This is a genomic window from Methylobacterium sp. C25 (genome assembly GCF_021352225.1).
Taxonomy (GTDB): Bacteria; Pseudomonadota; Alphaproteobacteria; order Rhizobiales; family Beijerinckiaceae; genus Methylobacterium.
Window position 1 is genome coordinate 1 of the sequence record NZ_JAAUVI010000004.1, and the last position, 57,344, is coordinate 57,344.

Here is a 57,344-nt window from a genome sequence, read left to right on the forward strand (position 1 = left end):
GCACGGCTTTCCCCTTCGCGCCGTGGTGCCCGGGTTTGCTGGGGTGCGCAGCCCGAAATGGCTCGCCTCGATCACCGTCCAGGATCAGCCCTCGGCCAATCCGATGCAGGCGGACGACTACAAACTGTTTCCGCCCGACGTCACCGAGGAAACCGCCGATCCGGCCAAGGGCCACACGATCGAGACGATGCCGCTCAATGCTGCGATCTGCGAGCCCTCTCCTGGAGCGAAGCTGAAGGTCGGTCACAACACGGTGCGAGGATATGCGGTCGCAGGCGATCGCAATGTCGTACGCGTCGATGTCTCCTGCGACGGCGGTCGCAGTTGGTCACAAGCGCAGCTGGAGGCCGAAGCGAAATCCCCCTTTGCCTGGACCTTCTGGTCGATCGAACTCGATCTGAACCCGGGCGAGCACGAACTCGTCGCCCGCGCCTGGGACGAGGCCGGTCAGACGCAGCCCTCGCAGCCCGACGACACCTGGAACTACAAGGGCTATCTGATGGCCTCGTGGCACAGGGTAAGGGTCACCGCCGATTGAGGGTGCTCAGGGCCACCACAGCACGATCGCCGCGAGGCCCGAGATCGCGATCAGGAGAATGGCCACGCCGAGCGTGAGAGCGCGCGGCATCAGGTGGATTTGTGCTTGTTTGAGGCGCGCACGGATTGCGCCGTCGCGCCACGCGGCGGCAACGAAGCAGGCCAGCGCGCAGGCAATCAACGCCAGCGCCAGCACGCGCAAGGGCCAAGCGGGCAGCACCTCGCGCAGGAAACGCTGCGCGGCGAGCCCGACGCCGAGGAAGGCGAGACCGGTACGCAGCCACGACGCATAGGTTCGCTCGGCGGCTAGCACCGTGCGATCCTCGGCGAGCTTCACACGGGGGTCGTCGGGCGCGATGTCGCTCACGGCTTCGCGTCTCGGATCAGATCGAGCAGAGCGTCGGCCGCTCGGCTTTGATAGCGCTCCTTGTGGCGCAGGACGCGGAACGGGCGGTCCGGAAGATCGAACCGCACATGCACCAGATCGCCACTTCTCAAGCCTGCAGCCACGACACTCTCGGACAGGGCACTCGCGCCACCGCCGGCCGCAACAGCCGCGAGCACGGCTTCGTTCGAAGGAAGTTCGAGCATGGCCAGCAGTTCCGACGGGGCGATGCCACGTCCCTCCAGGGCTTCCTCGAATTCCGACCGCGTACCCGACCCAGCTTCCCGCAGCACCCAATCGGATGCTCGGAGATCATCGGGCGTGACCTTCCTCGCCTCGGCGAGCGCGTGGCCCGGCGCGACGACGATCAGGAGCCGGTCTCGCGCGATCGTCGTGCTGGCCAGTGCCGGATCGTCGAGCGGACCCTCGACGAAGCCGAGCTCGGCGGTTCCTTCGTGGACGGCGGCAGCCGCTTGCTCGGTGTTTCCGACGGTCAAAGAAATCCCGACCTCGGGATAGGTCTTGCGGAATGCGACGAGGTGGGACGGCAGCCAATGGTTTGCGATGGTCTGGCTTGCCTGAATGATAAGAGTGCCGCGACGAAGGCCGCTCAGATCGGCAAGAACGAGTTCAGCCATCTCGGCGCGAGCAAGAACAGCACGGGCCTCGATCAGGAATGCGCGGCCCGCCTGGGTCAACTCGATGCCGCGGCCTACGCGATCGAAGAGTTTGGTCGCATGTCGCCCCTCGATATTGGCGATGGCGGTGCTGACGGCGGATTGCGCCAGATTGAGCGCCTCGGCGGCACGGGTCACGTGCTGCCGTTCGGCGACGGCGACGAAGACGCGGAGCTGGTCGAGGGTCACGGGCGCTCCTGCGTCGTGCCCTTCGGGGCCGGCAGACCGCGCACCTGAGCGTCGACCGACTCGGCGACCGCGAGCAGCCGCGTCTCGGCGGTTCGGGCGGTGACAACATAGGCCATGCCGCCATCGACCCAGGAGAACGCGGCAACATCGCCTTCGCGTGCGAAGCGGAACACCGTGCGCCCCTCCGCCGTGCCGACGCGGCTGTAGAGCGTCAGCCTCGTGCCCCGGTCGTCGTCGTACATCAGGAGTGCGGCCTGTTCGGAACCGGCCGGGAGCAACCGGCCGCCCATCAGGCGCAAGCCCAATCCCCGCAGATCGGGTGCAACGAGTTGTCGTCCGAGCCTCTGCGACAGCCAGGAGACCAGATGTGGCATCTCGTTGGCGCGTACCTCGACGGGATGGGCGGCCTCGACCACGAATGTCCGGAAGGCTGCCACCGCATCCTGCGTCGCCGGTTCAGAGAGGAGCGTCGATGCAACCGGCGCCGGACCGAACCCACGCGCGGTGACCCACCCGCCAATCCCCCCGAGGACGAGGCAAACTACGGCCGCGGCCGCAACCGGCCTCCAGACACTCTTCTGGCGCCGACGCTGGAGGTTGGCGATGCGCAGCCTCGCCGGGATCGGCTCGTGTGCGATCGGATCGAGGCCGGCACGTAGACGGAGGCGCGTCTCGCGATCCGCGGAGACGCGGGCCGCCTGCTCGGGCCTCTCGGCGAGCCAAGCCTCGACGAGTCTGCGCCGCTGCGGATCGAGGCGCTCGTCGATGAGCGCGTGCAGGTCGTCCTCGCCGACCGGTCGCAGGTCCAGCCCACTCATTTGACCCTCCTGAGTAGACCGATCCGCCCGCTTTCGACGAAGTTGCGCATGCGCTCGCGCGCCCGGCTGAGCCGCGACATCACCGTCCCGAGCGGCACGTCGAGAACGGCGGCGGCGTCAGCGTAGGACATGTCCTCGACAGCGACGAGCAGTAGGACCGAGCGCTGGTCCTCCGGCAGCGCATCGAGGCCGGCAAAGAGGTCGCGCAGTCCGAGGCCGGCCGCGGGATCGGTCGAACGATCCGGCACGATGTCGAGGGCGTCTGGACCCGCATGCGGCGCTGCGCGACCCCGGCGGCGCAGTCCGGCCAGAAACAGATTGCGCTGGATCGTGAACAGCCACGCACGCAGATCGCCATCGCGACGTCGCTGGGGCCACACCGCGAGCGCCCGCTCCAGCGTATCCTGGACGAGATCGTCGGCGGCCTCCCGGTCACGCAGCAAAGCGACGGCGTAGCGACGCAGGCCCGGGATCTGCGGCTCGATCAACGTGGCGATCTCGTCCACGAACACTCCCCTTTTGAACCCTCTGACAAAGGAGATGCCTGAACGGCGCTTCTATTCCATCCGGACCACGAAGGTCTGTCGATCACCCTGGCTCGCACTTTTTTTCGAGAGGTGCGGAATGATCGGCCTTCGCCAGCATCTCTTCTGTCAGACACCAGGAGGAGAGACCATGCGTGGAGCAGTGATGTCGCTGGCGGTCGCGGCCCTCATCGCTACGGGTGCCGTTGGCGGCCGTTTGATAATCGGTACCGGCCAGGCCGAGACGACGGCCCAGGCCGATCCGTCGAGTTTCGATGCCATGATGGCCACGTCGATGGCGCGCATGCATGCCGACATGGCGGTTGCCCCGTCGGGCGATCCCGACCGCGACTTCGCGGCGATGATGATCCCGCACCATCAGGGTGCGGTCGACATGGCCAAGGCCGAGCTCGCCCACGGTCGCGATCCCGTCCTGCGGCGGCTAGCAGAAGGCATCATCGTCGAGCAGCAGCAAGAGATCGATGTCATGCGCCGCGCGCTCGCCGAGCGCCCTCCTGCGCCGCCGACGCAGGGTGCCTCCGCCCCGCACGCCCACCATCACTGAAACAGAGCTGAAGAGGATCCAACGATGACCCGCATGAGCACGCGCATCCTGCTATCGGCAACGCTCGGTGTCCTGATCGGCGGCACGGCACTCGCCGGCCAAGCGCCCGGTCCGGCCTCGGCTCCGGATGTTCCGGTGAGCCACCGCGACCGCTTCTATACCTCCGACCAGTTCTCCAACACGGTCTCGGTGATCGATCCAGCCGACAACAAGCTCCTCGGCGTGATCAAGCTCGGTGACACGACGCCGATGAACCTGAGCCCACTCTACAAGGGCCAGTTGCTCGTGCACGGCATGGGCTTCTCGCCCGACCACAAGACGCTGCTCGCCGTCTCGATCGGCTCGAACTCCGTCACCTTCATCGACACGACGACCAACGCCGTGCGCAAGACCGCCTATGTTGGACGCTCACCACACGAGGCCTTCTTCACGCCTGATGGCAAGGCGGTCTGGGTCAGCGTGCGCGGCGAGGACTACATCGCCGTGCTCGACGCCGAGAGCGGCAAGGAGACCGGCCGGATCACGGTGCCGAACGGGCCGGGCATGACGATCTTCTCACCGGACGGCCGCTACGGCTACGTCTGCTCCAGCTTCTCGCCCGAGACGGTCGTGATCGACGTGAAAACCCACGAGATCGCGGGCCGGGTGAAGCAGGAGAGCCCGTTCTGCCCCGACATCGCCGCGACGCCCGACGGCGCGCAGGTCTGGTTCACCCTGAAGGATGTCGGCAAGGTCCAGGTCTTCGAGGCCAAGCCCCCGTTCAAGCCGCTCAAGACGCTCGATACCGGGCCGATCACTAACCACGTCAACATCGTGCGGAACAAGGCCGGGCAGTTCGCCTATGTCACCATCGGCGGCGAGAACACGGTGAAGGTGTTCCGGACCGACGACTATTCCCAGGTCGCGGCGATCCCGACCGGCGCCCTACCGCACGGTCTATGGCCTTCGGGCGACGGAAGCCGCGTCTATGTCGGCCTGGAGAACGCCGACAAGGCCGCGGTGATCGATACCACCAGCAACAAGCTCATCGCCGAGATCCCGATCGGCCAGGGGCCGCAGGGAGTCGCCTATGTACCCGAGGCAGTGCCGGAAGGGGCCGGTACGGCGAACCTCCGGCCACTCGGCCCAGCCGGCAAGACAAGCATGCTCACGCTGTCCGGCAAGGACGGCAAGGCGGCCACGCAGGTGACGCTGTTCGACCAGGGCGTGCTGCAGACGCTGCAGGCCGCCGTGACCGGGCTCACGCCGAAGAAACCCTTCGTGCTCGCCCTGTCGAAGGACAAGACCGGAGCCGGCACCGTCGAGCCCCTGGCTGGCTTCATGACCAACCCGGCCGGTGCCGCCATCGTGAACGCCGTCGGCCCGATCCGACAGGTCACGCAGGGTCCTTCTGAGGATGGTCGCCGCTACCTCGTTATCGTCGAAGGCAAGCCGGGCGAGCTGGGGCAGCCGGTGCAGCGGCAGAGCGAGTGATAGCGAGCCGATGGATCACCGCGATCGGGATCCCAAAAGGCTGAACGACAACAGGGATCAGTTCAATATTCGAGCTGATCCCTGCTCTCGGCCAAGCGATTGGAGGTCCGCTTTAAGCGGCGATTTCAGCTGGCACGAACGACCGGCATGGGCGCGAAGCAGCCGGCGAGATCTGGCCGGATGCCGACGATACAAACCGTCGGGTTTGACCATCAGGGCACCGCGCACGTCGCGCGGGTAGCCCTGGGCCACCCGGAGTAGATCGCCGTGGCCTGGGCTTCGGCCTCACCCCCTATATCGCGAACACGCAAGGTAACGGTCTCGAGGTCGGACCCGTTATGTTCGGTAAAGCGGCAGGAGACGACCACGTCCGCCACCCGATCGGGCCCACGGTTCCGTACGCCCACGAACGCCCGCTGAGGCTCGTGGGAGTCCGAGGGCAAAGACAGCACCGTTTTGCCTACCACGATCGAACGCCAACCTGCCGATCCGCCAACGGTTCCAGCCCAGGCGATGACGACGAGCACCGAGACCGGCCGAGCGATCGTCCGCACCCTCGGGATCGTTCTCATCATTGGACGCATCTCGTAATGAAGCCGGTCATCGAAAGTTTCGCGACCGGACACGGATGGAAGGCCGCTCCTCATTGCGGTCGAGCGCAGCCTCCACGGTGAGATCCGGGACGAAGATGTCGCGAGGCCTCCCGCCGAGGTCGTCCGATATGTTCCCGGGCGGCGTCGATCTTGGCGGACGGTCGCGCATGTCGGGCGATCCCCCGTGGCGCGCCTCGTCGCCCCGTCCGGTCGGCAGCCGGGCGAGATCGAGGTCGCCGATCCGCCGCAGCATCGGCGAGAGGTCGGTGAGCTCTTCCGCGATCAGATGAACGACCTGTCCCTGACGTTGAACGCGCCCCCGGCAGCCCATGAGACCCGCCGTCAGGACGAGCGAACGCTGCCGCTCGAAAAGACTGGGCCAGACGATCAGGTTGGCGATGCCCGTCTCGCCCTCGAGAGTGATGAACATGACGCCCTTGGCGGAGCCCGGCTTCTGGCGGATGAGGACGATCCCAGCGACCTCGATCCGAGACCCGTTCCACCAGTGGCCGAGGTCGCTGCAGGGCCTGCGACCGGTCCTGGCCAATTCCTCGCGCAGGAAGCTCATCGGATGGGCCCGAAGCGACAGGGCGCTGGCGCGGTAGTCCTCCATCACCTCCCGACCGGCGGTCATGGGGACGAGGGCGGCATCGGGCTCGTCGAGCTCCGGGCGCAGCTTTCCGTCTCGCTCGTCTGCGGCTGCGAACAGGGGCAGCGGCTCGTCGCGCAGCCCGCGGATCGCCCAGAGCGAGTCGCGTCGGGGCAATTCGAACGCAGAGCGGAACGCATCTGCGGCGGCGAGCCGGCGCAGGGCGCTCGCTGGAACGCCTGCGCGCAACCAAAGATCGTGGATGGACGCGTAGGGATCGCCGCCGCGGACGAGCACGATGCGGGCGCCGTGCAGATTGGCCAGGCCTCGTGCCATGCGCAGACCGAGCCGGACCGCGTGGTATCGGCCGTCCTCATTCCGTTCGAGCGTACAGTCCCAGTCCGATCGGTTCACGCAGATCGGGCGCACCGCCACCGCATGCTCGCGCGCATCCCGGACGAGCTGGGCGGCCGCGTAGAAGCCCATGGGCTGCGCGTTGAGGATCGCGCAGCAGAAGACATCAGGATGATGGCACTTCATCCAGGAGGACGCATACGCGATCAGGGCGAACGAGGCCGCGTGGCTCTCCGGGAAGCCGTATGAGCCGAAACCCTCGAGCTGCTTGAAGGTGCGCTCGGCGAACTCCGGTGCGTAGCCGTTGTCGATCATCCCGGCGATCAGCTTGTCGCGGAACTTCGTCACGCCGGCAGTGAACTTGAACGTTCCCATCGCGCGCCGCAGCTTGTCGGCTTCCGACGGAGTGAACCCCGCGGCGACGATGGCGACCTGCATCGCCTGCTCCTGGAAGAGCGGAACGCCGAGCGTCTTGCCGAGCACCCGCTCGAGCTCCGGTGTCGGGTAGGTGACGGGCTCGATGCCTTCGCGGCGGCGCAGGTACGGATGTACCATGTCGCCCTGGATCGGGCCCGGGCGGACGACGGCCACCTCGATGACCAGATCGTAGAACGTCCTCGGCTTCATGCGCGGCAGCATCGCCATCTGCGCGCGGCTCTCGATCTGGAAGACGCCCACGGTGTCTGCGCGCCGGATCATCGCGTAGGTCGCCGGGTCCTCGGCCGGGATCGAGGCGAGGTCGTAGCGGTCCTTGTGGGCGTGGAGCAGGTCGAAGGCTCGACGCATGCAACTCAGCATGCCGAGGCCGAGGACATCGACCTTCATGAACTTCAGGGCCTCGACGTCGTCCTTGTCCCATTCGATCACCTGACGATCGACCATGCTCGCCGGCTCGACCGGCACGAGTTCGTCGAGGCGGTCGTTGGTCAGGACGAAGCCGCCCGGGTGCTGGGACAGGTGCCGGGGCGTGCCGATGAGCTGTCGTGCGAGATCGAGCGTCAGTTTCAGGCGGCGGTCGCCAAGGTTGAGGTTGAGCTCCCTGGCATGCTTCTCCTCGACGCCGTCGGCCGACCAGCCCCAGACCAGGGAGGCGAGGGCGCCCGTCACGTCCTCGGGCACGCCGAGCGCCTTCCCGACCTCGCGTACGGCTCCGCGCGACCGGTAGCGGATCACAGTCGCGCAGAGGGCGGCGCGGTCGCGCCCGTAGGTCTCGTAGACCCATTGGATCACCTCCTCGCGGCGCTCATGCTCGAAGTCGACGTCGATGTCGGGTGGTTCGCGCCGCTCCTCCGATATGAAGCGCTCGAACAGCAGACCTTGGCGGACAGGATCGATCGAGGTGATCCCGAGGACGTAGCAGACGGCCGAGTTCGCGGCCGATCCGCGACCCTGACAGAGGATCTCGCGGCTGCGGGCGAAGCGGACGATCGAGTTGACCGTCAGGAAGTACGGCGCGTAGGCGAAGCGTTCGATGAGGGTCAGCTCGTGCCGGAGCTGCATCGCGACCGTGTCCGGCAGGCCGGACGGATAGCGGCGACCTGCACCGGCCCAGACGAGTTCCTCGAGGGTCTCCTGCGGGCTCTTCGACGGGTCCTCGCGCTCTTCCGGATACTGGTAGGTCAGCTCGTCGAGTCCGAAGGGGCAGCGTTCGACGATCTCGAGTGTCCGGCCGAGCGCGTCCGGATGAGCGGCCATGAGGCGATGCACCTCCGCCGGCGGCTTGAGATGCCGGTCGGCATGGGCGTCGAGCCGGAATCCGGCCGCATCGATGGTGCAGCCTTCCCGAATGCAGGTGACGACGTCCTGGAGCAGGCGTCGCTCCTCGGCATGGTAGAGAACGTCGCCGGTGGCGACGCAGGCGACGCCGGCCATCCTGGCGAGCTCGGCGATGCGGGCCAATCGTCCATGGTCATCCTGGGCGAAGCGTCGGGTGAGGGCGCAGTACAGCCGGTCGCCGAACACCGACCGCAACCGTCCCAGATCCGGCAAAAGGCGAGGGGAGGCTGGGTCTTCGGTGAGGGCGATCGCGATGAGACCACCGCTCCAGGCGAAGATGTCCTCGCACGCGACCCGGCAGCCCCCCTTGCCGCCCGCACGCTTGCCGATGGTCAAAAGCCGGCAGAGACGTCCGTAGGCCGCCCGGTCGGTCGGATAGACGAGCAGCGGCAGGCCGTCCTCGGGCTCGAGGCGGCAGCCCACGACCATGCGCGTGCCGGTGGCCTTCGCGGCTTCGTAAGCGCGAACGACACCTGCCAGCGAACCATGATCCGTCACGCCGACGGCTTCGACACCAAGCAGCGCCGCGGCAGCGAACAGCTCTTCCGGGGAAGATGCGCCGCGCAGGAACGAGAAGTGTGTCGTGACCTGGAGTTCGGCGTATCTCACCCGAACACCCCGTGAAGCCACCAATGCGGGGCGGCCTCCATCGGGGCATCGCGGAACAGCCAGTAGCGGCCGCCATCCTCGACCTCGACGCGGTAGTAGTCGCGCAGCGATGCCGTCTCGCAGTCCGATCGCCACCACTCGCCGCGGATACGTTCGGGCCCGTCTGCGCGGGTCACGCGGTAGCGTCGACCACGCCAGGTGAAGGCGGCTGGCGGCGCATCCGGCATCATCGCGATTGCGGCAATCGGTTCCGGCGGATCGATCAGAAGCGCTGGACGGTCGAGCCCCACAGGCCATGAAGGGGCGTCAATCGAGGCGAGCGCAGCGACGCGTCGGATCGAGCGTTCGGGCATGCGGCTCTGGACCGGCATCGCACGATAGAGTCGGCCCGAACCCATCTGGGATTCGAGACGATCGACGAGAACGGACAGATCGGGCTCCGCGCCGGGACCACCGCTGCCAGGGAGGCCCTCCGCCTGTACCGCGGCAAGCGGCTCGACCTCGGCGGCCGTCAGCATCGCCACCTCTATGCCGTAGCCCGGATCGATCGCGGTAAGCCGCGCCTTGAGAAGCCGCGACAGATGCCGCGGCTCGCGCGTGGCAGCGGCCGTCCCTATGCAGACCGCACGGACGCCGCCGTCAATGCGCGAGAAAGCGAGGTCGAGCCGACGAACGCCGAGGCCGCGCCGGACCAGCTCCGGGATCAGCGCCTCGACTAGATCGTCCGTCACGCGCTCCAGCGTCGCGGTAGCCGAGATCGGTTCGACGAAGGCACGGCGGACGACGACGGCATCGGGATGCGCCATCCAGGCGATCGGCTCGTGCAGGTGCCCGAGAGCCTCGTCCAGACGGCGCAGGACGTCGTGGCCCATGCGCGCCGCCAGCGGCCCGCGGGGCACGGCCGCTATCTGCGCGACCCGCTCGAGACCGAGTTCGCGAAGGCCCGCGGCTGCATCGGGAGCCAATCGCAAAGCCTCGACCGGAAGGCCGGCCAGCACCGTCGTCATGCCGCCCGGTGGTACGATCGGCACAGAGCCCCGAGGGGCGAACCGGGCCACGGCCCATGCCGCCCCAGGCGTGTCGGCAACCGCGAGCCGAACGGCGCAGCCGCCGCCGCGTAGGCGGGCAGCGAGCCGCTTCAGGAGCGCCGCCTCGCCTCCGAACAGATGGGAGGCCCCGGCGATGTCGATCCAGATGCCGTTCGGCGGATCGGAGGCGACCAGCGGTCCGCACCAGAGGCACCACAAAGCGAGCCGCGCGAGAGCGATCTCGTCTTCCTCGGTCCGTGCCTCTACGACCACGAGATCCGGGACAAGCGCCTGGGCATGGGTGACGGTCATGCCGCGCCTCAGGCCGGCGACACCAGCGGCCCGGCACACGGCCGCCACCATGCGGGACGCGCCCTCCCGGGTGGCAGTGACCAGAGGCCTATCCCGCGGCGGCGCGGTGCGGTCGTGCTTGCGGATGCGGTCGGTCGGCCAGGTCGGCAGGAAGAGCGAGACGACCCGCCTCATCGCATCCTTGCACCAACCACGAGCACGCCGGCGTTCCCGCCTGAGCACCGCGGCAGCGTTCCAGCTCGACGCGCCAAAGCGGGCGGCCGAATCCGATCGACGACAATGATGTCGACGGATGAGCCGATACCCTCCAGCGTGTCGCGGCAGCGTTGGGCAAGACCGACTCTGCCTGCTTGCGCCCGATCCGGCGGAGCAGAAGCACGGTGACGCCCGATGCCTCCGAAGCCAGCTGCAGCCGACGACTTTCGGTTAGCCCGATCCTGCCGACGTCGCCGACGACACCGGCCAAACCGGAGAAGTGGGCTCCTTCCTCGATGATCGGCAGGAGCGCCGCCTCCCGAAACGGTTCCGCATAGACCACTCGATCCGGCCGAAGCCCAACCCGGGCGAGGGCAGGAGGGAAGGGTGCTCGCGAGGGCATGCACCAGAGAACGGGTCCGTCCAACCGCGCCAGGATGCCCGCCACGAACAGCGTGCAAGCCGCCGCATGAGGTAGTTCCGACCCTCCCGGCACGAACTCGTGCAACGCCGCGCGCTTCAGGCCGCCGCCGGGTAGCGCCTGGTCGATCGGATCGACGCCGAAGGGAAGCGCATCGCTCGTCGATCCTGGGCGGGAAATCGAGCGTTCGAGATGAGAAATGCGGGCCCGAAGTCCGGCCAGACCGTCCTCTTCGCGTTCCGACATTCACGGCGCATCCGCTCCGAACCGCGCGGGCGACCAAGCTTCGACAACGCGCACCGGGCGCGCCGAACGAACACTTGCATCAGCGCACCCATACAAGAACATAAAGCGAACAAAGCAGCTCGATGTCGGTTCGGTCAAACGATTCCGGCCACAGGTTGGAAGTCAGCTGTGCGCCCTAGTGGGAAACTTCGGAAAAGCGACGTGCCGGCAAAGCGTTACCGGTTCCATTCCACCGACGGATGGGACGCCGTGTTCGATCGGAAGGGGCGGCTGGTCGAACGCCAGCGCGAACTCAGGTCATGCGCCTTCACGGTTGCGCGGATCCTGATGGCGGGATGCTCGGCGGATGTCGATTGGTCGGATTGGTCCGTGGACGTGTACGACGCATCGGGTCGGTGCCGAATGTATGTGCCGTTCGTCGAGGTCAGTCGTGGTCGGGGTCGTTGAAACCGAAGTTGAACCCGCATGCGATCCAAACATCATACCGTCTGCCGCATAGCTTGATGCACGCAATCTCACGATTGGTCTGCGAGAAGCTGCGGGCGCCCGAAACGTCCCCGTGAAACAGGTCGTCAGCAAGTCAAAGCAAGGGCAAAGTCGGTGGTGCCCGGTTCAAACATGCAACCAGAGGCGTTAGATAGCTTGGCGGTACGTCGCCGGGGAGCAGGGCTTCGATCGCACATTGGCCGCTGGCGCAGAGGACATCGTTTTGATCACATCGCTGCGGAAGCGCAGGCTGCAGGACGACGGCCCGGGCAAGCCTTACGAGCGTCGTCTCGAGACGACAGCGCAGCTAGAGGAGCTTTCGGTCCTCTCCCGGAACGACTTGGTCGAACGCTGCGCTCTCCCGCGTGGCAATCCCGGCTACGTCGAGACGGAGTGCCTCCTGTATTTTGTCAGAAGGACCCGCGTCGACAATTCCGACAGCTATTTCGACCGATTGTACGGCCTGCTCATGAAGCGCGTCCTCAAGCGCCTCCCGAAAGCGGAGAGCGCCGGTGGCAGGGCGGAGTCGTTCAACGTCGGCGAAATCCGGGACAAGATGTTCGAGCGCTTCGTAACGCTCGTGGCAGAGGACCATCGCGTCTACTCGGAGAAGCTCGACTTCTATGAGATCCGCTTCGAAAGCGCGCTGGCCGGAAGCCGCAAGGACGCGGAGAGGAAGGTCTGGCGGGAGGATAACCGGCGGACCAGTCTGTCGTACGATGACGAGTCCGGCGACCTTTCGAAGGAGGTCGAGGAGGCCGCAGGAGAATGCGATCCGTTCGACGTCGCGAGAAAATCGTCGACGAATTACCGGTTGAGGCTGGACCCGGCGATAGACACTCTACCACCGGAACAACGCAGGATCGTCGAGATGGTCAGGCTCGGGATACCTATCGACTCGAATGAGACCTTTGCCGTCACGATCTCGAAAACCCTCGATCGATCGGAGAAGACGATAAGGACCCATCGCAATCTGGCGTTCCGCGCCATCGAACGCTTCACAAAGGATGGAGACGATCGATGAGCGCCGGCCCTTCGCAACCGTCTCTGGACGATGTTCTCGACGCCTTCGCGGTCGAGCCCCAGCACGACCGTCGGACGCTGGAAGACTACTTGAGACGATATCCCGACTTCGCGCGCGATCTCGTCGATCTCTCTCGCGAACTTTCGCGGACCATCGTTGAAGACGATGAACCGTTGACCGACGAGGAGGAAGCCCTGATCGGCAGGGCGCTCGAAACTCACCGACTGGCGGCCCTGGGAGGGATTGGAGATCCATTCTCGGGCGTCGCCACGTCCCGACTGCGCGAGATTGCCCGGGAACTCGACGTTCCTAGGCAGGTGGTTTCGGCGTTCAGGGAGCGGAGGGTGAGGTTGTCCTCGGTTCCTCGGCGTTTTCTGGGACGGTTGGCCTCGGCATTGAACGTCACGGTCGACAATCTTGTCGGCGGCCTGCTGGGCAGCGCCGCTCCCGCAGGCATGCGGAGCTACAAGTCGGACGGGCAGCCGGGCAGCGACGGGCTCGCGACGTTCGAGCAGATCCTGATCGATGCCCAGATCGAGGGCGTGGAACTCCAAGCCCTGATGGCGGAGCGCGACTGAGATGGATGCGGTCGAGATTGCACGGCAATCCGCGGCCGCCCTTCATGAGGAGACGGTCGCGGCAGGTTTCGATCCGAGGAACACCTACGGCTTTGCCGTGGCTGCGGCGGAACTGCGCGACATCGACGTCGAGAAGGCGCGCCCCGGCGCTGCCACGCTCGACCGGGGGCGCGCGACATATTCGCCGGCCTGCAATCTGATCGTCCACGAAAACGCCGGCTCGGCCTTCGATCAGGCCTTCCTCGTCGCCCACGAGATCGGGCATGCCGAGCTCGGCGACGACGACACCTCGGTCGGTCCGGACGACATGGACCCGTCGCGTGCGGCAGAACCTCCGCCCGAAGGGTTCGAACGCATCGGCTACAATCGACGGCAGCGCCGCGAGATCCAGATGGATCTCTTCGGTCGCGAGCTGCTGCTGCCGCGAAGCCTCGTCCGACGGCTTCATGTCGCCGAGGGCCGCACGGCTTCCGCGATCGCCGCCGAATTCGGGATGCCGTTCGAGGTCGTGGCCCAGCAGCTTCTGGACGCGCTCCTTCTGCCGATCGTCCCCATACCGGCCCAGGCCGACGAGAGTGCCCCTCCGCCTCCGCTCAATGGGCGTCAGCAGGTGGCCGCGAGGCGCAAGGCAGGCCCGTATCTGCTCGCGGCGGGTCCAGGCACTGGCAAGACCCAGACCCTGACGGGACGCGTCTCGTGGCTCCTTCGCCAGGAGGTCGATCCACGCAAGATCCTGCTGCTGACGTTCTCGAACAAGGCCGCCGGGGAGATGGCCGAGCGGATCGCACGGGTCGACCGAAGCGCGGCGGCGGCCATGCAGATCGGCACGTTCCATTCCTTCGGCCTCGACCTGATCAAGCGCTTCGAACAGACGGACCGTCCGAGACGAATGATGGATCGAGCGGAGGCGGTCGAACTGCTCGAGGAACGCTTCCCCGGCTTCGATCTGAAGGAATACCGCAACCTGTACGATCCGACGCGGAACGTGTCGGAGATGCTGAAGGCCATCTCGCGGGCGAAGGACGAGGTCGTCGACGAGCACCGGTACGCCGAACTCGCGCAGGCCATGGCAACGGCTGCCGATCTCGTCGAAGACGGAGAGGCCGCGGCACAGGCGAAGGAGCGAGCGGCCAGGGCAGGGGAGGTTGCCAGGGTCTACGCAGAATACGAACGTCTGAAGGCTCGCGACGGCTGCCTGGATTTCGGCGACCTCGTCATGAGGCCGGTTCTCCTCCTCGAAAGGAACGAGCAGGTCCGCGAGGCCCTGCGGAAGCAATACGTCCACGTCCTCGTCGACGAATATCAGGATGTGAACCGCGCCAGCGTAAGGTTGCTGGAGGCGCTCTGCGGCAAGGGCGAGAACCTGTGGGCCGTCGGGGACGCCCGCCAATCGATCTACCGGTTCCGCGGAGCTTCGTCGTTCAATACCGCCCGCTTCGGCAAGGAAGACTTCGAAGGCGGACGCCGCGGCCGGCTTCAGACGAACTACCGCTCGACCGGCGAAATCGTCGACGCGTTCTCCGCATTCGCCAAGGACATGCCGACCGGCGGCGGCGGCTTGAGTTCCAGCCGCGGTAGGAGCGGATCGGAGCCGGAGCTGCGCAAGGTCGACAGCAAGGTCTTCCAGCCGCCGAAGATCGCGGAGGCGATCAAGGAGATGCGGTGCGCCGGGTACTCCTACGGGGACCAGGCCGTGCTCTGTACTGGCAACGACAAGCTCTCGGATCTGGCCCGCGAACTCGAGGCCCACGGCATCCCGGTCCTCTACCTCGGCAGCCTCTTCGAACGGTCCGAAGTAAAGGAGCTGCTGTCCTTCCTATCGATCCTTTGCGATCCGCGCGGAATGGGCATCGTGAGGCTAGCCTCCATCTCGTGCTTCGCCATGTCGATGCCCGATGTCGACGCCGCGCTCTCGCATCTGCGCCGCTCTCGCGGTCTGCCGGAGGCCTGGGACGTCGACACCGCTCTTTCGGGCATGACGGAGGCCGGCCGGAAAGCACTCGCGGCGATCGCCGCGGCATGCGCCGGCTTCGATGCGACCTCGCATCCATGGACCGTTCTCGCGAGCCTTCTGCTGGATCGCTCCAGACTTGCGGCGGAGATGTCGGGGGTCGCGGACGTAGCCGGCCGTACGCGCGGCATCGCGGTCTGGCAGCTCATGAATTTCCTGAGGGTGCAGCCATCTGGTCGCGGCGCTCCCGTGACGCGTGTCCTGGGACGCATCAAGCGTCTGGTCCGCCTACGGGACGATCGGGATCTGAGGCAGCTCCCGGCAGCCGCGCGTACCATGGACGCCGTCCATCTCATGACGATCCATGGTGCCAAGGGTCTCGAGTTTCCGGTCGTGCACGTACCGGGAATGAACGCCGACACTCTGCCGCGTCCTGCGCAGACGCCGCCGTGCCCCCCGCCGGACGGGATGATCAAGGGGGCGAAGGGGAGCGGCATCGAGACCCTGCATTCAGGCCATGCCGAAGAGCAGCAGTGCCTATTCTACGTCGCGGTCTCGAGAGCGCGGGATCGACTCTTCATCTATGCGGCGACCGAGAAGTCGGACGGTAACGCGCGCGCCGTTTCGCCGTTCATCGCGCGGCTCGGATCGGGACTGCTGGACAGCCACGTGCAGCCGATCCTCAAACCGTACGACCCGGAGGAGGACGAGAAGATCGAACTGAGCGTGAGCGGGACGATGACCTTCACGGGCGAGCAGATCGGACTCTACGACAGCTGCGCGCGCCGCTTCTTCTACACGCACGTGTTGGACGTCGGAGGACGTCGGACCGAGTCGCCGTTCATGCGAATGCACGAAGCGGTGCGGACCGTCGTCCGTGGAATTGTGAAGGGAAGCGTCGCTCTGGCGCCGACGTCCCTTCATGGAGCGATGACGGCCGCCCTCGATCAGGCCGATCTGCCGGAGCCCGACTTCCGCGCGTACCGCATCCTCGCACGCGAACTGGTCGAGTTCTTCGTCGCGACCAGGCACGGCCATTCACCCGAAGCGATCACCGAGGTGGTGCTCGAAATCGGCGATGACCGGATCCGGGTCAGCGCAGACGATTTCATGATGCACTCCGACGGCAGAAGGCGCCTGCGAAGTGTGAAGACCGGCCACAAGCGGTCCAAGGAAGGAACCGGCATCGCCGCGGCCGCGCTGACCCTCGCCGCTCAGCAGGCGTTTCCCGATGCCATCGCGGAACTCGTCCATCTTGCCGATGGCAAGGTCGTTGCGATCGGCATGAAGCCGACGATGCTTCGGAATCGACGTAGATCGCTCGAGCAGTTCCTGGGCGATATCCGTGCCGGTGGGTTTCCTGCCAATCCCGAAGCCGACCGGTGCCCGCGATGTCCTGCCTTCTTCATCTGCGGTCCGGTTCCGGAGGGCGCACTTTTGCGGAGTTGGTGAACGGAGCGCTGCCTCCTTCAATCCCAAAGGCCTTCGACGGCTTTGCGAATCTCCGAAGAACAGGCGGCAAGTTCGGACCACGACGCAATCGGGCGTTGGCTCGAATTCGCCGGCGCTGCCCAGCTTTCGCGAAGGCGCTCGTCCGAAATCGGAGCGGTGATCGACGCAGAGACACCGCGCGCGCGCCCAAGGGCATGATCCGCGCCTTCGCATCGGCGGCGTAGGAGCCGAGCGGCCGAAGCCGTCGTCGGTCTTGGCGCGCGCAGCCTCCTTGGCCCCCGTGCCTTCGTCGTAAAGGAACGAGATTTTTTACGGCCAAGCTTACCGGTCGAGCCCAGCTCCTTCGATTGATCCTTCGAGACCGGACGCCGTCCGGCCCGCATCGAAGGAATCACACCATGTCATCCACCGGCGACCGTGGTCACGACGACCGCCACGACACCTTCCGCATTGAGCTTGCCTTCGAGAGCCTGCAGTTCCGTTCGCTGCAGATCCCGGACCCCGTCCCCGAGGGCAGCCAGATCCTGCGCGAAGCCGGACTACATCCTCCCGACGACTTCAGCCTCTTCGCCATCCTGCCGACCGGCGACTTCGAGGACGTCCGCTCGAACGAGACCTTCGATCTGCGCGGCCGAGGCGTCGAGCGCCTCATCGCATTCCGCAGCGACCGCGACTTCCGCTTCGTGGTGCGCGACGCGCGCATCGCCTGGGGCAAGGACAAGATCGCCGCATCCGACCTCTACACGCTGGCGGCTCCCGGCCCCGACGAGGCGGTCTTCCTGGACGTCCCCGGCGGCACCGACCGACTGATCGAACTCGACGAGACGTTCGATCTCTCCGCCCCCGGCGTCGAGCGCTTCGTCGTCGCGCGCAAGCCGCCGACGCCGATCGAGATCATCGTGAATGCCCGGCCCTACACGGTCCCGAACGCGCATGTGACCTTCGAGCAGGTCGTGCAGCTCGCCTTCCCTGGCGCTCCCGGAGGGACGAACGTCGTCTTCACGATGACGTACCAGCACGCGGCGTCGGAGCCGCATGCGGGAAGCCTGACGGCGGGCGGGGCCGTGGACGTCAAGAAGGGGAGCCGGTTCAATGTCACCCGCACCGTTCAGAGCTAGCCCGGACCTCAAGCGCCTTCGCGACGAAGGCTACTGCGTTCAGATCGTCGGCGGGTACCTCGTCATGCGCGAGGTTCCGTACGTCGATGCGCAGCGGCAGGTCCGGCGAGGCACTCTCATCTCCAACCTGCTGCTGGCGGGCGACGTCGCCCGCCGCCCCGACGCGGAGGTGAACGGCCACGTCGTCCACCTCGACGGCGACTATCCGTGCGATGCGGCGGGCAGCCCCATCGACGCGATCCGCCACCAGAGCTGTCACCAGCAGTGGGGATGCGGGCTCTCCTCCCGTCACTCCTTCTCCAGCAAGCCCGAGGGAGGCTACGCCGACTACTTCGAGAAGATGGCGACCTACGCCGCCATCCTCTCCGCACCCGCGAGGCAGATCGATCCAGAGGCGGATCCGCGGATCTACCGGTCGGCCGAGGACGAGGGAGATGAGGGCGTCTTCAAGTACATCGAGACGGCATCGGGACGAGCCGGCATCGGCGCGCTGACGGAGAAGCTCCGCGGAAGCGTCGCGATCATCGGCCTCGGCGGCTCGGGCGGCTACATCCTGGATTTCGTGGCCAAGACGCCGGTCTCGGACATCCGCCTCTTCGACGCGGACGACTTCCTCCAGCACAACGCGTTCCGGGCCCCCGGTGCGCCCTCGATCGAGGAGCTGCGGGAGGTCCCGAAGAAGGTCGACCACTTTGCGGGCATCTACTCGAGGATGCACCGCGGGATCACGGCTCACTCCGTGGCGGTCGACGAGACCAACCTCCACCTGCTCGACGGAGTCGACTTCGCCTTCATCTGCATCGACTCGGGCGACGCCAAGCGTCGGATCATGGACAAGCTGGAGTCCATCGGCGCGTCGTTCATCGACTGCGGGATGGGTCTCGAGCTTGTCGACGAGACGCTCGGGGGCATTCTCCGGGTCACCGCCAGCACGCCCGAGGCGCGGAACCGCATCGGACAGCACGTCTCCTTCGCCGGCGGCGGGGACGGCGACGTCTACGCGTCGAACATCCAGGTCGCCGACCTGAATGCGCTCAACGCCGTCATGGCGGTCTTGAAGTGGAAGAAGCTGAAGGGGTTCTACCGGGATTTCGAAGGCGAGCTCCACAGCACCTACACGACCGACGGCAACCTGCTCCTGAACGAGGTGGCGGCGTGATCCGGCACAGGCACCTCACGCACCGCTTCGTCGAACTCCTCCCGGATCGGTTGGATCCCGGGGTGCTCTACGTCTCGATGGAGTACGGCACGATTGCGCACAGCTGCTGCTGCGGCTGCGGGACGGACGTCTACACGCCCCTCACGCCGACGGACTGGTCGATGACCTACGACGGCGACGCGGTCAGCCTGCATCCGTCGGTCGGCAACTGGCACCAGCCCTGCCGCTCCCACTACGTGGTCCGCAAGGGCAAGGTCATCGAGGCCGGCCCCTGGAGCGACGAGCAGATCGCTACGGAGCGAGAGCGGGACCGCGCAGCCAAGGCGCGCCACTACGGTGCCGGGCCGCCCGAGACGACACCGACCGCGCCTAAGGCGCCAGTCAAGCCGACGGGGCTCCTGGCGCGGCTGAAGAAGCGTGTCGCACGCTGGTTCTGACGACCGAAAAGCCCGGGTGCGCCGGCCTCATGTCGGCGCACCTCCAACCTCGACCTCGAACTTTTCGGAGAGCGGCGTCATGAAGCGTCTGGCCATCTTTCTCGACGGCACCTGGAATACCCTCGGCAACAACACGAACGTCTGGCGCCTCAAGTCGCTGTGCGACCCCACGGCACCGGACCAGGAGGTCTATTACGGCCAGGGCGTCGGCACCCGGCTGCTCGAAAAGTGGCGCGGCGGCGTGGGCGGCTACGGGCTCGACGACGAGATCCTCGGCGCCTACGGCTGGCTCGTCCAGGCCTACGAGCCCGGCGACGCGATCTTCATCTTCGGCTTCAGCAGGGGAGCCTACGCGGCCCGAAGCCTCTCCGGCCTGATCGCAAAGTGCGGGGTGCTGCTTCCAGGAGCTCCGCTCTCGCTCGAGCAACTCTACGCCCGCTACCGGCGCGGCAACGAGAAGACGATCCGAGCGCTCCAGGGTGCCCCAGCAAACACGCTGTCGAGCCTGGAGGAGCGCTGGGTCGCCTCCTACTGCCATGCCGCGGAGATAGAGTTCGTCGGCGTCTTCGATACGGTCGGATCGATGGGCAACCCGATGGCGAGCCTGTCGTCGCGCATTGCGAAGTTCCGCTTCCTCGACACTCACCTCTACCAGTGGAACCGGCATGCGTTCCACGCGCTCGCACTCGACGAGCACCGCAAGCCGTTCGAGCCGACCTTCTGGACCCGGACGGTCGAGAACAAGGCGCCGCCGACAGGACCGGCACGGACGCTCGACGAAGTCGAACAGCGCTGGTTCGTCGGCGCGCATGCGAACGTGGGCGGCGGCTATCCTAGCGATATCCTGGCCCAAGTGCCCATGAAGTGGCTGATGGAAAAGGCTGCTCTCTCCGGCCTGCGCTTCCGCTCCGGCTTCGAGACCGATGCGCCCGAGGCGACGGCACCGATCGCGGACTCCTACGCCCAGTTCGTGCCTCGGCCGCTTCGCTTGATCGAGCGGCCGTTCGATCGTCCGATCGGCGCGCCGCCTTGGGTCGGATCCGCGAAGACAACTACCCGCATCAACGAGACCATCGACGGCAGCGTGTTCGGGCGCTGGCGCGGAAACCCGTCCTACCGACCTCGAAACCTGTCCGACTGGTCGAACCGGCTGGGGATAGATCCGGCAAGCCGGATTGGTCCGGTCCGGGCAAGCGATGGGGCTCCTCTAGCCGTTTCAGGACCGCCTGGCGGTCCTGAAACGTTGCCTTCCGAGTGAACTCTACCGCGGCGATGGCCCCTGGGACTCTGCCGACGCACTGGTCCAACCCGATCACCGCCCCTTTCCCGAGCTGATTTCGAGGAGCACACCCCGTGACCGACAACGAACTCCGCGGCCTTATCCTCCGCCGATTCTACGAAGCCAGAAGGAGCGACATTCACAAACTCACCGAGGAGGAGCGGGGAGAGGTGGGCCGGGAGGACTACAACCGCATCGGCCAGCAACTGCGGGATCACGGCCTACTCGATTGGTGGCAGCCAATATCCGGACTTGGCAGTGGTCGCATCACTGCACGAGGCGTGGATGTGGTCGAGGGAGTCGTGCAGGCGCCGGTATCAATCAATCTGAACGACAATAGCGTTGCCGTGCACGGTTCCCAAAACGTCCAGATCGGCAACGGCAATAGCATTAAAGCCGACACGAGCATCGACATCCAGAAGGTGATGTCGGCGATCGATCAGTCCCTGGCGCCAACGGCCGAGAAGGAGGAAGCGAAGTCTCTGCTCGCCAAGCTGTCGGACAATGCCACCTTCGCCACCATCGTAGGTGCCATCGTGACGCTGGCATCAGGCGGTGCAAACTAGACCCCGAGGTACCGTCTCGCGGTACGATCCAGCGCCGACGCTGCTCGGCACCACTACCGTCTGGTTCCTTCGCCTTCCGTAGGGATGTTCTTCAAGCCGCGACAGCGCCGGTCGTTTCCCTGGATCAAGTCGCTCGATGGTTTGGTCCGACCAGCGCAGGACCGACGTTGACATGAGATGGGCGACATCATTGGTGGACGCATCTGGAAGCCGTCGAAGGAATGCGACTCCGGCGTCTCTCGGACACCGGCTTTCAGACCTGCACGGGCCCTCGCTTCGTATCGAGGCCCAGTGCGCACATGGACCTTGCTTCTGACCGCAATCGGATCCGATGAGTTCGCGCGACACATTTGCATCGCCCGTCGACGAACTGGTCCCAAGTGGCGACAGAGCTCGGGAGGCAGTCGCAGCGCTCGAGGGCTATGCCTATCAGATCCTGGCTGCCGCGCTGGCCTGGGTGGAGAGCAGCTCGAACGAACGGATCTACCTTGAGGTCGCAGAGGACTACGCGCTCGCGGTGGAGGATCGGCTCGAAGCGGTGCAGGTGAGGCGAACCGAAGGCTCGGGCTCCATTACGCTCAACAACCGCAAAGTGCAGGACGCCATCGCCTCGTTCGTGGGTCACGTGGCGCGCAATCCGAGATTTCAGGTCTCTCTCAGCTACCTGACCACATCGGAAATTGGGACTGAACGCCCGGCTGGCGATTGGCCGGCCGGCATGGCGGGCCTCGAATACTGGCGAAAGGCAGCTGCCGGTGCAGACGTTGCGCCGCTTCGGACGATCCTGGAAGCCGATCCCTATCCCGACACGGTCAAGGACTTCGTTCGTCAGTGCGACGACGACGCCATTCGCTCCAGGCTCTTGAAGCGGATCAGGTGGGAGGCGGGACAGCCACGTTTCGCGGACCTGCGTGAACAGCTCGAACGTCGCTTGGTCGTTCTCGGTCGGGATCTGTTCGGCCTTCCGATACAGCGGGCCAGTACCCTGGCCGATACGATCGCCTTCCGCGTCCTGGAGAAGAGCGTCCTGAAGACGCCGGCCGAGAGGGTGCTGCAACGCGACGAACTCTACGAGCTGATCGAGCGGTCCTCCCGGGTGTCCGTTCCCCAGGCTACTCTGGACGCCATCCTCGGGCGGCTCGGCGCGAGCCTGCTCGGCGGCGGAACGAGCCCGCTAGAGGTGGCCCATCCGGATTGGCTCATAGCGGGCGGGAGCCTTCCTCGGCCTGGGATCGTTGTACGTCGCTCCGTCCTCGAACGCACCGTGACGGATGCCCTGGCCGCGTCCGGTGCGGCCATTCTCCATGGCGCAAGCGGACTCGGCAAATCCCAGGTCGCGCGTCTCGCGGCCGAAACCCACGCCGCTGCGTACCTGTTGATCGATCTGCGCGTCGAGGCCGCGGCGGATACTCGAGCCCGGCTCGACGTCCTCCTCGGCCGAATTGGGGCTTTCGAGGCATCGGTCGTCGTCTTCGAGGACTTGAACCACCTCGAGGATCCAGGCGTCCTGAGAAGTTTCGCGCGGGTCGTCTCCGCTCTGAGGCGCCGCGATCAGGTCGCCGTTCTGACCTGCTACCGGGCGCCGTCGGCGCGTCAGCTATCGGACGCCGGCATCGATCCGCGCGGATCTATCGAATGTCCCTATTTCGACCTCGACGAGACGCGGGAGCTCGTCCGTCTCCATGACGGCGATCCGGATCGTTGGGGTCGTCTTGCCTATGCCGCGGGTGCAGCCGGCCATCCTCAACTGACGCACGCCTTCATCAGCGGCCTCGCGGCGCGCGGCTGGCCGGCCGAGGAGATGCGCGAAATCGTTGGGAGCGGCCTGACGAGCGGCGACATCGATGCGGAAAGGGCGGCAGCACGGCGCGAATTGAATGCGCTGCCGGAAAGCGCCCGCACTCTTCTGTACCGCCTGAGCCTGATGAGCGGCGGGTTCGGCCGCGCGACCGGACTAGCCCTCGCCGGAACCCCCCCGCCTGTCGATCGGGCAGGCGAGGCGATGGATCTCCTGATCGGTCCTTGGATCGAAACGACGGGCCGGGATCGCTACCGCGTCTCGCCTCTCGCTCGCACCATGGGTCGCGACATGCTGCCGGAAGCGGAGCAGCAGCGCCTCCACGGGGTGATCGCGGTACGCTATCTCTCGAATCGGGTCGTAAACGCCAACGACTTCGACACCATCCTCGTGCATGCGCTTGTCGGGAAGGCGGACCAGGCGCTGGTGGTGCTGTCGAACAGCGTCATAGGATTGCCGGAAGGCAAGCTCTCCGAGCTCTCGGAGAGCGCAACGCTCTTCTGTGCGCTAGATGCCGGCCGGCCGATCTATCCCAGCTCGCCAGTCGTATCCGCACTGTTGAGGCTCGCGCAGTTCAAATTGCTGACGGTGACCTCCGAAAGGAGCGGCGCGGACGCCGTGGCCACGGCGTCACTTCGGGATGCTTCCCGGATCCCCGATGATTTTTTGAGGATCCATTGCGAATTGATGATCCTCGGGAGCGTGTTGACGACGCCTGGTGTGGCCGACTTTCTCGACGACTGGGTGGGATGGCTGCAGAGGTGGAAGGACGTCCTCGCATCGCCCGTACTCGACGCGGAGTTGCGCTCGACCTTCGAGAGGGTCGCGGCCGACAAGAAATACGACTCGTATGCGATGGTGTTCAGCATGGGCTCAAGCCGCCTGACATCTGTCGGCAGGCTCGAAAAGATCATCGACGATCTTGATGGACTATCGGCGGCCGAGCGCAATGCATGGCTGTCACCCTCGTCCCCCCATGGTCCGGACTTCACGGTCTTCATCAACGCACCCTGGGCTCACGAGGAGAGCAACGAAAACTTCGACGTGGCGGATGCCGAGACCGCCTACGCGAGGATCGCCGTAAAGACGGGCAAGTGGGGGATTCGGTCTCTCGCATTCCAGCCGTGGTTGGCGCGCGCCGTCCTTCATGACGAGCGTCTGGGCGACGGCGACCGGGCACTGGCGGTGCTCGACGAGGCGGTCGAAGAGTTGGGTGATCATCGGCTCGTTTCTCGAGCCCGCGCCAAGATCTTCTGGCGGCGCGGAGACCACTCCGAGGCTCTCTCGATCATGCGCGGAATCGCCGATCTGGTCGGAGAAGGTTCGGCGGTCGAGCGGGCCTACGCCCTCCGGCAGGCGGCGATCAGCGCCGCCGAATGCGCCGACTGGAGGCAGGCGATCGAATGGTTCCTTGAAGCGAGGACGTCCGCCGCGGCATGCGAGACCGACGATATGCGGGCGATGGGCGTCGGTCTCGGCGCCGACGCCGCGCTGGCCCTCCATCGCGATGGAAGGACCGGTGAAGCAATCCGGGGTCTTGAAGAAGCGCTTACGGCATTGGCGGAGGTGGATTCTTCATCCTTGCCATCTGGCCGATTCGTGCACGTGGCCGTGCGCAGCGCGGTCTTCTCGCTTCTCGCGACCGTCGAAGGCGAGACCCGCGGCGATAGCAGCATGCCCTTCTCCCCGGGTGCATGCAGCAATCCGCAGCCCCCCAAGGAGATCATGGAAAGACGGGCGGGCTCAATCGATCTGTCGTGGTACGTTCTAGCGACCGTCGACGTAACATCGGGTCTCGACGTCGGCGTGGCAGACCGGCTTCCGGAGATGCTGAGCGGCGGTGAAATCCCGCAGATGGAGGCCAACCTCCGTCTCGTCCGCATGCGTGCGGCGATCGAGCGTTCCGATGGGAAGGCATTCGCCGAGAGCCTGCATGGATATGTCGATGCGGCCAGCTATCTCGCGTCCGGTGCGGCGGGACCGCCCCTCGATCTCGTGGCGGCGGATCCGCCGCGCGGCACGATCCCATCGATCGATCATGGATCGGCGTCGGCCGAAACCATCGCGGTCGACGCGATCACTTGTTTCGGTCTGCGCGCGTTTCTCGCGGAACGCCATGTCGGCCTGACGTCGCTGCTAACCGAGCTCCGGGCGCTGCTCGGAGATCGCCATCTTGGCCATCGCCTGCTCGATGGCGAGGATACGCGACCGGCTATGCACGTCCCAAATGCGGTCTGTCGTGCGATCGTACGGACGCCCGAAGGCCGTTCGCTGGAGCCGAGAGCCCTCTGGTGGACAGGCATGTGGTCGATCATCCACCTGCACAGGTCCCGCTTCTCAGGAAAGCTGATCCCCGTTCTCGCGGATTGGCTACGCGAACGTTGGCATCACGCCGTCGAGCACCGGTCCTTCCGCCTGACGCAGCCTTCGAGGACGATCCCGCCGATCCGGGCGGCTTTGAGTGAGGCGCGCAACGACGGCCCTTTCGTCGCCGCTCTTCTTCTCGCGGCCGCGGACGCGGCGATCCACGAGTTGCCCTCGAACTTTCGCTCATTCTTGGAGCATGGGTCGGTCAGGAGGCCGATCGAAAGCGAATGACCCGCCCTAGGGGTGGGGCTCCGGGGATCTGGAAGGTCTCGCCGCGCCCGGTTGTCTTCGTCGACGAGGGCGATCGTCTCGATCGAGAGGCTTGGCATCCCCTCGAAGCCAGATATGAGAAAGGCGCGGCCTTTAGGGCCACGCCTTCCACATTGGGGTTTAGACTCTCAAGGTGCCGTAGCTAGTCCCACGGACCCGCGGCGCCATTGCGCCACCACCAAGCGAGTGCGGTCGTTATAGATCGGCCAACATGCCAGGACAAGGGATCACGTCGTTCGTGTCGCGTCATGCCGCCACCCGCGAATTGCTCGGGAGCTATCTCACCTTCACGCCTCGCCCCGTCGAAACGGACCGACTCGAAGCCGACATGGGGCTGTTGAATCGCGCGCTTCTCGACGACGCGATCAAGGAAGCGACGGCCGTCCGTGAGAAGAAGGGCGTTCCCGCGGATCAGCAGCGGCTGGTCCTCCATCAGATCTACACGCGCAAGGTGAAGGAGCTGTCGTCGCTCTACCCATTCATCTTCGCCGTCGAGAACAGCCTCCGATCATCGCTTGCGGACCATTCGGCCAGAAAATTCGGCCGCATGGATTGGTGGATCCTGATCCGGGATGCGCGGGCAGCCGGCTATGACCACACGCACTTTCCCAACATCGCGACGGTGCCCGTCAACGGTCGGTTCGTGCAGGCCGTATTTCGAGGGTTCGAACGCATGAGCAACCCAGCTCACAAACAGAGCGTGGCGGGACCGGATCGGACCGACCAATTCTACTACACGCTCAGTCTCGGCGACCTCTGGAACATCCTCAAGGAGGACTGGAACATGACACGTGGCATGTTCTGCTCGGACCACCAGTTTGGACTCAAGCTGACCAGCCAAGTCTTCGACCAGACGATGCGCGTGATCAAGGACGCTCGCAACGAGATCTTCCACAGCAACCCGATCCGCAACCGCACCAAGGTGATCGAGGCATGCGAGCGCATTCTGAACGGGCTCGGGATCCATCTCGGCGACTACGATGCCGACCTCGGTGCCGCCCAGGCCGGACGCGCCACGCCCAAAGTGGCCCGAACCGATCGTCATTTGATCCCGGCCAGATGATCACCGCACGTGGCAGCGGTGTGCGGCGCTGACTTCCATCGGCCCGGCGATTGACCCGATCGCGCTCCACTAAACGATGCGCGTCGGCAGCGGAGGATCACCTCGATGATCACGTTCGAGGCGTTCACCCGCTTCGTCGTTCCTCGCGCAGATGAGGATGCGACCGATGCCCATGAAGGAGCGGCCAACTGCTCCGATCCTTGTTCAGGAATGGTAATCGAAGGAGCGGAAGGGACTGGCCGCCGGCCTCTTGAAGGAGCCGATTGGCCCCACCGAAGATTCTTTCGATGCGACCCAAAAGCGACCCAGAGGCTTTGCGGCTAATTTGTCGCTTGAAGTATTGGCTCTAACCTGTTGCGTCTAATGGTAGCGAGGGAGGGATTTGAACCCCCGACACAAGGATTATGATTCCTCTGCTCTGACCAACTGAGCTACCCCGCCACGCATCACGGCCGGCAACCATGTCGAGACGCGGTCGCCGGCCGGAGATCGGCGATATAGGGAATCCGGCTCGGCGGTGTCAACGCATGCCGGCGCCGATCTCAGAGCCTCGCGCCCATAAAATACTGTCGACCAGATACCTGACGGCATTGTAGGGAGGCAGGGCACAGGCAAAGGCGACGCTCCTCATGCAGACGCTCCTCCTCACGCATCCCGCTTTCGTGGCGCACGACACGGGCCAGGGCCACCCCGAGCGGCCGGCGCGGATGGAGGTGATCGATCGCGCGCTCGCCGATCCGGCCTTCGCGGGCCTGCGCCGGGAAGAGGCGCCGCTGCGCGACGACCTCGAAGAGCAGATCCTGCTCGCACATCCGGCCGACTATCTCGACCACATCAAGAGCGTCGCCGCCAACCGCGCTGCTCTGCCGGCCCATCTCGACCCCGACACGGTGATGTCGCCGGGTACCTACGAGGCGGCCTCGCGCGCCGTGGGGGCAGGCTTGCGCGGGGTCGATGCCGTGCTCGATCCGGCTTCGGGCATCCGCAACGTGTTCTGCCAGGTACGGCCCTGCGGCCACCATGCCGAGCCGAGCCGGGCCATGGGCTTCTGCCTGTTCTCGAGCGCGGCCATCGCGGCCCTGTACGCGAAGAAGCGGTATGGGCTGGAGCGTGTCGCGGTCCTGGATTTCGACGTCCATCACGGCAACGGCACCCAGCGCGTCTTCTGGGACGACGACAGCCTGTTCTTCGGTTCGACCCACCAGATGCCGTGGTTCCCGGGCACTGGCGCCGTCTCGGAGCGCGGTGTCGGCAACATCCACAACGCGCCGCTGCGGGCGGGCGACGACGGCGAGATCTTCCGCGAGGCCTTCGGGCAGGCGATCCTGCCGGCACTCGATGCCTTCCGGCCCGACCTCATCGTGATCTCCGCCGGGTTCGATGCCCATGAGGACGATCCGCTCGGGCAGTTGCGCCTCAACGAGGCGGATTTCGCCTGGGCGACGCATGTGATCAACGAGGCTGCGCATCGGCATTGCGGCGGCCGCGTCGTCTCGATGCTGGAAGGCGGCTACAACCTCGCTGCTCTCGGCCGATCGGCCGCCGTTCACGTCGAGGCCCTGATGGAGAGCGCCGCCTAGCACGGGCTTGCAGCGCTCGCCTGCCCGACGCGAGAGTCCGGCCGATGAGCCAGGATTCGAGCGTCACCCCCGTCACGCTGCCCTACCGGGCCCCATACGATTGGCAGGCCCTCCTCGATTTCCTGGCCGCTCGTGCGATCCCCGGCATCGAGCGGGCGGGGCAGGGCGTCTATGCCCGGACGATCTCGATCGAGGGCCGGCATGGCACGGTCACGGTGCGCCATGCGCCTGAAGGCGAGGCGCTGAGGGCCGAGCTTCGATTTCCCGAGGCGCGGCAGGAGCCGGTGATCGCGGCGCGGCTGCGCCATCTGTTCGACCTCGACGTCGATCCGGCGGAAATCCGTGCGCGGCTCGCCAGCGACGCGGATATCGCTCCGCTCGTGCGTGCACGCCCCGGCCTGCGGGTACCCGGGGCCTGGAGCGGCTTCGAGCTCGCCATGCGCGGCATCCTGGGCCAGCAGATCTCGGTGGCGGCGGCAACGCGCCTGGCCGGAAAATTGGTCACGGCCTACGGCACGCCGTTGATGGGGGAGGGCGAGACGGGGCTCACCCACGCCTTTCCGGCTCCCGAGCAGCTCGTCGAGGCGGATGTGTCGCTCGTGCTGAACATGCCGCGCGCGCGGGGGGCCGCGATCCGTGCCGTGGCGGCCGCCTGCATCGAAGAGCCGGATCTCTTCGCCGTCGGACAGGGGCTGGAGACGGCCGTCGCCCGCCTCAAGGCGCTGCGCGGCATCGGCGACTGGACGGCGCACTACATCGCGATGAGGGCGCTCAAGGAGCCGGATGCGTTGCCGGCGGGCGATATCGGCCTGATGCGCGCCCTCGATGCGGGCTCCGGCCGGCCGAGCCCGCGGCAGCTTCTGACGCGAGCGGAGGCGTGGCGGCCGTTCCGCGCCTATGCGGCGATGCATCTCTGGGCGCGCGACGCGCAGATGGAGACGGCACGACTGACGGCGAAGGCCAACCGATGAGCGAGGGCCGGCCGATCTGGAGATTGCCGAGCAAGAGCCGGGAAGAAGCGGACCTGAACCCGCGTCAGGATGAGCGCATCGAAGGCGTCGCGAACGCCGTCACGCCATCCGATAGGGAGAGCCGAGTCATGCTGATTCCGGTACACGAGAGCGCCCCGACCCGCAGCACCCCGCCCATGGACACGAGCGACGAAGCCCGCTGGGCCGCCTTCAGCACCGCCGACAAGACGGCCGATGGCAGCTTCGTCACCGCGGTGAAGACCACGGGGATCTACTGCCGGCCGAGCTGTCCGGCCAAACGCGCCAAGCGCGAGAATGTCCGGTTCTTCGAGACCTGCGAGGAGGCCGAGGCAGAGGGTTTCCGGGCCTGCAAGCGCTGCCAGCCGAACCAAGCATCCCGCGAAAACCGCCAGGCCCAGGCCGTTGCCCGTGCCTGCCGTCTGATCGAGGAGGCCGAGACGCCGCCCGCCCTCGATGCGCTCTCCGAGGCCGCCGGGATGAGCCCCTTCCACTTCCACCGCACGTTCAAGCGGATCACCGGAGTGACCCCGAAGGCCTATGCCGGCGCCCACCGTGCAGAGCGCGTGGCCTCTGGCCTGCGCGAGGCGCGTACGGTCACCGAGGCGGTCTATGATGCGGGCTACAACGCCGCGAGCCGCTTCTATGCCGATGCCGGCGAGCGGCTCGGCATGAGCCCGACCGCCTATCGGCAGGGTGGGACGGGCGCGCAGATCCGCTTCGCCGTCGGGCCATGCTCTCTCGGGCAGATCCTGGTCGCCGCGACGGAGAAGGGCGTCTGCGCCATCATGATGGACGACGATCCGGATGTGCTGCTGCGTGACCTCCAGGACCGCTTTCCGCATGCCGAGCTCACCGGTGGTGATGCGGGTTTCGAGGCATTGGTCGCACAGGTGATCGGCCTCGCCGAGACGCCAGGGCGGAGCGTCGAGCTCCCGCTCGACATTCACGGCACGGCCTTTCAGCAGCGGGTCTGGGAAGCTCTCAAGCGCATCCCGGCCGGGACGACGGCGACCTACAAGCAGGTGGCCCAGGCCATCGGCGAGCCCGCGGCCGTGCGGGCCGTGGCACGGGCCTGCGGAGCAAATCCCGTCGCTCTGGCGATCCCCTGTCACCGGGTCGTGCGCTCCGACGGCTCGCTCTCCGGCTATCGCTGGGGTGTAGCCCGCAAGCGCGACCTGCTCGACCGGGAGGGCGCGAAGCCGCAGCGGACGTGATCGGCGCCGATCGCAAGGGCAGTCTTCCGCAACGGTGCCCTGATTCTCACGACAACTGCCGAGACGGCAGCGACAAGGCCTGACGGTTAACGCTCAGTTATCGAAAAAGAATCAACGCTCGAACAAAGATCATTCCCAGATGTGGCAGAAACTGTTTCGACGTTTTTCTGTTCACGATCGGGGTCATTTGATCTTGCGATCCTTGATATGCACAGCGGCATAGATAGCAAACTGAACGCAGCCGAAGGAAATCCTGAAGAAGGAGATGGTCTCGTGCCCGAGATCGTCACGGAAGCATCAAAAACCTTGCCCGCGCCGGTCGTCGTCTGGCTCGATCCGACTCGGCCGGAATTCGGCACGCGGGTCATCACCACGGTGCCGGATGGTTTGGCCGCGCTCAACCGCCACGGTATCGACGATGCCAAATACGGTCCGCACGCGCAGCTCTGGCGAGATGCGGCGACGGCGCTGAACTCGGCGAGCATCGAACCCAACCCCAACAATCTGCGGCTGGCCTTCGATGCGATGCTCAGGCTGGTGAAACGGGTCGCGCCCGTCCCGACCCGCGTGCGGGTTCTGTCGGCGCCGCGAGGATTGCGTGAGCGGGTGCTCGGCCTGCTCGCCCCATCTTACGGCCGGCTCGATCTGGCCGGCCCGCCATCGCGCGCCTTTTACGGTCGAGGCGATTAGCTCTTCAGCCGATATCCGGTCTTGAACATCCAGGTCACCGCGCCGAGGCAAAGGGCCAGGAACAGGGCCGCCATCCCCATGCTGATGGCGACACCGACATCGCCCTTGCTGAAGAAGGCCCAGCGGAAGGCGCTGATCAGATACACGACCGGGTTGGCGTGGCTCACCACCCACCAGAAGGTCGGCAGCACGTCGATCGAGTAGAAGCTGCCGCCGAGGAAGGTGAGGGGGGTGACAATGAGGAGAGGAACGAGCTGCAGCTTCTCGAAGCCGTCGGCCCACAGCCCGATCACGAAGCCGAACAGGCTGAACGTTACCGCGGTCAGGATCAGGAACAGCAGCATCGCGATCGGGTGATCGATGCGCAGTGGCACGAGGAAGGCCGCAGTGCCCAGGATGATCAGCGCGATCAGGATCGATTTCGTCGCCGCCGCGCCGACATAGCCGAGCACGATGTCGAAGGGCGAGACGGGAGCGGACAGCAACTCGTAGATCGTGCCCGAGAAGCGCGGGAAGTAGATCCCGAACGAGGCGTTGGCGATGCTCTGCGTGAGCAGCGAGAGCATCATCAGGCCTGGCACGATGAAGGCGCCGTAGGGCACCCCGTCGATCATCTGGGACTGCTTCCCGATCGCCGCGCCGAACACGACGAAATAGAGCGAGGTCGAGACCACCGGAGCGACGATGCTCTGCAGAGCCGTGCGCCAGAACCGGTTCATCTCGAACTTGTAGATCGCCTGGATCGCAGGGAGGTTCATGCGGCGTCCCTCACCAGATCCACGAAGATCTCTTCGAGGGAGCTCTGGCTCGTGTCGATGTCCTGGAAGCGGATGCCTGCTGCGGCGAGGTCGGTGAGCAGACCCGTGATGCCGGTGCGGCCGCCACGCGTGTCGTAGGTGTAGATCAGCTCAGAGCCGTTCTTGGCGAGCTCGAGATGATGGTCGGCGAGGTCTTCGGGGATCGCGGCAAGCGGCTCGGGGAGGTGAAGCGTGAGCTGCTTCTTGCCGAGCTTGCGCATCAGTTCGGCCTTCTCCTCGACCAGGACCAGTTCGCCCTTGCGGATGACGCCGACCCGGTCGGCCATCTCCTCCGCTTCCTCGATGTAGTGGGTGGTGAGGATGACGGTGACGCCCGAATCGCGCAGCCGCCGCACCATCCGCCACATGTCCTGGCGCAGTTCCACGTCGACGCCGGCCGTCGGCTCGTCGAGGAACAGGATCTTCGGCTCGTGGCTCAGCGCCTTGGCGATGAGAACCCTGCGCTTCATGCCGCCCGAGAGCTGCATGATCCGGCTGTCGCGCTTCTCCCAGAGGGAGAGGTCCTTGAGCACACGCTCGATATGGGCTGGGTTCTTGCCGAGACCGAACAGGCCGCGGCTGAAGCTCACCGTGTTGAACACCTTCTCGAAGGCGTCGGTGGTCAATTCCTGCGGCACCAGCCCGATCAGGCTGCGGGCGGCACGATAGTCGTTCGTGATGTCGTGGCCGTCGACGGTGATCGTGCCGGTGCTCGGCGTGACGATCCCGCAGACGATGTTGATCAGCGTCGACTTACCGGCGCCGTTGGGGCCGAGCAGCGCGAAGATCTCGCCACGCCGGATCTCCAGGTTCACGTCCTTCAACGCGGCCAGGCCGGAGGCATAGGTCTTCGAGAGACCGGAAATGGTGATGATCGGCTGCATTGCGGCCTACAATTCGGGGAGGGGCCGCGGTGACGGTCGCGGCGCCGATAGCACGGCAGGGACGAACGGCGGGTGCGAATTAGCTCTTGAAGATCGAGCCCGCGGCATTACGGGCCGCTTCCTTCGCGGTTTTCGCCGCTTCCAGGCGCTCGATCTCGACGCGCAGCAGCGCGATGCGCTCGACGAGATCGCCGACGGAGAGCTCGTCGAGCTTCTGCCCGATCTCGTGGCTCGCGAGCTTGCGTGGCCGAAAATCCTCGTCGTGCATGCCTCGGTCGACCGGTTGGCCGCTCCCTGCAAGAAAGTGCCGGGGGCATAGCGGGTGAGCCCGTCCTCCGTCCACCCGGCGACACGGGGCGGCTCAGAGATCCTGGCGCTCTACCCCTTCGAACGGCACGATGAAGTCCGCCCCGTAAGCCGTTGCCGGCGTTTGGTATCCCGGCCTCGCCTCGCCTGCGGCCGCGCGGCGGGCGGTTTCCACGGCGGTCGAGGCGGTCAGGGTGTAGCCCTCGGGCGAGCGCATGCGGGTCGCGACTCGTCGCCCCTCCGCGTCCCAGGCCTCCGCCAGGAAGAGGCATTGCGAGCGGCTCCGCTCCTCGGGCGTCGGCCCAGGGGGCAGGCGGCGCTCGATGCCGCGCTTGAGCCAGCGTTGGCTGAGGTCGGTCGCCAGAAGCCGCTTCAAGAGCCTCGGCATCGCCGCCGCACGAGCGAGCGCCGGAGAGGCCTGGAAAAATACGTCGATGTCGGGGATTCCGGTGGAGTGCCAAGCGGTGGCGACGTCGCCCCAGCCGAGGCCGATGGTCGGGCGGGGGCCGGCGCCGAAATCGGCACTGGCGCGCGGCGTCTCGGCAATCTCGACGATTCGCCCGGCCCGCCTCACGCGTGTTCCGTAGGCGACCCCTTCGAGCATCGTCTTGGCCGTGCCGCGACTGATGCCCTGGAAGCCGCCGATCGAGAGGCGCAGCCGTGTCGCGCCCGGCAGGCGCGCCGCCGTATGGGCCGCGAGGCAATCGCTCGGCACGACGTCGAAGCCAGCGCCGGGCAGCAGCATGATCCCGGCAGCCACGGCCTCGCTGCCGCGGGCGGCCAGTGTCTCGAACACGTCGATCTCGCCGGTGATGTCGACGTAGTGCACGCCGGTGGCGAGACAGGCCTCGACCATCGGCCGAGCCGTGGCCGAGAAGGGCCCGGCGGCATGCAGCACCGCCTTCATGCCGGCGAGGCCGTCGCGGATCGAAGCAGGGGCGTCGAGGCCGAAGGCGCGCCATTCGAGACCCAGACCATCGGCCAGGTCCCGCACGGCCGCGCCGCTGCGGCCGGCGAGGATCGGACGGAGGCCCCGCGCGACGGCGTGCTCCGCGCAGAGGCGGCCCGTGTAGCCGGTGGCGCCGTAGATCAGGAACCTGCTCATTCGGGCGTACCTCCCAAATGAAAAAGCCGCCCGGAGGCGGCTTGTTCGATCACCGTGCCTGTTTCGCTCAGGCCTGGAGGCGGGTCTTCACGTCGCCGAGGCTCGCCTTGACGAGGTCCTGGGCGGTCTGACCCTGCAGGCGCTCGCGCAGCAGCGTCTCGGACACCTTCACCGCAGCGTCGGCAGCGGCGGCGCGAACCTGCGCGGCAGCCTGGGCCTCGGCCTGGGCGATCTTCTGCTCGGCCGACTTGGTGCGACGGGCGATGTAGTCCTCGAGGCGGGCATGGCCTTCCGCGTCGATGCGGCGGGCCTCTTCCTGCGCGTCGGCGACGATGCGCTCGGCGTCCTTCTCGGCCTCGGTGCGGCGGCGCTTGTAGTCGGCGAGCACGGCGGCGGCTTCCTCGCGCAGGCGCTTGGCCTCGTCGAGCTCGTGACGGACGCGGTTGGCGCGGCCGTCGAGGCCCTTGGTCATCATGCCGAAGCCGCCGACCTTCCACACGATCGCGGCGAAGATCACGAAAGCGACGGCGACCCAGAATTCCGCGGTCATCACCATGGCGGTCACAAGTCCTTACGAGCGAGTATCTTAATGGACGGCGTCGAGAGCGCGGTCGAGATTGGCCTTGTCCGGCGCATGGCCGGTGAGGCGCTCGACGATGCTCGCGGCGGTCTCGCCCGCGATCTCGCGGACATTGCCCATGGCGCGGGCCGTGCTCTCGCGGATCGTCGTCTCGGAGGCGGCGATCTTGGCGTTGAGCTCCGCTTCCTTGTCCTTGCGGCGCTTGTCGGATTCGGCGGCGAGCTTCGAGCGGGCCTCCTGGGCGATGCCCTGGGCGGTGCTCTGGGCGTCGCGCAACGACTTCTCGTAGGCGGCGCCGGCGGCGTCGGCCTCGGACTTCATGCGCTGCGCCTCGTCGAGATCGGCGGCCAGGCGGTCGGCGCGCGACTGCAGGATGCCCTCGATGCGCGGCAGCGCGACCTTGGACATCAGGTAGTAGAGCAGGCCGAAGGCAAGGGCGAGCCAGATCAGCTGCGAGAGAAAGGTATGGGTCTCGAAGGGCGGAAAGGCGCCGCCATGCGAGGGCTGCTCGGTATGAGCGCCGTGAGCCGGGACGGCTTTCACGTCCGAATTGGCGGGCGGTGTCGTAAGGGCGTTGTGCTCGGCCATGGCCTCGTCCGGTGACGGAGTATTCCGGCTCCGACGAGCGGAGCGTCTACGCGTCTGTCAGGAGACCTGCCGTTCCGGACCGAAACCCGAAACGGCAGACCCCAGAAAAATCAGACGGCGAAGAGCAGGAGCAGCGCGATCAGCAGCGAGAAGATGCCGAGTGCTTCCGTCAGCGCGAAGCCGAGGAGCAGGGTGGCGCGCTGGCCATCGGCAGCGGAGGGGTTGCGAAGGGCGCCGGCAAGGAACTGACCGAACAGGTTGCCGAGGCCGATGCCCGCACCCGCCATGCCGAGGCAGGCGAGACCAGCACCGATGTACTTCGCAGCGACGGGATCCATAAGAAGCTCCTGAGTCCTTGATCTGATGTTCGTGAGGGCGGGAGAAGCCGGCCTCAGTGGCCGGGGTGAAGGGCGTCGTTGAGGTAGATCGCGGTCAGCGTCGCGAAGACGTAGGCCTGCAAAGCCGCGACCAGGAATTCGAGCGCGGTCAGCGCGATCGTCAGGAAGAGCGGCAGCGGAGAGAGCACGCTCCAGGCACCGGCCGAGAGCAGGCCGACGACGAAGAAGGCGAAGATCTTCATCGCGATGTGTCCAGCCAGCACGTTCGCGAAGAGACGAACCGAGAGGCTGATCGGACGCGAGATGAAAGAGATGATCTCGATCGGCACCAGCAGGGCGAGCAGCGGCTTCGGCACGCCCGACGGCACGAACAGGCCGAAGAAGTGGGTGCCGTGCTTCATCACGCCGAAGCCCACCACCACGCAGATCACCAGGAAGGCGAGGCCGAAGGTGACGATGAGGTGGCTGGTCACTGCGAAGGCATAGGGGATCATGCCGAACAGGTTGAGGATCAGCACGAACATGAAGAGCGAGAACACGAACGGCATGAAGCGCTTGCCGGCATCGCCGGTAGCCTGGTGCACGGTATCCGCGATGAACTCGTAGAAGATCTCGGCCAGCGACTGCATGCGGCCGGGGACGACCGAGCGGGACGCGGTCGCGACGATGGTGATCAGCGCGATCACCGCGACGGCGGCGAACATGTAGAGCGCCGACTGCGTGAACGCGATCTGCTGATTGCCGATGTGCCCGAACGGCACGAGCGAATGCAGCTCGAACTGATGGATCGGGTCCGGTCGCAACGCCACCTGGTGCGCCGGGTCGATGCTGCCCGCCATGCCTTCTTCCGCCCCTTGTCCTTCGTGCCGGCGACCACGCCGTTCTGTGCGCGTGGCCATACACGATGCGCCCCGAGTCTCAAGACCCCCGGCGTCGTTTCGGCGCAAAATGCCCTATTGCGGGTCTTTTCCGCCCGCCTGCCCGGTGAACCCGCTCAGGCGCATGACGTTGTAGATCCCCGTGATGAAACCCAGCACGAGGAACACAACCAACCCCCACGGCGCAGTGCCGAGGAGACGATCGAAGAGCCACCCCAGGATCCCGCCGGCGATCACGCCCGCGACGAATTCCGTCGAGAGCCGCATGGCCTGCCCGATGGAGGAGCCGTCGGTGCGACCGGACCGCGCCGAAGCGTCGGGACCGGCTGCAGGCCGCTTCCGTTCAAGCTGCGTCTCGAGACGCTTCAGCCTCTCGGAGAGATCGTTGCCGGGGACTGATTTGGACTCTTCGCCCCCACGCCCTGTTTCGTTGCCGCTCACGAGGCCACTCACACCGGCGGAAGCGAAGGAACCGTTCGGCCGCCCTTCGAACGGGGCGCAACATAGTTTTGCCCCCCTTGTGAGTCAAGGCGGCCACGCTTTCCTTCAAGTCATTACAAAATCAGCAGATTTTTGGAATTTCGAGCCGCCGTCGGCGAGGCCCCCGATCAGGCTCCGAGGATCGGCTTGATGACCTTTTCCATGTCCTCGATGGTCATGGCACCGGCGAATTTCTGGCCGTTGATGAAGAAGGTCGGCGTGGACTCGACCTTGAGCACGTCGAGGGCACGGGTCTTCACGGCGTTGATGCCGGCGAAGATCTTCTTGTCGCCGAGGCAGGCCTCGACCTTCTCCTTGGTGAAGCCGGCCTGACGCAGCAGCGTCTCAATGGCGTCGACCGGATTGACCGGCGGCCGCACGAAGGCCCAGGCCTCCTGCTGGTCGAAGAGCAGGTCGGTGACCGGATAGTACTTCTCGTTGCCATCGCAGCGGGCGAGCATGAAGCCGGCCGTGGCACGCGGATCGAGGGGGAATTCGCGCAGGGTGAAGCGCACCTTGCCGGTATCGATGTAGCGCTCCTTGAGCACCGGCAGGGTCGTCTTGTGGAAATGCGCGCAGTGCGGGCAGGTCATCGAGGCGTATTCGATGATCGTGACCTTGGCGTCCGCCGGGCCGAGCCAGACGTCACCGAGCGGCCCGGCTTCCATCAGGGCGGCGGTGTCGGCCGATTGGGCCAGCGCCGAAACCGACAGGCGGGGCAGGAGCGCGGCCGCGCCGACCGCGAGACCAGTGATTTTCACAACGTCGCGCCGGGTAATCATGGCGATGGCAAGCTCCGCTCGGACTAAACGGTCCTTATTTGCGTGCGGTAGAACTGCCGACAAGCGAAGGCAAGCCGCGCGGCATCAGCGCCGGACCGGCGCAGAGGCCAACACGGCAATGCCGAGACGGTCGAGGGCGTCACGCAGGCCGTCCTCCTCGATCCGCGAGACCGCTAGGGCGACCTCGCCCCGCCGCGCCGGATCGATCACGCCTGCCGCGGGCCGGCGCAGGCCCGAGTGGACGCGACCCTGCTTCATCACGACGCGGCCGACGCAGGCCCACCCGTAATGCGCGTTGATGCGCTGGATCACCACCGGCAGCAGATGCTGGAGCTCCAGCGCGAAAGCCCCCTCGACCCGAACTACGAGCGTCCCGGATTCGGCACGGCTCGTCGGGTCGGCCCGCTTCTGGCGCGGCCATTCGAGTTTGACCGGCTGGCAGGCGCGCGCGAGCCGTTCGCCGACGATCTCCGGCCAGGCGGCGAGGATGTCGGTCGAGGCGAAACCCTGGGCCGCGAAAGCCGGCCCGATACAGGCTTCGATCAGTTCGGCGAGCGGTTTGGCCCGGGCCATGAAGGGTTGGTACCCATCCCAGAACGGCGCGACGCGCCACCATCCGATCATAGCGCAAGGCAGGCTGCACGTCGCTTAACCGAAGGTCACGGAAGCCAGACCATTTTTTTTCGACGTCATTCCGAGGCGCCGAAGGCGAACCCGGAATGACGCTCGCAGATCATTACAAGTCGAGAAACGGCACGAACCCGCCGAAGATCATCCGCTTGCCGTCGAAGGGCATGTCGGGGCCTGGCTGCATGCGCGGATCGGCCATGACCTTGGCGTTCACCGCGTCTCGGCTCTCTCGCGATTCGTAGACGATCCAGGAGAAGCCGACGACCTCGTCATCTTCAATTGGACCGCGCGCGGGAACGAGGTCAGTTCGCCGTAGGGCACATCGTCACCGAGACATTCGACGAAAGACAGCGCGCCGTATTCCATCCAGACCTCGCGCGCCTTGCGGGCCAGCTCCTTGTAGGCCTCGATCTTGTCCTTCGGCACCGGGATCACGAAACCATCGACGTAGGGCATGCGGGTCTCCTCGCTGCGTTCGATCACACCTCGATAAGACGAACGAGCGCGCGCTTTCCCGACACGGAGCGCGAACTTTTTCGGCTCGCGACGATGCCGCCTTTGCCATGACCCGCGCTGCCGATAAGACCAATCCCATGCCCGCGCCCGCACAGACTCTCCGCGCGCCTGCCCGCCCGAACGCCTCCGATCTCCTCGTCTGGTACGACCGCCATCGTCGCGTGCTGCCGTGGCGGGCGCTGCCGGGCGAACGGCCGGACCCGTATCGCGTCTGGTTGTCCGAGGTGATGCTGCAGCAGACCACGATCGCGGCGGTCAAACCGTATTTTTCGAAGTTTCTGAGCCTGTTTCCCGACGTCGCGGCGCTCGCCGCCGCGCCGGAGGAGCGCGTGATGTCGGCCTGGGCGGGGCTCGGCTACTACTCGCGTGCGCGCAACCTGCACGCCTGCGCGAAGGCGGTCGCTGCGGCCGGCACCTTCCCAGATACGGAGGAGGGGCTTCGCAAGCTCCCCGGCATCGGCGCCTACACGGCCGGCGCCATCGCGGCGATCGCCTTCGCCCGCCCGGCCGCTGCCGTCGACGGCAATGTCGAGCGGGTGATGACCCGGCTGTTCGCTATCGAGACTCCGCTGCCGGCGGCACGCAACGAGATCCGCGCCCTGACCCTCGACCTCGTGCCGCACGCACGGCCCGGTGACTTCGCCCAGGCCGTGATGGATCTCGGCGCAACCATCTGCACCCCGAAGCGCCCAGCCTGCGCGCTCTGCCCCTGGATGACGCCCTGCCAGTCCCGCGCCGCGGGACTGCAGGAGACGTTCCCGCGCAAGATCAAGAAGGACAAGGGCGTGCTCAGGAAGGGCGCGGCCTTCGTGGTGGTGCGGGCCGGCGACGAGGCGATCCTGCTGCGCACGCGCTCGCCGGAAGGCCTGCTCGGCGCGATGGCCGAGCCGCCGACCAGCGCCTGGGCGCCGGACTACGATCCTGCCAAGGGCCTGCTCGACGCGCCGCTCGACGCCCGCTGGAAGCGGCTGCCGGGCATCGTGAAGCACGTCTTCACGCATTTCCCTCTGGAGCTGACGGTGTTTTCGGCGCGCGTCGCGGCCGGGACGGGCGCACCGGCAGGAATGCGATTCACGCCGGGAGCGGGGCTCGACGCGGAGCCGCTGCCGGGTGTGATGAAAAAGGTGCTCGCGCACGCGCTCGACGTGAAAGTCGCCATGGCCCCGTCGGTCACGGCACAACCCGCGGATCTCGCAACGCCTTTCGAGCCGGAGCCGCTGCCGCGACGCGCTCCGCTCCAAAAGCCGCCGCGCTCGCGCCCCTCCGACCTCGCCCGGATCGTGAAGAAGCCGCCGAAGGCGACACGCAAGCGCTGATGGCGCAACGCAAAAACCCTCACCCCGGCGAGGGGAGAGGGTTTTGCCGTCCTGAGCGCAGACGTTCGCTGGCTACTCGGCCGAAGCGTTCGCGCTGCGATAAGCGCTGCGGAAGTCGTCGATCACGACGAGCTTTCCGGCTCGCTCGGCATGCCAGAAGGTCCAGCCGTTGCAGGCCGGAAGGCCCTGCACCAGCGCGCCGACCTTGTGGATCGAGCCCTGGACCGGTCCGACGCTGAGATTGCCGTCGGGCCGCACCGTCGCCTTGAAGCGGCGGCGGTCGTCCATCAGCGTCTCGCCGGCGCGCAGATGGCCCGCCTCGAGGACGCTCAGGAACGGGATGCGCGGCTCCGAACGCTTCGGCGTCGCGATGGTGAGGGCCGCCGTCGAGAGCGGCTCGACCGCATCGATGCGGGCACGGGCGGCCTCGGCATAGACCGTATCGCGCTCGCAGCCGATGAAGCGGCGGCCGAGGCGCTTGGCGACGGCGCCGGTGGTGCCGGTGCCGAAGAACGGGTCGAGCACCACGTCGCCGGGATTGGTGGCCGAGAGCAGGGTGCGGGCGAGCAGGGCCTCGGGCTTTTGCGTCGGATGCACCTTCTGGCCGTCGGCGCCCTTGAGGCGCTCCTCGCCCGTGCAGAGCGGGATGAACCAGTCCGAGCGCATCTGGAGGTCTTCGTTGCCTCCCTTCAGCGCGTCGTAATGGAAGGTGTAGCCTTTCGAATCCGCCGAGCGGGAGGCCCAGATCAGGGTCTCGTGCGCATTGGTGAAGCGCTTGCCGCGGAAGTTCGGCATCGGGTTGGCCTTGCGCCAGACGATGTCGTTAAGGATCCAGAAACCGAGATCCTGAAGCGCGCTGCCGACCCGGAAGATGTTGTGGTACGAACCGATCACCCAGAGGGTCGCGTTCGGCTTCATCACGCGGCGTGCGGCCTTGAGCCATTCGCGCGTGAAGGCGTCGTAGGCCTCGAAGGTGGCGAACTTGTCCCAGTCGTCGTCGACGGCGTCGACGCGGCTCTGGTCGGGACGCAGCAGGCCTGCATCTCCGAGCTGGAGATTGTAGGGCGGATCCGCGAAGACGCAGTCGACACTCGACGGCGGCAGCGAGTTCATGGAGGCGATGCAATCGCCGACCAGGATCTCGTCGAGCGGAACAGTGGTGGGATGACGCTGGACGGAGGGTGCGAGACCCATCCGCGGCGCCGACGCTGCCCGCCCGGAACGCGAGACCTGAACCCGGGCGGTGGCGCCGGCGACCGCGGTACGCGGGGAAGCCATGGCAAACACCGGTTACGCGACTGACCACCGGACAATGGCCCAGCTAGGGTAAAAAGCGGGTTCCCCTAAAATTCGACGGGACGTGTCGAATTGGGGCTGCAGTTTTTGCCGGGTGCCGGAACGGCAGCGACGTCACGCGACTCGCGAAACCAAGCCCCGCATTCCGCGCAACCGTGGAACCATCATCACGCATGCGCATCAGTAATCGCCCAATGCGGACGAGCGGCGGATGAATGCTTCCCCACCAAGCTGAATGACACCGCCGCGTCGCACAGACAAAACAACCCCATAGTTATCAATACTTGTCGACGCCGTGCGCGCGTCTAGTCTGCCAAATAGCCTATCAGGCCAATTTGCCGCAACGCAACATGCGCGTCGCAATTTGGCCGCCTTCCGCTTCATTTTCCGCGGCGATCGCAACAACAAGGGAAAGCGACCGCATATGAACGTTGTCACTCGGAGCGCCGTGGCCTGTCTCGGCCTCGTGCTCGCCACTCTCACGCTGGCGGCACCTGCCGAAGCCCGCGCCGGGCATGCCGGTTTCCACGCTCGCGGACATCACGTCCATTTCGCGCGTCATGCGCATCACCGCCACCGCCTGCATGCGTCCCGCGCCCGCCGCTTCGGACACCGCGCGCGCCATGTCCGCCACGCATCGGGCGGCAACGCCTCGTGGTATGGTCCCGGCTTCCAGGGTCATCGCACCGCCAGCGGCGAGCGCTTCAACTCGGGCGGCCTGACCGCCGCGCATCGCAGCCTACCCTTCGGCACCCGCGTCCGCGTGACCAACAACGCCACCGGCCGCTCGGTCGTCGTGCGCATCAACGACCGTGGCCCCTTCGTCGGCGGCCGCCAGATCGACCTGGCAGCTGGTGCCGCGCGTGCCATCGGCATGACCGGCACCAGCTACGTCTCGATGTCGGTGGTGCGCTGATCGCGCCAGCCTGACACCAGCACCCCATCGAGGACCTGACCGGTCGGCGTTGTCATGACGCCGGCCGGTTCCCATTTTCGGGGCATGCTTCGGCCCGACGGCCGGCGCGCGGATACGGGAGTTGCGTCGAGCGATGGCGAAGCCTTTGGTGATGGAGATCCCGCACGAACTCGGCCTCGAGGAGGCCAAGCGCCGTCTCACCGACGGGACCGAGAAGGGCCGGGTCCTCCTCGAGAAGAGCGGCCTCAAGGTCGAGACCCTGGCCTGGACAGGCGACCGGCTGGATTTCGGCGTCGGCGCGATGGGCCAGAAGGTCGACGGGCAGGTCGACGTCCATCCCGACATGGTGCGGCTCGAAGTCCGCCTGCCGCTGCTGCTGTCGTTCTTCGCGGAGAAGCTCCAGCGGATCGTCGGCGACGAGGGCACCAAGCTCCTCACCAAGAAATAGTCCTTCGGAACAACGCCCCCCCGGTCCCGTTGGCGTCGGACCCGGAGGCGCCGGCTGCGCGCCTCGCCGTCAGCGTCGCTGGAGTGCGTATGTCGAATCCTGGTCCGATCCCGGAGCAACCGGTTCCGGAGACCCCGACCCCGCAAACGCCGCCGGATACGCCCTACGATCCGCCGCAGGTGCCATCGCCCAGTCCCGCGCCCGAGATCCCCGGCGGCACACCCTCGGAATCGCCGGGCGAGACACCGGTCGAGGTTCCCTTGCCGCCGCCTTCGCAGCCGACCCCGACCGGCCCGGCCAACCCGACCGCCTGAAGCGCTCTGGCGTCACGGCCCCGCGCCGGGTTAAGCCCCGGCCATGGCCGCTCCTCCGCTTCTCGCCCTCAAGGATATCGCGCTGACCTTCGGCGGCACCCCGCTGATCGAGTCGGCCGAACTCGCGATCTCGCCCGGCGAACGCGCATGCATCGTCGGCCGCAACGGCTCGGGCAAGTCGACACTGATGAAGATCGCCGCCGGGTTGGTGGAACCCGACCGCGGCGAGCGCTTCCTGCAGCCCGGCACCACGATCCGCTATCTCGCGCAGGAGCCGGATCTCTCCGCCTTCGACAGCGTGCTCGACTTCGTGGAATCCGGTCTCGCTCCCGGCGACGACCACTACCGCGCCCGCTACCTCGTCGAGAGCCTCGGGCTCACGGGCGAGGAAGATCCGAAGCGGCTCTCCGGCGGCGAGGCGCGCCGCGCCGCCCTGGCCCAGACGCTGGCGCCGGAGCCCGACATCCTGCTGCTCGACGAGCCCACCAACCACCTCGACCTGCCGGTGATCGAGTGGCTCGAGGGCGAGCTTTCCAGGATCCGCGCCGCCCTGGTCCTGATCAGCCACGACCGACGGTTCCTATCCGGCCTGTCGCGGTCCACGATCTGGCTCGACCGCGGCGTGACCCGGCGGATCGACCAGGGTTTTTCCGCCTTCGAGGCCTGGCGCGACAATTTCTTCGAGGAAGAGGAGCGCGACCGGCACAAGCTCGAGCGCAAGATCGCCGACGAGGAGCACTGGCTGCGCTACGGCGTCACCGCCCGGCGCAAGCGCAACGTGCGCCGCCTCGGCAACCTGCATGCGCTCCGCAAGGAGCGCCGGGACGACCGCCGACCCGTCGGCACCGCCACCATGACCACGGTGGAGGCCGAGGCCTCAGGCACGCTGGTGGTCGAGGCCAAGGGCATCTCCAAGACCTATGGAGAGCGCGCCATCGTGCGGGACCTCTCGATCCGGGTGACGCGCGGCGACCGGCTCGGCATCGTCGGCGCGAATGGTGCGGGCAAGACGACGCTGGTGAACCTGCTCACCGGCAAGATCGCTCCCGATTCGGGCGTGGCGCGACTCGGGACCAACCTGTCGATGATGCTTCTCGACCAGGCCCGCGCCACTCTGGAGCCGACCATGACGGTGACCGACGTGCTCACGGGCGGACGCGGCGACAGCATCATGGTGGGCGGGCACAGCCGCCACGTCATCGGCTATCTGAAGGACTTTCTGTTTACGCCGGAACAGGCGCGGACACCGGTCTCGGTGCTGTCCGGCGGCGAGCGCAACCGGCTGCTGATCGCCCGGGCCCTGGCGCAGCCCTCCAACCTTCTCGTCCTCGACGAGCCCACCAACGACCTCGACCTGGAGACGCTCGACCTGCTGCAGGAGATGCTCGACGAGTATTCCGGCACGTTGATCCTCGTGAGCCACGACCGCGACTTCCTCGACCGGGTCGTCGGCAGCGTCTTGGTCTCGGAAGGCGAGGGCCGCTGGACCGAGTATGCCGGCGGCTATTCCGACATGCTCACGCAGCGGGGCAAGGGCGTCGAGGCCCGCGCCGTGCCGGCCCGCGAACGCGTCGCCACGGAGCCCTCCGCGCCCCGCGCCGCCGAATCCTCGCGAAAGAAGCTCGGCTTCAAGGAACAGCACGAGCTGAAGACGCTGCCGGCCCGGATTGATGAACTCGAGACCGCGATGGGCCGCCTGCAGGGCGTCCTCGACGACCCGGACCTCTACGCCCGCGACCCGGCCCGGTTTGAGAAGGCCAGCGCGATGCTGGCCGCGGCCCAGGCCGAGCACGCCGCGGCCGAGGACCGCTGGCTGACCCTCGAAATGCTGCGCGAGTCCCAGGCCTCCTGAGCCAGTCTGCTCTGAAGACGTCGTCCATTCTCGACTCGCGGTATCCCGCGACTGATCTTTCCGGAGGTCAGGTCATCGGCAACGGCGGGTGCATCGCCAAGAAGAACGTTGCAGAACGGCGCATCTGCACAGCAGAAGTTGTTTTCCAGCACGAACAAAGCGTTGCTGGCGCGCAACAGCTTTTGCGGAAGCCAGTTTGCAACGGCTCTACGACGCCGAAGTCTGTTGCTCGTGCGGTCACGCTCCCGCATGGTAGCTCGGCAGCAGAGAAAAAAACCTCGTTGCTGGTCTGGCCGATGCCTCTGCGGGGAGGGCCGAACCACTAAGGGAAAAAGGACGAGGTCGCGGCGCTCCTCTGGGGGGACATCGCGGCCACCAACAAAGTCCGCTCCCAAGGGTCTCGAAACTTTCGGAGGTTTCCACAATGAAGCTCATCAAGAGCCTTCTCCTGGGATCGGCGGCGGGGTTGACCGCGGTCGCAGGGGCACAGGCAGCCGATCTCCCGGTCAAGAAGGCCGCCCCGATCGAGTACGTTCGTGTTTGCGGCGCCTACGGCGCTGGCTTCTTCTACATTCCCGGCACCGACACCTGCCTGCGCGTCTCGGGACGTGCGCGTGGTGAAGCCGGCATCAACACCAGCCCGAACCGTCGCACCAGCGGTGACACCTCCCAGTTCCGCGGCCTGCTGCGCATCAACATCGATGCCCGCACCCAGACCGACTACGGCACCCTGCGCGCCTTCGCCCGCCTCGAGGCTGCGAGCGCCACCGGTGAGGGCAAGATGGCTTCGGGCACCCAGGCCCGTATCGGCAACGGTTACTTCGGAACCGGCCAGGACTCGTTCAACCGCGTGCAGGACTACGTGCAGGCCGAGAAGGCTTTCATCCAGTTCGCTGGCCTGACCGCTGGTCGCGCATCCTCGTTCTTCGACTTCTACGCCCACGACTTCGAGATCATCGGCTCGTCGCTCGGTTCGGACCAGGCCTCGACCAACCTGTTCGCCTACACCAAGACCTTCGGTGAAGGTTTCTCGGCGACGCTCTCGATGGAAGATCCGAACTTCCGCAAGAACCCGATCTTCTCCAACGGCGGCTCGCTCCCGAGCAACTCCGCTGTGACCAGCGCGATCGGCCAGACCTTCTTCGGTATCGGCACCAACGCTCCGACCCCGGTCATCCTGAACTTCGGTCCGACCGGTGCGGTTGCGAACGTCGGCTACGTGGACGTCGTGCAGCGCTCGCGCATGCCCGATTTCGTCGGCGCCCTGCGCTACGATCAGCCCTGGGGCTCGCTCCAGATCTCGGGTGCTGTGAAGGACATCAACACCGGCGGCTTCACCAGCACCATCACGACGGCTCCTGGCCAGGCGGCCATCACGACTGCCGGTGCCGCTGCGGCACTCGCAGCTCGCGGCATCACCTCTGGTACGCAGACCGATTACGGCTGGGCCATCCAGGGCGGCGCCAAGTTCAACCTGCCGTTCATCTCCCCCGGCGACTCCCTGTACCTGCAGGGCGCTTACGGCGAGGGCGCTGCCAACTACACCGGCTACACCTCGTATATCGGCCGCTACACCCAGGCGACCGGCATCGTCAGCGGTGGCCCGTGGAACGTCTACATGAACGACGCCGTGATCAACCCGGTCACCGGCAGGCTCGAGCTGTCGAGCAGCTGGACGGTCGTCGCATCGTACCTGCACTACTGGACGCCTCAGTGGCGCTCGGCCGTGTACGGCTCGTACGGTGAGATGCATCAGCCGGCCGGCGCAACGGCAGCCCTCCGCGGTCTGGCGGGTGGCGGCACGGGCATCACTGGCCTGCCGAGCGCCAACCCGGCGGCTCTGACGGCAACCTCGACCCTGGTCAACACCTCCCAGGTCGTTACCGGTGCGAGCCTGATCTGGTCGCCGGTCAAGGACCTCGATATCGGTGCCGAGGGTCAGTACATCCGCGTCGACACCCTCAACGGTCAGCGCGTGCTCAACACCGACACGGGCCGCCTGGTCTCCGGCCAGGACACCTTCCAGGCTCGCGTCCGCGTCCAGCGCGACTTCTAAGTCTCGCAGACCAACCATCGACGAACCTCCAACCCCGGCTTCGGCCGGGGTTTTTTTGTGCCCGGATGCCGCACAGCCTTCATCTCGACGTGAAAGGGGAGCACGGCTCGCGCCATTACCCCGCTTTGCCGGCCCGGCCGCGATCGAGGGTTCCCAAGGCCCGTGACCTCCGCACCCCCTCCATCCCTCTTGCGACACCGCATCGGCTGGCTCGCCGGGCTGCCGGTCCTCGCCCTGCTCTGGGCCGGTGCGACGGTGGTGACGTCACCCGTCATCGACGACGCGCTGCGTGAGGAAAGTGCCGCCATCGTACGCGCGGCGATCGGGGACGAGCCGGAACCCTGGCTGCGCGTCGAGGTGCAGGGTCGGGACCTGCTGGCGCTCGGCGAAACCGCGGATGCCGCTTCGCGGGACGCGGCGCTCACCCGGCTCAGGGCGATCCCGGCGCTGAGGCGGCTCGACGACCGCACCGGTCTGATCGAAACGATCTCGCCCTTCGACTGGACGGCGACACGCACCGCGCCGGACCGGATCGAGACCGGCGGTCACCGCCCGGTCGAGATCGGCGCGGCTGCGCTGGCCTCGCGCCTCGCTTCCGCCTTGCCGCCCGATGCGACCCTTCGCGACCGGGCGAGGGCGGCACGCGGCGGTCCGGAGGGATTCGCCGAAGCCGCTACCTATCTCGTCGGCGCCCTCCGCGGATTCGCGCCCGGTGCCGTCGCGGCGGTCAGCGGCACCACGCTGTCGATACGGGGTGAGGCCATCGACCCGGCAGCCTACGAGGCCGCTCTCTCCGCGGGGCCGCCGCAGGGCTTCACGCTCGATACGACCGGGATCGTGCCGCCGCGGGTCGACGACTTCCGCTTCGTCGTCGAACGCAGGCCGGACGGAGCCATCACGCTCGGCGGCAACGTCGTCTCGGAGGCGGCGCGGACCGAAGCGGTCGCGATGGCCACATCGCTCGGGGCGGGGGACGCGCCCGATACCGGAACACGCGCCAAGGTCGGCGACACCCTGCTGCCCGCCCGCGGGCTCGATCCGGCGATCGACCCTACCGAACTCACCAAGGCGGCGATTCGGCTCGCAGGCTTGATTCGCCAGGGCTCGGTCCGATTCGAGCGGGGCCGCCTCTCGATCTCCGGCGTCGCGCTCGACGAGGAAGCGGCCGGCGAAGCCGAGACGGCGATGCGCGACGGGCGCCCGGCCGGCGTCGCCGCCGGATCGGTCGACCTCCAGTTCAGGCCGATCTCGCCCTACCCGTTCCGCATCCGGCGCGAGGCGGGGCGTGTGACCCTCTCGGGCTACCTGCCCGACCGCGCGGCCCGCGAGCGCCTGAACGCCGCCCTGCGCCTGCGCTTCCTGCGCGAGACGATCGTCGACCGCTCGCGAATCTCGTCGGGTGCCCCGGCCCAGTTCGTCACCGCGCTCACCGGCTCCCTCGGACCGCTCTCGACGCTCGCGAGCGGTGAGCTGGAATTCACCGATGCCTCGATCCGGCTGACCGGCGAGAGTCTCTACGCGCAGAGCGCGCGCCGCGTCGGAGACGACCTGCAGCGGGCGCTGCCGCCCGGCTGGCAGAGTACGGCCACGGTGTCCTCACGCGACGCCGAGCCCGCCTACGATGCCGCGACCTGCGCTCGGTTGTTCTCGGAGCGCGTGGCCGGCCATACCCTACGATTTGCACCCGGCAGCAGCGAGCTGAAGCCGGATTTCTACCCCGTGCTCGATGCCGTCGCCGAGATCGCCAAGGCCTGCCGGACGGAGCATGTCGAGGTGCTTGGTCATCTCGATCCCGCGGGTACCCCGCCGCCGAAGCCCGTGACGCTGCCTGAAGCAGCTGCAGAAAAAACCAAGAAAGACAAGGTGAAAGCGGACAAATCTAAAGCGTCGGATAAAGCGAAGCCGGCTGGTGCTGGCAAGGCGGCCGACAAGACGACGACCGCGGCTTCCTCAACCGAGCCGGCTCACCCCGCCAAGGATCCGGAACCCGCGCCGGACCTCGCCGCCGCACGGGCGGCGGCGATCGTCGACTATCTCCTGAAAGCGGGCGTCCCGCCCGATCGGGCGATGGCGACGCAGGGCGGTGCGCCGCTCAGCGACCGCCAGGGCATCGGCTTGGCGCTGCGCTCATGACCCTCCTTGCCTCAACCCTGTGGCCCGGCCTCGCCGGCGCGCTGCTGCTCGGCATCTGCATCGGCGCCCTGATGGGCCTGCCGCGCGGCCGTGCGAGCCTGATCTCCGCCGCCTCCCTCGTGGCGCTCCTCGCCATCCTCGGCGGTCTCGCCGTCTCGCAAACGGTGCCCGGGCAGGCGGGCCTCTGGGTCGACACCGCTCTGCTGATGCTCGCGACCTATCTCGCCGGATGCCTCGCCGGCGGCGCCGGACACCGACTCACACGTCCCGCCAGGCCTTGAGCACGTCAACGCCCCCCCCCATCGGCGCCGGCCAGAGCTGCAGGAGGTAGCGGTCGTCGCCCTCGAGCCCCGATTCGTCGAGGGTATCGAGCCCGGCGAAGCTCGCCCGCGCCGCGATCGGACCCGGCCTCACGGCGAGGCGCGGCGCCGTGGCCACGTCGTCGGTCAGCCCAGCCAGGACGAGGCGCCCCGTCGGGCAGGCGATGCCGGCTTCGGCGACGTGCTGGAACGCGTCGAGCTCCGGCTCGGGCCGTCTCGCATGCCACTCGACGCAGACGGGCACGGTCATGTTGCGCGCTGTATGGAGGATCAGCCCGTGCGGTCCCGCCATCAGGCGCCGCGCGATCGATTCGTCCGTGTAATCGTCGGGCAGTTCCGGGTGATCCTCGTCGTGCAGGTAGATCTGGAAGTAATCGGCAAAGAGATCGCCCTGGAACATCACCTGGAACATGATCCGCCCGCTCACGCGTCGTGCAACGTCGAACCGCATCATAGGGCCTGTTTGAGCGCGCCCCGCCATGGCCTATCTGCGAGCCATGCCCGCCTCCGTCTTCGCGCCCGACGACATCGCCCACATCATCCAGGTGGCCCTCGCCCCGGCCTTCCTGCTGACGGCGCTGGCGACCTTGCTCAACGTGTTCTCGACGCGTCTCGGTCGCGTCGCGGATAAGGTCGACGCCGCCGCAATCGGCCTGCGCAGCGCCGGCCCGGAGGAGGCGCGCCGGCTCAGTGCGCAGCTCACCTTCCTGCGCCGGCGCTCCTTCGTGCTGGACGTCGCCGTGCTGCTCGCCTGCGCCGGCGGCATCATGACCGTGATCGCAGTGCTGACCCTGTTCGTCGGCGTCCTGCGCGAAGCCACCACCACATCGGTCCTCTTTGCCTGCTTCGGCATCGCCCTGGTCTGCACCGTGGGCGCCATCGCCGCCTTCATCGGCGAGATCGTGCTCGCCGGGCACGGGATTCGCGACGAGGTCGACCGCCAGCAGGATCACGCCGAGGCAAAACAGACGCAGTGATCCCAACCAGCCCGACAGCACAGACGAGCGGCATGACCAGCAATCTCAGGATCGACGGATCGCGGCTCTGGGCCACCATCCACGAGACCGCGCAATTCGGCCCTGGACAGGCGGGCGGCGTGAACCGCCTCACGCTCTCACCCGCCGACGGTCAGGTGCGCGACTGGTTCCGCCGGGCCTGCGAGGCCGCTGGCCTCACCGTCTCGACGGACGATCTCGGAACGCAATACGCCCTGAGGCCCGGCCGCGACGCGAGCGCGAAGCCGATCGCCTTCGGGTCGCATCTCGACACCCAGCCGACGGGTGGCCGGTTCGATGGCATCCTCGGGGTGCTCGCCGGCCTCGAAGTGATGCGCACCCTCGACGAGGCCGGCATCGAGACCGAGGCGCCGCTGCTTCTGATCAACTGGACCAACGAGGAGGGCTCGCGTTTCGCCCCGGCCATGATGGCGTCCGCCGTCTTTGCCGGCGACTACACGAGCGATGAAATCCTAGCGCGTAGCGATGCGGCCGGCATCACGGTCGCCGAGGCGCTGCAGGCCATTGGCAGCGTCGGCGAGGAGCGGGTCGGCGACCGCGAGTTCGGCGCCTTCGTCGAACTGCATATCGAGCAGGGGCCGATCCTGGAGGCTGAAGAGACGGCGATCGGCGTGGTCGAGGGCGGGCAGGGGATCTCCTGGTTCGACGGATCGATCACCGGCTTCGAGAGCCATGCCGGCACGACGCCGATGATGCGCCGGCGCGATGCGCTGCTCGGCTTCTCGGAATTCTGCCTGGCGGCGGAGCGGATCGCCTTGGCCCACGGCCCGAGCGCCGTCGCGACGATCGGCGAGGCGACGATCGCGGCGCCCTCGCGCAATGTCGTACCGGGCGGCATGGCCTTCACCCTCGACCTGCGCGATCCGCGCTCGCAAACGCTCGACGCCATCGAGGCCGAGTTGCGCGCGAGCGTCGACGAGATCGCGCAAAGGCGAAATTTGACGAGCGACTTCAAGCGCATCTGGCGCAAGGAACCGATCCCGTTCGACCCCGCCATCGTCGGAGCGGTGGCGAATGCGACAGAGGCTCTCGGCCTGACCTCGCGCCGGATGATCTCGGGCGCGGGACACGACGCCTGCAACGTCGCGATGAAGGTGCCCACCGCGATGATCTTCGTGCCCTGCCGCGACGGCATCAGCCACAACGAATCGGAATGGGCCACCGAGGACCACTGCACCGCCGGAGCCAACGTGCTGCTGCAGACGGTGATGACGCTCGCGAACTGGGCTCCTGACGAGACGGCCGCGTCGGCCTGACGAGTCCGGCCGCCTGGCTTACCGAGCGACGGGAACCGCCTCGGCACTCGCCCCTGGCCGCGCCCCTCTAGCGAGGTCCTGCTCGATCAGCAGCGTGCTGCGGCCGTCGCCCTTGGCGGCGAGGCGGTTGCGATAGACCTGCAGGTTTTCCATCACCCGCTGCACGTAGTTGCGCGTCTCGGTGAAGGGGATGCGCTCGACCCAATCGATCGGGTCGATGCCGGGTTTGCGCGGATCGCCGTAGGCGTCGATCCACTTCTTCACGTTGCCACCGCCGGCATTGTAGGAGGCGAAGGCGAGGATGTAGGAGCCGCGCCAATCCTCCATCAGCTCGCCAAGATGTGCCTGGCCGAGCCGCGCACAATAGGCAGGATCGCTGGTGAGCCGTCCCGTCTCGAAGTTTGTGCTGACGCGCTTGGCCGTGCGCTGTGCCGTCTGCGGCATCATTTGCATCAGGCCGCGTGCCCCGACGCCGGACTGAGCCTGCGGGTCGAACTGGCTCTCCTGCCGCGCGATCGCGAACACCATGGCCCGCTCTACCTGCGGCACCGCGACGAAGGCCTCGTAATCGGGGATGCCGATCGTGGGGTAGGCGTGCACGTCCAGCCCCAGGCCACGCTGTGTGGCGAGCTTGCCCAAAGCCACCAGCGCGCGGGCATCCTTCATTTGCGTGGCGACGTCACCAAGCGCGTTCAGTTCGCCTTCGTTGGTTAGCGACTTCGCCGCATCGATGTAGAGCGGCAGCGCCAGATCCTTCATCGAGGCGGCTGCGAGCAGCTTCAGGGCGCGGACGAACAGGCGATCGTCGAAGGCCTTGCGTGCATCGCCGTCGAGATCGGCGGCGCGGCGCAGGTCGAGGTTCGACTGGCCGAGTCGGGCGCGGGCGAGCTGGCCGTAATAGGCGATCGGCTGCGCGGCGGCGCGCTCGTAGAAGGTCTTGGCCTCGCCCGCCTCGCCGAGTTGATCGGCGGCACGACCCTCCCAATAGGCGGTGCGAGCAATCGAGATCGGCGTCTCGGCGATCTGAGCGGCCTTGGCGAAATGCGCCTGTGCGGTCTTCGCATCGCCTGCGAAGCGCAGGGCAATCCAGCCTGCATGGAACTCAGCCTCGATGCGCTTTTCGACCGTGCGCGCAGAGTGGCCGCTCGCGATCGCCAGGGCGGTCTTCGCATCGCCCTTATCGATCAACTTGCGGGCGACGATGCGCCGCTCGACCCACCATTCGTCGCCGTCGACGAGCACGTCCGGGTTGGTCGGAGCCGCCGCGAGGATCTTGGCCGCCTCCTCGAATTTGTCCGCACGGCGATAGTATTGCGCCCTCGAGAGCATGAAGGAGGAATCGTTGCGCAGGGACGGCGGCACGGCATTGAGCGCCTGGGGGGCACCCGCCCCCTTGGCCTCGACCACGCGACGCGCCCTGACCAGGCTGGCATAGGAGCCGCCGGCATAGCCGGCCGCGCGGCCGGCCATCTCCCAGTCCTCCTTGAGAAGGGCGCGCTCCATGCGCGTGCGGTGGTCGATCGTGGTGAGGATGCCGGGCATGGCCTCCATCACCTTGCTCTCGAAGCTCCGCCCGAAACTGTCGTTGCGCCAGAGGTCGCGCACGAGATCGGCAGCGTCGGAATCGAGCCCATCGGCCTTGAAGGCCAGCGCGAGGGCGAGCTTGCCCGGTGCTGTCTCGGGCTTGGAGGAGGCGAAATAGGCGCGGACCTGCGCCGAATCTTTCTTCTCGACGAGCAACCGCTCCTCGGCGCGGCGACGCACCAGCGGGCCCGCTGGCCAGCCAGGGTTGTCGCGCAGGAAGGCGGTGATGCGCCGGAGATCGACGCCGGTTCCGGCGCGAATCGCCACCCATTCGCAGAGTGCGCGGGCGGCCGGGTCCTTGAAGCCGTCACGCAGGCGGTCACCGTCCGCGAACTTGCCCTTGCGATAGAGGTCGATCGCCTGGCGGAGCTGACCGAGATCGGTATCGCCGGCTAACATCGCGCGGGCCGGGTCCGGCACCTCGGGCACCGGCGCGGCCGGGGAAGCGGAGGCGTCGGGCAGCGGGAAGGCGAGGGGCGTATCGGTATCGGTTGAGGCGTAGGCGGTGGCGCCGGTCGGCAGCGGCGCGTCGCTGGCGCCCTCTCCCTTGGAGGCCTCGCTCTTCGATGGCTCGACCCGCAACGCGTCGGCAGCGACCGGATCGGAGGGTGCTGCATCCTTCAAGCGATCGGAGGAGGCATCCGCGTCGCTCGACGGCATCCCTGTCTTGGCAACCGGATCGACAGCCTCGGCTGCATGAAGCGGCGCGGCAAAGGCCACCCCGCCGCTGAGGACGAGCGCGAGAAGCGCAAGGCGAGGTCGATCAGAGACCGCCATGGTTCACCCCGAGTCGGGAGGCCAAACGTTAAGCTGGCCTCTCCTGCGTTAAGAAGGCATTAACTGCTTCTGCGAAGGGTTTGCGCGGCCGTGGCCGAGCGCCTATGTCTGCCGGCCCCGTTTGCGGATATCGCCGTGCGGCGGCGAAAGAGCGGCACTTCACGAGACGGCTGGGACCAGCACGATGACCGACACCCGTTCGCGCCTGAGAGGCTCGATGACCGCGTTGGTGACGCCGTTCCGCGACGGCGCCTTCGACGAGGCCGCCTTCCGAAAGTTCGTCGACTGGCAGATCGAGCAGGGCACGCACGTCCTGGTGCCCACCGGCACCACCGGCGAGAGCCCGACCCTGAGCCATGACGAGCACGACCGGGTGGTCGAGGTCTGCATCAAGCAGGCCGCGGGCCGGGTGCCCGTGATCGCGGGCGCCGGCTCCAACTCGACGATCGAGGCCGTGGAGCGGGCCCGTCATGCGGAAGCCGCCGGCGCGGATGCGGTGCTCACCGTCACGCCCTACTACAACAAGCCGACCCAGGAGGGCATGTACGCCCACTTCAAGGCGGTGAACGACGCCGTCGGCATTCCGATCATCATCTACAACATTCCCGGCCGCTCCATCGTCGACATGAGCGTCGACACGATGGCGCGTCTGTTCGAGCTGAAGAACATCGCCGGCGTGAAGGATGCCACCGCCAAGATCGACCGTGTCAGCCTCCAACGCCACGCTATGGGAGAAGAGTTCATCCAACTTTCGGGCGAAGATGCGACGGCCCTCGCCTTCAACGCGCATGGCGGAAAGGGCTGCATCTCGGTGGCCTCGAACGTCGCCCCGCGCCTCAGCGCCGACCTTCAGGAGGCGACGCTGGCCGGCGACTACGCCAAGGCGCTGAGCATCCAGGATCGCCTGACCCCGCTCCACGGAGCCCTGTTCTACGAATCGAACCCGGTGCCGACGAAGTACGCTCTGGCGAAGCTCGGCCTGATGTCGGACGAGGTCCGCCTGCCGATGGTGCCGGCGACCGAGGCTGCCAAGAAGGCCGTCGATGCCGCGCTCCGCTATGCAGGCCTGATCGACGGCTGAGGTCTCAGGCTCGCCGGATCGGCCTTTTGACACCATATCCGGTAGCTTGGCTCAGACCTAGGATCGCACCGCTCACACCATGGCTCCCAAGTCCGATCCCAACCGCAAGGTCGTCGCGGATAATCGCTCGGCGCGCTACCACTACGCGATCGAGGACGTGATCGAGGCCGGCATCGCGCTCTCTGGCACCGAGGTGAAATCCTTGCGCAACGGCAAGGCGACGATCGGCGAGTCCTATGCCGGCCCGTCGGGCAACGACCTGATGCTGTTCAACGCCAACATCCCGGAATATCTCGAAGCCAACCGCTTCAACCACCAGCCCAAGCGCCCGCGCCGGCTGCTGCTGCACCGCCGCCAGATCGACAAGCTGATCGGCGCCACGCAGCGCCAGGGCATGACCGTGATCCCGCTCAAGATCTATTTCAACGAGCAGGGTCGGGCGAAGGTCGAGCTCGGCCTCGGCAAGGGCAAGCAGAACCACGACAAGCGCGAGGCGACCAAGCAGCGCGACTGGCAACGGGACAAGGCGCGGCTCATGCGCGACAAGGGCTGAGCCGGCCCACCGTCGTTCGTGGAGTCCCCTAGGGAGAAAGCAGAGTGGCCACCCCCAATTTCGCTGATCTGCCCGCCGACCTGCCGGTGCCAGTCGATGACGGCGCCGCCGACCATCTGACCGGCCTGCGCCTGCCGGACGTCGCCCTGACCGCGACGGATGGAAAAACCGTCTCGCTTGCCCGGTTGCCGGGCCGCACGGTCGTCTTCGCCTATCCCCGCACAGGTGAGCCGGGGCAGCCGAACCTCGTCGAGGAGTGGGACGCGATACCCGGCGCGCGAGGCTGCACGCCGCAGGCCTGCGAATTCCGCGATCGGCATGCCGATCTGATCAAGCGCGGCGTCGCTCACGTGCATGGCCTGTCGACGCAGTCGAACGACTACCAGAAGGAGGCTGCCGAGCGGCTGCACCTTCCCTATACGCTGCTTTCCGACCTGCACCGCGCCTTCGCGCTGGCGGCGCGGCTGCCGACTTTCGACGCCAACGGCACCGTGCTGTTGAAGCGCCTGACCCTCGTCGTCGACGCGGGTGTGGTGACCAAGGTGTTCTACCCGGTCTTTCCGCCGAACCGCAGCGCCGAGCAGGTCATCGCCTGGCTCGACGCCCAGGTGTGAGCCGTCAGGCCTCGGCCGGATCCTCGTCGCCCGGTTGCCGGATGCCGTAGCGGCTTTCCAGGCCGGGGTTCGGGGCTCCGCCGCGCGGGCTGCCGCGTTCGGCGAACTCGCGACGGCCGTTATCCCCTGCCGGACGGGGGGGACGCTCGCCGGGATCGCGCCCGACACGGTTGATGAGCTGGGTTAGGTCGAGGAACTCGTCCGCCTGCCGGCGCAGGTCGTCGGCGATCATTGCCGGCTGTGTCTGGATGGTCGAGACCACCGTGACGCGCACGCCGCGGCGCTGCATGGCCTCGACGAGCGAGCGGAAATCTCCGTCACCCGAGAACAGCACCATGTGATCGATGTGCGGAGCGAGTTCGAGCGCGTCGATCGCGAGCTCGATGTCCATGTTGCCCTTGACCTTGCGACGTCCGGCAGAGTCGGTGAACTCCTTGGCCGGCTTCGTGACGACCCGGTAGCCGTTGTAGTCGAGCCAATCGATCAGCGGGCGGATGGAGGAATACTCCTGATCCTCGACCATCGCGGTGTAGTAGAAGGCTCGGAGAAGATTGTCGCGCGCCTGAAATTCTTTCAGCAGCCGCTTGTAGTCGATGTCGAAGCCGAGGGCCTT

Annotated in this window: 53 protein-coding genes, 1 tRNA gene and 1 pseudogene (1 of these 55 running past the window's edge); 31 read left to right on the plus strand and 24 right to left on the minus strand. The window is 66.8% G+C overall.

Annotated features, from left to right (window positions below; translation table 11 throughout):
* On the plus strand, positions 1-538 hold a 538-nt coding region (locus HCU64_RS12590; RefSeq protein WP_233384304.1), incomplete at its 5' end, for a molybdopterin-dependent oxidoreductase.
* 6 nt (positions 539-544) lie between these two features.
* Here the strand turns inward: HCU64_RS12590 and HCU64_RS12595 are convergent.
* Genes HCU64_RS12595 through HCU64_RS12610 form a run of 4 tightly spaced genes read right to left on the minus strand, consistent with a single transcriptional unit; the run spans position 545 to position 3,112 of the window.
* Entirely contained in the window at positions 545-904 is a 360-nt protein-coding gene (locus HCU64_RS12595) for a DUF202 domain-containing protein (protein ID WP_233384305.1), read from the minus strand.
* Complete coding sequence (locus HCU64_RS12600) at positions 901-1,788, minus strand: LysR family transcriptional regulator (RefSeq protein WP_233384306.1); 888 nt, start codon at positions 1,786-1,788, stop codon at positions 901-903. Before HCU64_RS12600 ends, HCU64_RS12595 begins: the two co-directional genes overlap by 4 nt.
* Positions 1,785-2,606, minus strand: coding sequence for an anti-sigma factor family protein (locus HCU64_RS12605; RefSeq protein ID WP_233384307.1), 822 nt, complete (start codon positions 2,604-2,606; stop codon positions 1,785-1,787). Before HCU64_RS12605 ends, HCU64_RS12600 begins: the two co-directional genes overlap by 4 nt.
* The gene (locus HCU64_RS12610) at positions 2,603-3,112 is read right to left on the minus strand and encodes an RNA polymerase sigma factor (protein ID WP_183502051.1); all 510 of its coding nucleotides are present in this window, start codon (positions 3,110-3,112) and stop codon (positions 2,603-2,605) included. Before HCU64_RS12610 ends, HCU64_RS12605 begins: the two co-directional genes overlap by 4 nt.
* 169 nt (positions 3,113-3,281) lie before the next feature.
* Here HCU64_RS12610 and copM point away from each other — a divergent pair, with 169 nt between their 5' ends.
* Positions 3,282-3,695: a CopM family metallochaperone gene (gene copM, locus HCU64_RS12615; RefSeq protein ID WP_233384309.1), complete on the plus strand. Its 414-nt coding sequence runs from the start codon at positions 3,282-3,284 to the stop codon at positions 3,693-3,695.
* Between the two features lie 33 nt (positions 3,696-3,728).
* The gene (locus HCU64_RS12620) at positions 3,729-5,168 is read left to right on the plus strand and encodes a YncE family protein (protein ID WP_442785964.1); all 1,440 of its coding nucleotides are present in this window, start codon (positions 3,729-3,731) and stop codon (positions 5,166-5,168) included.
* 600 nt (positions 5,169-5,768) lie between these two features.
* On the opposite strand, the gene HCU64_RS12625 is transcribed toward HCU64_RS12620, so the two are convergent.
* From HCU64_RS12625 to HCU64_RS12635, 3 genes are read right to left on the minus strand one after another with little or no spacing between them, the layout of a single operon-like run.
* Complete coding sequence (locus HCU64_RS12625; protein WP_325169971.1) at positions 5,769-9,089, minus strand: error-prone DNA polymerase; 3,321 nt, start codon at positions 9,087-9,089, stop codon at positions 5,769-5,771.
* Positions 9,086-10,603: a DUF6504 family protein gene (locus tag HCU64_RS12630; RefSeq protein WP_233384313.1), complete on the minus strand. Its 1,518-nt coding sequence runs from the start codon at positions 10,601-10,603 to the stop codon at positions 9,086-9,088. The genes HCU64_RS12625 and HCU64_RS12630 overlap by 4 nt, the downstream gene beginning before the upstream one ends.
* The gene (locus tag HCU64_RS12635; protein WP_233384315.1) at positions 10,518-11,291 is read right to left on the minus strand and encodes an ImuA family protein; all 774 of its coding nucleotides are present in this window, start codon (positions 11,289-11,291) and stop codon (positions 10,518-10,520) included. The genes HCU64_RS12630 and HCU64_RS12635 overlap by 86 nt, the downstream gene beginning before the upstream one ends.
* Here HCU64_RS12635 and HCU64_RS25615 point away from each other — a divergent pair.
* The 11 genes from HCU64_RS25615 (at position 11,238) to HCU64_RS12685 (ending at position 26,839) form a co-directional block, all read left to right on the plus strand.
* Positions 11,238-11,738 carry a DUF6894 family protein gene (locus HCU64_RS25615; protein ID WP_442785953.1) on the plus strand — a complete coding sequence of 167 codons (501 nt, stop codon included), beginning with the start codon at positions 11,238-11,240 and terminating at the stop codon, positions 11,736-11,738. The two genes, HCU64_RS12635 and HCU64_RS25615, sit on opposite strands and share 54 nt — an antisense overlap.
* 262 nt (positions 11,739-12,000) lie before the next feature.
* Positions 12,001-12,801 carry a DNA-binding response regulator gene (locus HCU64_RS12640; RefSeq protein ID WP_233384316.1) on the plus strand — a complete coding sequence of 267 codons (801 nt, stop codon included), beginning with the start codon at positions 12,001-12,003 and terminating at the stop codon, positions 12,799-12,801.
* A 173-nt stretch (positions 12,802-12,974) separates the two neighbouring features.
* The gene (locus HCU64_RS12645; protein ID WP_233384317.1) at positions 12,975-13,379 is read left to right on the plus strand and encodes a hypothetical protein; all 405 of its coding nucleotides are present in this window, start codon (positions 12,975-12,977) and stop codon (positions 13,377-13,379) included.
* 1 nt (position 13,380) lies between these two features.
* Positions 13,381-16,782: a UvrD-helicase domain-containing protein gene (locus tag HCU64_RS12650; protein WP_233384318.1), complete on the plus strand. Its 3,402-nt coding sequence runs from the start codon at positions 13,381-13,383 to the stop codon at positions 16,780-16,782.
* A 398-nt stretch (positions 16,783-17,180) separates the two neighbouring features.
* Positions 17,181-17,900, plus strand: coding sequence for a multiubiquitin domain-containing protein (locus HCU64_RS12655; protein WP_233384319.1), 720 nt, complete (start codon positions 17,181-17,183; stop codon positions 17,898-17,900).
* Complete coding sequence (locus tag HCU64_RS12660) at positions 17,875-19,059, plus strand: ThiF family adenylyltransferase (RefSeq protein ID WP_233384320.1); 1,185 nt, start codon at positions 17,875-17,877, stop codon at positions 19,057-19,059. Before HCU64_RS12655 ends, HCU64_RS12660 begins: the two co-directional genes overlap by 26 nt.
* Entirely contained in the window at positions 19,056-19,496 is a 441-nt protein-coding gene (locus HCU64_RS12665; RefSeq protein ID WP_233384321.1) for a DUF6527 family protein, read from the plus strand. The genes HCU64_RS12660 and HCU64_RS12665 overlap by 4 nt, the downstream gene beginning before the upstream one ends.
* A 79-nt stretch (positions 19,497-19,575) precedes the next feature.
* Positions 19,576-20,754, plus strand: a complete 1,179-nt coding sequence (locus tag HCU64_RS12670; RefSeq protein WP_233384322.1) for a DUF2235 domain-containing protein — start codon at positions 19,576-19,578, stop codon at positions 20,752-20,754.
* 95 nt (positions 20,755-20,849) lie between these two features.
* Positions 20,850-21,341, plus strand: a complete 492-nt coding sequence (locus HCU64_RS12675; protein WP_233384324.1) for a hypothetical protein — start codon at positions 20,850-20,852, stop codon at positions 21,339-21,341.
* Between the two features lie 331 nt (positions 21,342-21,672).
* Positions 21,673-25,737 carry a hypothetical protein gene (locus HCU64_RS12680; protein WP_233384326.1) on the plus strand — a complete coding sequence of 1,355 codons (4,065 nt, stop codon included), beginning with the start codon at positions 21,673-21,675 and terminating at the stop codon, positions 25,735-25,737.
* Positions 25,738-26,014: 277 nt separating this feature from the next.
* Positions 26,015-26,839 (plus strand): hypothetical protein, encoded by an 825-nt coding sequence (locus HCU64_RS12685; RefSeq protein ID WP_233384328.1) that lies wholly within the window; start codon positions 26,015-26,017, stop codon positions 26,837-26,839.
* A gap of 364 nt (positions 26,840-27,203) precedes the next feature.
* On the opposite strand, the gene HCU64_RS12690 is transcribed toward HCU64_RS12685, so the two are convergent.
* Positions 27,204-27,280: transfer RNA gene (locus HCU64_RS12690), tRNA-Met, on the minus strand.
* Between the two features lie 188 nt (positions 27,281-27,468).
* On the opposite strand from HCU64_RS12690, the gene HCU64_RS12695 reads away from it, so the two are divergent.
* The 4 genes from HCU64_RS12695 (at position 27,469) to HCU64_RS12710 (ending at position 31,315) form a co-directional block, all read left to right on the plus strand.
* Complete coding sequence (locus tag HCU64_RS12695) at positions 27,469-28,419, plus strand: histone deacetylase family protein (RefSeq protein ID WP_233384329.1); 951 nt, start codon at positions 27,469-27,471, stop codon at positions 28,417-28,419.
* Positions 28,420-28,463: 44 nt separating this feature from the next.
* Positions 28,464-29,390, plus strand: coding sequence for a DNA-3-methyladenine glycosylase family protein (locus HCU64_RS12700; protein WP_233384330.1), 927 nt, complete (start codon positions 28,464-28,466; stop codon positions 29,388-29,390).
* 128 nt (positions 29,391-29,518) lie between these two features.
* Positions 29,519-30,625 carry a bifunctional DNA-binding transcriptional regulator/O6-methylguanine-DNA methyltransferase Ada gene (ada, locus tag HCU64_RS12705; protein WP_442785954.1) on the plus strand — a complete coding sequence of 369 codons (1,107 nt, stop codon included), beginning with the start codon at positions 29,519-29,521 and terminating at the stop codon, positions 30,623-30,625.
* A gap of 141 nt (positions 30,626-30,766) precedes the next feature.
* On the plus strand, positions 30,767-31,315 hold the full coding sequence (locus HCU64_RS12710; protein ID WP_233384331.1) for a hypothetical protein: 549 nt from the start codon (positions 30,767-30,769) through the stop codon (positions 31,313-31,315).
* Here the strand turns inward: HCU64_RS12710 and HCU64_RS12715 are convergent.
* The 12 genes and pseudogenes from HCU64_RS12715 to HCU64_RS12770 all read right to left on the minus strand — a co-directional run bounded on the left by HCU64_RS12715 (position 31,312) and on the right by HCU64_RS12770 (position 39,139).
* On the minus strand, positions 31,312-32,073 hold the full coding sequence (locus tag HCU64_RS12715) for an ABC transporter permease (protein WP_233384332.1): 762 nt from the start codon (positions 32,071-32,073) through the stop codon (positions 31,312-31,314). The two genes, HCU64_RS12710 and HCU64_RS12715, sit on opposite strands and share 4 nt — an antisense overlap.
* Complete coding sequence (locus HCU64_RS12720; RefSeq protein WP_233384333.1) at positions 32,070-32,996, minus strand: ABC transporter ATP-binding protein; 927 nt, start codon at positions 32,994-32,996, stop codon at positions 32,070-32,072. The genes HCU64_RS12715 and HCU64_RS12720 overlap by 4 nt, the downstream gene beginning before the upstream one ends.
* A gap of 79 nt (positions 32,997-33,075) precedes the next feature.
* Positions 33,076-33,264, minus strand: coding sequence for a DUF1192 domain-containing protein (locus HCU64_RS12725; RefSeq protein ID WP_233384334.1), 189 nt, complete (start codon positions 33,262-33,264; stop codon positions 33,076-33,078).
* Between the two features lie 93 nt (positions 33,265-33,357).
* Positions 33,358-34,407, minus strand: coding sequence for a saccharopine dehydrogenase family protein (locus HCU64_RS12730; protein ID WP_233384335.1), 1,050 nt, complete (start codon positions 34,405-34,407; stop codon positions 33,358-33,360).
* Positions 34,408-34,474: 67 nt separating this feature from the next.
* Positions 34,475-34,960, minus strand: a complete 486-nt coding sequence (locus tag HCU64_RS12735) for a F0F1 ATP synthase subunit B family protein (RefSeq protein ID WP_233384733.1) — start codon at positions 34,958-34,960, stop codon at positions 34,475-34,477.
* Between the two features lie 33 nt (positions 34,961-34,993).
* On the minus strand, positions 34,994-35,575 hold the full coding sequence (locus HCU64_RS12740) for a F0F1 ATP synthase subunit B family protein (protein ID WP_233384337.1): 582 nt from the start codon (positions 35,573-35,575) through the stop codon (positions 34,994-34,996).
* Between the two features lie 110 nt (positions 35,576-35,685).
* Positions 35,686-35,913 (minus strand): F0F1 ATP synthase subunit C, encoded by a 228-nt coding sequence (locus tag HCU64_RS12745; RefSeq protein WP_007566773.1) that lies wholly within the window; start codon positions 35,911-35,913, stop codon positions 35,686-35,688.
* Between the two features lie 53 nt (positions 35,914-35,966).
* The gene (locus HCU64_RS12750) at positions 35,967-36,722 is read right to left on the minus strand and encodes a F0F1 ATP synthase subunit A (RefSeq protein ID WP_233384734.1); all 756 of its coding nucleotides are present in this window, start codon (positions 36,720-36,722) and stop codon (positions 35,967-35,969) included.
* Between the two features lie 144 nt (positions 36,723-36,866).
* On the minus strand, positions 36,867-37,232 hold the full coding sequence (locus tag HCU64_RS12755; RefSeq protein WP_233384338.1) for an AtpZ/AtpI family protein: 366 nt from the start codon (positions 37,230-37,232) through the stop codon (positions 36,867-36,869).
* A 167-nt stretch (positions 37,233-37,399) separates the two neighbouring features.
* Positions 37,400-38,053, minus strand: a complete 654-nt coding sequence (locus tag HCU64_RS12760; protein WP_233384339.1) for a DsbA family protein — start codon at positions 38,051-38,053, stop codon at positions 37,400-37,402.
* A gap of 84 nt (positions 38,054-38,137) precedes the next feature.
* The gene (locus HCU64_RS12765) at positions 38,138-38,626 is read right to left on the minus strand and encodes a DUF721 domain-containing protein (protein ID WP_233384340.1); all 489 of its coding nucleotides are present in this window, start codon (positions 38,624-38,626) and stop codon (positions 38,138-38,140) included.
* Positions 38,627-38,789: 163 nt separating this feature from the next.
* A pseudogene (locus tag HCU64_RS12770) lies at positions 38,790-39,139 on the minus strand (DUF1428 domain-containing protein).
* 137 nt (positions 39,140-39,276) lie between these two features.
* Between HCU64_RS12770 and mutY the strand changes: the two are divergent.
* Complete coding sequence (gene mutY, locus HCU64_RS12775; protein ID WP_233384735.1) at positions 39,277-40,515, plus strand: A/G-specific adenine glycosylase; 1,239 nt, start codon at positions 39,277-39,279, stop codon at positions 40,513-40,515.
* A gap of 72 nt (positions 40,516-40,587) precedes the next feature.
* Here mutY and HCU64_RS12780 read toward each other — a convergent pair whose 3' ends face one another.
* The gene (locus HCU64_RS12780; protein WP_325169972.1) at positions 40,588-41,793 is read right to left on the minus strand and encodes a site-specific DNA-methyltransferase; all 1,206 of its coding nucleotides are present in this window, start codon (positions 41,791-41,793) and stop codon (positions 40,588-40,590) included.
* A gap of 598 nt (positions 41,794-42,391) precedes the next feature.
* Between HCU64_RS12780 and HCU64_RS12785 the strand changes: the two genes are divergently transcribed.
* The 7 genes from HCU64_RS12785 (at position 42,392) to HCU64_RS12815 (ending at position 49,811) form a co-directional block, all read left to right on the plus strand.
* Positions 42,392-42,727, plus strand: a complete 336-nt coding sequence (locus HCU64_RS12785; RefSeq protein WP_442785965.1) for a septal ring lytic transglycosylase RlpA family protein — start codon at positions 42,392-42,394, stop codon at positions 42,725-42,727.
* Positions 42,728-42,860: 133 nt separating this feature from the next.
* Positions 42,861-43,175 (plus strand): polyhydroxyalkanoic acid system family protein, encoded by a 315-nt coding sequence (locus tag HCU64_RS12790; protein WP_233384342.1) that lies wholly within the window; start codon positions 42,861-42,863, stop codon positions 43,173-43,175.
* An 89-nt stretch (positions 43,176-43,264) separates the two neighbouring features.
* Positions 43,265-43,489: a hypothetical protein gene (locus tag HCU64_RS12795; RefSeq protein WP_233384775.1), complete on the plus strand. Its 225-nt coding sequence runs from the start codon at positions 43,265-43,267 to the stop codon at positions 43,487-43,489.
* Positions 43,490-43,532: 43 nt separating this feature from the next.
* On the plus strand, positions 43,533-45,341 hold the full coding sequence (locus tag HCU64_RS12800) for an ABC-F family ATP-binding cassette domain-containing protein (RefSeq protein WP_233384343.1): 1,809 nt from the start codon (positions 43,533-43,535) through the stop codon (positions 45,339-45,341).
* Between the two features lie 424 nt (positions 45,342-45,765).
* Positions 45,766-47,397: a porin gene (locus HCU64_RS12805; RefSeq protein WP_233384345.1), complete on the plus strand. Its 1,632-nt coding sequence runs from the start codon at positions 45,766-45,768 to the stop codon at positions 47,395-47,397.
* A 162-nt stretch (positions 47,398-47,559) separates the two neighbouring features.
* On the plus strand, positions 47,560-49,530 hold the full coding sequence (locus HCU64_RS12810; protein ID WP_233384346.1) for a flagellar motor protein MotB: 1,971 nt from the start codon (positions 47,560-47,562) through the stop codon (positions 49,528-49,530).
* Positions 49,527-49,811, plus strand: a complete 285-nt coding sequence (locus HCU64_RS12815; RefSeq protein ID WP_233384347.1) for a hypothetical protein — start codon at positions 49,527-49,529, stop codon at positions 49,809-49,811. The genes HCU64_RS12810 and HCU64_RS12815 overlap by 4 nt, the downstream gene beginning before the upstream one ends.
* Here the strand turns inward: HCU64_RS12815 and HCU64_RS12820 are convergent.
* On the minus strand, positions 49,789-50,277 hold the full coding sequence (locus tag HCU64_RS12820) for a hypothetical protein (protein ID WP_233384348.1): 489 nt from the start codon (positions 50,275-50,277) through the stop codon (positions 49,789-49,791). The two genes, HCU64_RS12815 and HCU64_RS12820, sit on opposite strands and share 23 nt — an antisense overlap.
* A 52-nt stretch (positions 50,278-50,329) precedes the next feature.
* Here HCU64_RS12820 and HCU64_RS12825 point away from each other — a divergent pair, with 52 nt between their 5' ends.
* Both HCU64_RS12825 and HCU64_RS12830 read left to right on the plus strand, forming a co-directional pair.
* The gene (locus HCU64_RS12825; protein WP_233384349.1) at positions 50,330-50,827 is read left to right on the plus strand and encodes a DUF2721 domain-containing protein; all 498 of its coding nucleotides are present in this window, start codon (positions 50,330-50,332) and stop codon (positions 50,825-50,827) included.
* Between the two features lie 32 nt (positions 50,828-50,859).
* Positions 50,860-52,122, plus strand: coding sequence for a Zn-dependent hydrolase (locus HCU64_RS12830; protein WP_233384350.1), 1,263 nt, complete (start codon positions 50,860-50,862; stop codon positions 52,120-52,122).
* 18 nt (positions 52,123-52,140) lie between these two features.
* Here HCU64_RS12830 and HCU64_RS12835 read toward each other — a convergent pair whose 3' ends face one another.
* Positions 52,141-54,483: a lytic transglycosylase domain-containing protein gene (locus HCU64_RS12835; RefSeq protein WP_233384351.1), complete on the minus strand. Its 2,343-nt coding sequence runs from the start codon at positions 54,481-54,483 to the stop codon at positions 52,141-52,143.
* A 184-nt stretch (positions 54,484-54,667) separates the two neighbouring features.
* On the opposite strand from HCU64_RS12835, the gene dapA reads away from it, so the two are divergent.
* The 3 genes from dapA to HCU64_RS12850 all read left to right on the plus strand — a co-directional run bounded on the left by dapA (position 54,668) and on the right by HCU64_RS12850 (position 56,731).
* Positions 54,668-55,564, plus strand: a complete 897-nt coding sequence (gene dapA / locus HCU64_RS12840; RefSeq protein ID WP_233384352.1) for a 4-hydroxy-tetrahydrodipicolinate synthase — start codon at positions 54,668-54,670, stop codon at positions 55,562-55,564.
* Between the two features lie 79 nt (positions 55,565-55,643).
* Complete coding sequence (smpB, locus tag HCU64_RS12845; protein ID WP_233384353.1) at positions 55,644-56,117, plus strand: SsrA-binding protein SmpB; 474 nt, start codon at positions 55,644-55,646, stop codon at positions 56,115-56,117.
* A 44-nt stretch (positions 56,118-56,161) separates the two neighbouring features.
* Entirely contained in the window at positions 56,162-56,731 is a 570-nt protein-coding gene (locus HCU64_RS12850) for a peroxiredoxin (RefSeq protein ID WP_233384354.1), read from the plus strand.
* Between the two features lie 4 nt (positions 56,732-56,735).
* Here the strand turns inward: HCU64_RS12850 and HCU64_RS12855 are convergent, their stop codons facing one another.
* On the minus strand, positions 56,736-57,344 hold the 3' portion of the coding sequence (locus HCU64_RS12855; RefSeq protein ID WP_233384355.1) for a LabA-like NYN domain-containing protein. It continues 60 nt past the right edge of the window; only the last 609 of its 669 coding nucleotides appear in the window; its start codon lies beyond the right edge, outside the window — the gene reads right to left on this strand; its stop codon occupies positions 56,736-56,738.

What these genes read in the sequence shown, in the direction of transcription:
- HCU64_RS12605 (WP_233384307.1), bottom strand. Translation starts at nt 2,606, where the DNA reads ATGAGTGGGCTGGACCTGCGACCGGTCGGCGAGGACGACCTGCACGCG.
- copM (WP_233384309.1), top strand. Translation starts at nt 3,282, where the DNA reads ATGCGTGGAGCAGTGATGTCGCTGGCGGTCGCGGCCCTCATCGCTACG.
- HCU64_RS12620 (WP_442785964.1), top strand. Translation starts at nt 3,729, where the DNA reads ATGAGCACGCGCATCCTGCTATCGGCAACGCTCGGTGTCCTGATCGGC.
- HCU64_RS12630 (WP_233384313.1), bottom strand. Translation starts at nt 10,603, where the DNA reads ATGAGGCGGGTCGTCTCGCTCTTCCTGCCGACCTGGCCGACCGACCGC.
- HCU64_RS25615 (WP_442785953.1), top strand. Translation starts at nt 11,238, where the DNA reads ATGAGAAATGCGGGCCCGAAGTCCGGCCAGACCGTCCTCTTCGCGTTC.
- HCU64_RS12635 (WP_233384315.1), bottom strand. Translation starts at nt 11,291, where the DNA reads ATGTCGGAACGCGAAGAGGACGGTCTGGCCGGACTTCGGGCCCGCATT.
- HCU64_RS12650 (WP_233384318.1), top strand. Translation starts at nt 13,381, where the DNA reads ATGGATGCGGTCGAGATTGCACGGCAATCCGCGGCCGCCCTTCATGAG.
- HCU64_RS12655 (WP_233384319.1), top strand. Translation starts at nt 17,181, where the DNA reads ATGTCATCCACCGGCGACCGTGGTCACGACGACCGCCACGACACCTTC.
- HCU64_RS12660 (WP_233384320.1), top strand. Translation starts at nt 17,875, where the DNA reads ATGTCACCCGCACCGTTCAGAGCTAGCCCGGACCTCAAGCGCCTTCGC.
- HCU64_RS12670 (WP_233384322.1), top strand. Translation starts at nt 19,576, where the DNA reads ATGAAGCGTCTGGCCATCTTTCTCGACGGCACCTGGAATACCCTCGGC.
- HCU64_RS12680 (WP_233384326.1), top strand. Translation starts at nt 21,673, where the DNA reads ATGAGTTCGCGCGACACATTTGCATCGCCCGTCGACGAACTGGTCCCA.
- HCU64_RS12695 (WP_233384329.1), top strand. Translation starts at nt 27,469, where the DNA reads ATGCAGACGCTCCTCCTCACGCATCCCGCTTTCGTGGCGCACGACACG.
- HCU64_RS12700 (WP_233384330.1), top strand. Translation starts at nt 28,464, where the DNA reads ATGAGCCAGGATTCGAGCGTCACCCCCGTCACGCTGCCCTACCGGGCC.
- ada (WP_442785954.1), top strand. Translation starts at nt 29,519, where the DNA reads ATGCTGATTCCGGTACACGAGAGCGCCCCGACCCGCAGCACCCCGCCC.
- HCU64_RS12715 (WP_233384332.1), bottom strand. Translation starts at nt 32,073, where the DNA reads ATGAACCTCCCTGCGATCCAGGCGATCTACAAGTTCGAGATGAACCGG.
- HCU64_RS12720 (WP_233384333.1), bottom strand. Translation starts at nt 32,996, where the DNA reads ATGCAGCCGATCATCACCATTTCCGGTCTCTCGAAGACCTATGCCTCC.
- HCU64_RS12725 (WP_233384334.1), bottom strand. Translation starts at nt 33,264, where the DNA reads ATGCACGACGAGGATTTTCGGCCACGCAAGCTCGCGAGCCACGAGATC.
- HCU64_RS12730 (WP_233384335.1), bottom strand. Translation starts at nt 34,407, where the DNA reads ATGAGCAGGTTCCTGATCTACGGCGCCACCGGCTACACGGGCCGCCTC.
- HCU64_RS12740 (WP_233384337.1), bottom strand. Translation starts at nt 35,575, where the DNA reads ATGGCCGAGCACAACGCCCTTACGACACCGCCCGCCAATTCGGACGTG.
- HCU64_RS12745 (WP_007566773.1), bottom strand. Translation starts at nt 35,913, where the DNA reads ATGGATCCCGTCGCTGCGAAGTACATCGGTGCTGGTCTCGCCTGCCTC.
- HCU64_RS12760 (WP_233384339.1), bottom strand. Translation starts at nt 38,053, where the DNA reads ATGATTACCCGGCGCGACGTTGTGAAAATCACTGGTCTCGCGGTCGGC.
- HCU64_RS12765 (WP_233384340.1), bottom strand. Translation starts at nt 38,626, where the DNA reads ATGGCCCGGGCCAAACCGCTCGCCGAACTGATCGAAGCCTGTATCGGG.
- mutY (WP_233384735.1), top strand. Translation starts at nt 39,277, where the DNA reads ATGCCCGCGCCCGCACAGACTCTCCGCGCGCCTGCCCGCCCGAACGCC.
- HCU64_RS12780 (WP_325169972.1), bottom strand. Translation starts at nt 41,793, where the DNA reads ATGGCTTCCCCGCGTACCGCGGTCGCCGGCGCCACCGCCCGGGTTCAG.
- HCU64_RS12790 (WP_233384342.1), top strand. Translation starts at nt 42,861, where the DNA reads ATGGCGAAGCCTTTGGTGATGGAGATCCCGCACGAACTCGGCCTCGAG.
- HCU64_RS12795 (WP_233384775.1), top strand. Translation starts at nt 43,265, where the DNA reads ATGTCGAATCCTGGTCCGATCCCGGAGCAACCGGTTCCGGAGACCCCG.
- HCU64_RS12800 (WP_233384343.1), top strand. Translation starts at nt 43,533, where the DNA reads ATGGCCGCTCCTCCGCTTCTCGCCCTCAAGGATATCGCGCTGACCTTC.
- HCU64_RS12805 (WP_233384345.1), top strand. Translation starts at nt 45,766, where the DNA reads ATGAAGCTCATCAAGAGCCTTCTCCTGGGATCGGCGGCGGGGTTGACC.
- HCU64_RS12815 (WP_233384347.1), top strand. Translation starts at nt 49,527, where the DNA reads ATGACCCTCCTTGCCTCAACCCTGTGGCCCGGCCTCGCCGGCGCGCTG.
- HCU64_RS12825 (WP_233384349.1), top strand. Translation starts at nt 50,330, where the DNA reads ATGGCCTATCTGCGAGCCATGCCCGCCTCCGTCTTCGCGCCCGACGAC.
- HCU64_RS12830 (WP_233384350.1), top strand. Translation starts at nt 50,860, where the DNA reads ATGACCAGCAATCTCAGGATCGACGGATCGCGGCTCTGGGCCACCATC.
- HCU64_RS12835 (WP_233384351.1), bottom strand. Translation starts at nt 54,483, where the DNA reads ATGGCGGTCTCTGATCGACCTCGCCTTGCGCTTCTCGCGCTCGTCCTC.
- dapA (WP_233384352.1), top strand. Translation starts at nt 54,668, where the DNA reads ATGACCGACACCCGTTCGCGCCTGAGAGGCTCGATGACCGCGTTGGTG.
- smpB (WP_233384353.1), top strand. Translation starts at nt 55,644, where the DNA reads ATGGCTCCCAAGTCCGATCCCAACCGCAAGGTCGTCGCGGATAATCGC.